At 72.1% G+C, this 40,726-nt stretch carries 39 protein-coding genes and 2 pseudogenes (1 of these 41 running past the window's edge); 11 read left to right on the top strand and 30 right to left on the bottom strand.

What is annotated here, in order from left to right; genetic code table 11:
- Nucleotides 1-40: 40 nt before the first annotated feature.
- From AB0B57_RS31285 to AB0B57_RS31270, 4 genes are all read right to left on the bottom strand, one after another.
- A complete protein-coding gene (locus tag AB0B57_RS31285; protein ID WP_357077937.1) occupies nucleotides 41-1,162 on the bottom strand; it encodes an ABC transporter permease in 1,122 nt (373 codons plus the stop codon).
- A 65-nt stretch (nucleotides 1,163-1,227) separates the two neighbouring features.
- Nucleotides 1,228-1,941 carry an ABC transporter ATP-binding protein gene (locus tag AB0B57_RS31280; RefSeq protein ID WP_357077934.1) on the bottom strand — a complete coding sequence of 238 codons (714 nt, stop codon included), beginning with the start codon at nucleotides 1,939-1,941 and terminating at the stop codon, nucleotides 1,228-1,230.
- Nucleotides 1,935-3,068: an efflux RND transporter periplasmic adaptor subunit gene (locus AB0B57_RS31275; RefSeq protein WP_357077926.1), complete on the bottom strand. Its 1,134-nt coding sequence runs from the start codon at nucleotides 3,066-3,068 to the stop codon at nucleotides 1,935-1,937. The genes AB0B57_RS31280 and AB0B57_RS31275 overlap by 7 nt, the downstream gene beginning before the upstream one ends.
- Entirely contained in the window at nucleotides 3,055-3,669 is a 615-nt protein-coding gene (locus tag AB0B57_RS31270) for a hypothetical protein (RefSeq protein ID WP_357077923.1), read from the bottom strand. The genes AB0B57_RS31275 and AB0B57_RS31270 overlap by 14 nt, the downstream gene beginning before the upstream one ends.
- A 113-nt stretch (nucleotides 3,670-3,782) precedes the next feature.
- Between AB0B57_RS31270 and AB0B57_RS31265 the strand changes: the two genes are divergently transcribed.
- The 3 genes from AB0B57_RS31265 to AB0B57_RS31255 are packed head-to-tail and all read left to right on the top strand — an operon-like array spanning nucleotide 3,783 to nucleotide 7,986.
- Entirely contained in the window at nucleotides 3,783-4,484 is a 702-nt protein-coding gene (locus tag AB0B57_RS31265) for a response regulator transcription factor (protein WP_357077920.1), read from the top strand.
- Nucleotides 4,474-6,354 carry a HAMP domain-containing sensor histidine kinase gene (locus AB0B57_RS31260; RefSeq protein ID WP_357077918.1) on the top strand — a complete coding sequence of 627 codons (1,881 nt, stop codon included), beginning with the start codon at nucleotides 4,474-4,476 and terminating at the stop codon, nucleotides 6,352-6,354. The genes AB0B57_RS31265 and AB0B57_RS31260 overlap by 11 nt, the downstream gene beginning before the upstream one ends.
- Before the next feature lie 33 nt (nucleotides 6,355-6,387).
- A complete protein-coding gene (locus AB0B57_RS31255) occupies nucleotides 6,388-7,986 on the top strand; it encodes an NAD(P)/FAD-dependent oxidoreductase (protein ID WP_357077915.1) in 1,599 nt (532 codons plus the stop codon).
- A 167-nt stretch (nucleotides 7,987-8,153) separates the two neighbouring features.
- Here AB0B57_RS31255 and AB0B57_RS31250 read toward each other — a convergent pair whose 3' ends face one another.
- Entirely contained in the window at nucleotides 8,154-9,734 is a 1,581-nt protein-coding gene (locus AB0B57_RS31250) for a Rieske 2Fe-2S domain-containing protein (RefSeq protein ID WP_357077912.1), read from the bottom strand.
- Between the two features lie 133 nt (nucleotides 9,735-9,867).
- Nucleotides 9,868-10,734, bottom strand: a complete 867-nt coding sequence (locus AB0B57_RS31245) for a hypothetical protein (protein WP_357077907.1) — start codon at nucleotides 10,732-10,734, stop codon at nucleotides 9,868-9,870.
- Nucleotides 10,735-10,825: 91 nt separating this feature from the next.
- On the opposite strand from AB0B57_RS31245, the gene AB0B57_RS31240 reads away from it, so the two are divergent.
- Nucleotides 10,826-11,047, top strand: coding sequence for a DUF2631 domain-containing protein (locus tag AB0B57_RS31240; protein ID WP_357077904.1), 222 nt, complete (start codon nucleotides 10,826-10,828; stop codon nucleotides 11,045-11,047).
- A gap of 86 nt (nucleotides 11,048-11,133) precedes the next feature.
- Here AB0B57_RS31240 and AB0B57_RS31235 read toward each other — a convergent pair whose 3' ends face one another.
- The 3 genes from AB0B57_RS31235 to AB0B57_RS31225 form a co-directional block, all read right to left on the bottom strand.
- A complete protein-coding gene (locus AB0B57_RS31235) occupies nucleotides 11,134-12,366 on the bottom strand; it encodes a DivIVA domain-containing protein (RefSeq protein ID WP_357077902.1) in 1,233 nt (410 codons plus the stop codon).
- A gap of 31 nt (nucleotides 12,367-12,397) precedes the next feature.
- Nucleotides 12,398-13,555 (bottom strand): 23S rRNA (adenine(2503)-C(2))-methyltransferase RlmN, encoded by a 1,158-nt coding sequence (gene rlmN, locus AB0B57_RS31230; RefSeq protein ID WP_357077899.1) that lies wholly within the window; start codon nucleotides 13,553-13,555, stop codon nucleotides 12,398-12,400.
- A gap of 104 nt (nucleotides 13,556-13,659) precedes the next feature.
- Entirely contained in the window at nucleotides 13,660-15,198 is a 1,539-nt protein-coding gene (locus AB0B57_RS31225) for a phosphatidate cytidylyltransferase (protein ID WP_357077896.1), read from the bottom strand.
- Nucleotides 15,199-15,568: 370 nt separating this feature from the next.
- Here AB0B57_RS31225 and AB0B57_RS31220 point away from each other — a divergent pair, with 370 nt between their 5' ends.
- The gene (locus AB0B57_RS31220; protein ID WP_357077893.1) at nucleotides 15,569-16,012 is read left to right on the top strand and encodes a hypothetical protein; all 444 of its coding nucleotides are present in this window, start codon (nucleotides 15,569-15,571) and stop codon (nucleotides 16,010-16,012) included.
- Nucleotides 16,013-16,064: 52 nt separating this feature from the next.
- On the opposite strand, the gene frr is transcribed toward AB0B57_RS31220, so the two are convergent.
- The 5 genes and pseudogenes from frr to AB0B57_RS31195 form a co-directional block, all read right to left on the bottom strand.
- Nucleotides 16,065-16,622: a ribosome recycling factor gene (frr, locus tag AB0B57_RS31215; protein ID WP_204943784.1), complete on the bottom strand. Its 558-nt coding sequence runs from the start codon at nucleotides 16,620-16,622 to the stop codon at nucleotides 16,065-16,067.
- An 83-nt stretch (nucleotides 16,623-16,705) separates the two neighbouring features.
- Nucleotides 16,706-17,473, bottom strand: a complete 768-nt coding sequence (pyrH, locus tag AB0B57_RS31210) for a UMP kinase (protein WP_238433181.1) — start codon at nucleotides 17,471-17,473, stop codon at nucleotides 16,706-16,708.
- 161 nt (nucleotides 17,474-17,634) lie between these two features.
- Nucleotides 17,635-18,462: a translation elongation factor Ts gene (gene tsf / locus AB0B57_RS31205; RefSeq protein WP_357077889.1), complete on the bottom strand. Its 828-nt coding sequence runs from the start codon at nucleotides 18,460-18,462 to the stop codon at nucleotides 17,635-17,637.
- A 134-nt stretch (nucleotides 18,463-18,596) separates the two neighbouring features.
- The gene (rpsB, locus tag AB0B57_RS31200) at nucleotides 18,597-19,499 is read right to left on the bottom strand and encodes a 30S ribosomal protein S2 (protein WP_357077885.1); all 903 of its coding nucleotides are present in this window, start codon (nucleotides 19,497-19,499) and stop codon (nucleotides 18,597-18,599) included.
- Between the two features lie 764 nt (nucleotides 19,500-20,263).
- Nucleotides 20,264-21,398 (bottom strand): annotated as a pseudogene (locus tag AB0B57_RS31195) (hypothetical protein).
- A 153-nt stretch (nucleotides 21,399-21,551) separates the two neighbouring features.
- On the opposite strand from AB0B57_RS31195, the gene AB0B57_RS31190 reads away from it, so the two are divergent.
- From AB0B57_RS31190 to AB0B57_RS31170, 5 genes are all read left to right on the top strand, one after another.
- Nucleotides 21,552-21,911 (top strand): YraN family protein, encoded by a 360-nt coding sequence (locus AB0B57_RS31190; protein ID WP_357077882.1) that lies wholly within the window; start codon nucleotides 21,552-21,554, stop codon nucleotides 21,909-21,911.
- A gap of 30 nt (nucleotides 21,912-21,941) precedes the next feature.
- Nucleotides 21,942-23,462 carry a YifB family Mg chelatase-like AAA ATPase gene (locus AB0B57_RS31185; RefSeq protein ID WP_357077879.1) on the top strand — a complete coding sequence of 507 codons (1,521 nt, stop codon included), beginning with the start codon at nucleotides 21,942-21,944 and terminating at the stop codon, nucleotides 23,460-23,462.
- Entirely contained in the window at nucleotides 23,459-24,682 is a 1,224-nt protein-coding gene (gene dprA / locus AB0B57_RS31180; protein WP_357077876.1) for a DNA-processing protein DprA, read from the top strand. The genes AB0B57_RS31185 and dprA overlap by 4 nt, the downstream gene beginning before the upstream one ends.
- A gap of 463 nt (nucleotides 24,683-25,145) precedes the next feature.
- A complete protein-coding gene (locus AB0B57_RS31175; protein ID WP_357077873.1) occupies nucleotides 25,146-26,339 on the top strand; it encodes a tyrosine-type recombinase/integrase in 1,194 nt (397 codons plus the stop codon).
- A 92-nt stretch (nucleotides 26,340-26,431) separates the two neighbouring features.
- Complete coding sequence (locus tag AB0B57_RS31170; protein WP_357077870.1) at nucleotides 26,432-27,613, top strand: aminotransferase class V-fold PLP-dependent enzyme; 1,182 nt, start codon at nucleotides 26,432-26,434, stop codon at nucleotides 27,611-27,613.
- 7 nt (nucleotides 27,614-27,620) lie between these two features.
- Here AB0B57_RS31170 and AB0B57_RS31165 read toward each other — a convergent pair.
- Nucleotides 27,621-28,214, bottom strand: a pseudogene (locus AB0B57_RS31165) (M23 family metallopeptidase); the annotation flags it as partial.
- Between the two features lie 342 nt (nucleotides 28,215-28,556).
- Here AB0B57_RS31165 and AB0B57_RS31160 point away from each other — a divergent pair.
- On the top strand, nucleotides 28,557-29,684 hold the full coding sequence (locus AB0B57_RS31160) for a sulfite oxidase (RefSeq protein WP_357077867.1): 1,128 nt from the start codon (nucleotides 28,557-28,559) through the stop codon (nucleotides 29,682-29,684).
- A gap of 57 nt (nucleotides 29,685-29,741) precedes the next feature.
- Here the strand turns inward: AB0B57_RS31160 and AB0B57_RS31155 are convergent, their stop codons facing one another.
- The 15 genes from AB0B57_RS31155 to ffh all read right to left on the bottom strand — a co-directional run.
- Nucleotides 29,742-30,065 carry a DUF2469 domain-containing protein gene (locus AB0B57_RS31155; RefSeq protein ID WP_007075222.1) on the bottom strand — a complete coding sequence of 108 codons (324 nt, stop codon included), beginning with the start codon at nucleotides 30,063-30,065 and terminating at the stop codon, nucleotides 29,742-29,744.
- The gene (locus AB0B57_RS31150; RefSeq protein WP_357077864.1) at nucleotides 30,062-30,874 is read right to left on the bottom strand and encodes a ribonuclease HII; all 813 of its coding nucleotides are present in this window, start codon (nucleotides 30,872-30,874) and stop codon (nucleotides 30,062-30,064) included. Before AB0B57_RS31150 ends, AB0B57_RS31155 begins: the two co-directional genes overlap by 4 nt.
- A complete protein-coding gene (locus tag AB0B57_RS31145; protein ID WP_357077931.1) occupies nucleotides 30,868-31,404 on the bottom strand; it encodes an NUDIX domain-containing protein in 537 nt (178 codons plus the stop codon). The genes AB0B57_RS31150 and AB0B57_RS31145 overlap by 7 nt, the downstream gene beginning before the upstream one ends.
- 53 nt (nucleotides 31,405-31,457) lie before the next feature.
- The gene (lepB, locus tag AB0B57_RS31140) at nucleotides 31,458-32,093 is read right to left on the bottom strand and encodes a signal peptidase I (protein WP_357077861.1); all 636 of its coding nucleotides are present in this window, start codon (nucleotides 32,091-32,093) and stop codon (nucleotides 31,458-31,460) included.
- A 10-nt stretch (nucleotides 32,094-32,103) separates the two neighbouring features.
- The gene (lepB, locus tag AB0B57_RS31135; RefSeq protein ID WP_357077858.1) at nucleotides 32,104-32,973 is read right to left on the bottom strand and encodes a signal peptidase I; all 870 of its coding nucleotides are present in this window, start codon (nucleotides 32,971-32,973) and stop codon (nucleotides 32,104-32,106) included.
- Between the two features lie 183 nt (nucleotides 32,974-33,156).
- Complete coding sequence (gene rplS, locus AB0B57_RS31130; RefSeq protein ID WP_007456548.1) at nucleotides 33,157-33,513, bottom strand: 50S ribosomal protein L19; 357 nt, start codon at nucleotides 33,511-33,513, stop codon at nucleotides 33,157-33,159.
- Between the two features lie 143 nt (nucleotides 33,514-33,656).
- Nucleotides 33,657-34,430 (bottom strand): tRNA (guanosine(37)-N1)-methyltransferase TrmD, encoded by a 774-nt coding sequence (gene trmD, locus AB0B57_RS31125; RefSeq protein ID WP_357077854.1) that lies wholly within the window; start codon nucleotides 34,428-34,430, stop codon nucleotides 33,657-33,659.
- A 10-nt stretch (nucleotides 34,431-34,440) separates the two neighbouring features.
- Nucleotides 34,441-35,001, bottom strand: a complete 561-nt coding sequence (gene rimM / locus AB0B57_RS31120) for a ribosome maturation factor RimM (protein WP_357077851.1) — start codon at nucleotides 34,999-35,001, stop codon at nucleotides 34,441-34,443.
- A complete protein-coding gene (locus AB0B57_RS31115; protein WP_013284588.1) occupies nucleotides 35,001-35,234 on the bottom strand; it encodes an RNA-binding protein in 234 nt (77 codons plus the stop codon). Before AB0B57_RS31115 ends, rimM begins: the two co-directional genes overlap by 1 nt.
- A 1-nt stretch (nucleotide 35,235) precedes the next feature.
- Complete coding sequence (gene rpsP / locus AB0B57_RS31110; RefSeq protein ID WP_357077848.1) at nucleotides 35,236-35,721, bottom strand: 30S ribosomal protein S16; 486 nt, start codon at nucleotides 35,719-35,721, stop codon at nucleotides 35,236-35,238.
- Between the two features lie 229 nt (nucleotides 35,722-35,950).
- Nucleotides 35,951-36,571, bottom strand: a complete 621-nt coding sequence (locus tag AB0B57_RS31105) for a DUF402 domain-containing protein (RefSeq protein WP_357077929.1) — start codon at nucleotides 36,569-36,571, stop codon at nucleotides 35,951-35,953.
- Between the two features lie 37 nt (nucleotides 36,572-36,608).
- Nucleotides 36,609-38,015 carry a proline--tRNA ligase gene (proS, locus tag AB0B57_RS31100; RefSeq protein WP_357077845.1) on the bottom strand — a complete coding sequence of 469 codons (1,407 nt, stop codon included), beginning with the start codon at nucleotides 38,013-38,015 and terminating at the stop codon, nucleotides 36,609-36,611.
- Between the two features lie 146 nt (nucleotides 38,016-38,161).
- Nucleotides 38,162-39,241, bottom strand: coding sequence for an amidohydrolase family protein (locus AB0B57_RS31095; protein ID WP_357077842.1), 1,080 nt, complete (start codon nucleotides 39,239-39,241; stop codon nucleotides 38,162-38,164).
- Between the two features lie 18 nt (nucleotides 39,242-39,259).
- A complete protein-coding gene (locus AB0B57_RS31090) occupies nucleotides 39,260-39,838 on the bottom strand; it encodes a Uma2 family endonuclease (protein ID WP_357077839.1) in 579 nt (192 codons plus the stop codon).
- Nucleotides 39,839-39,906: 68 nt separating this feature from the next.
- Nucleotides 39,907-40,726, bottom strand: the 3' portion of a protein-coding gene (gene ffh / locus AB0B57_RS31085; RefSeq protein WP_357077836.1) for a signal recognition particle protein. The gene runs 740 nt beyond the window's last position; only the last 820 of its 1,560 coding nucleotides appear in the window; its start codon lies off the right edge, out of view; the stop codon is at nucleotides 39,907-39,909.

The raw sequence follows: 40,726 nt of genomic DNA, 5'->3' as shown, positions 1-40,726 counted from the left end.
ATCCCCCCCCCCCCCCCCGGGCGGGGGGGGGTGGGGGTGGTTAGGGGGTGGAGAGGGCTTTGGTGGGGGTTTGGCGGGCGGCTTGGATGGACGGGTAGACGCCGGCGATCACGCCTACCAGGAGGGCGCCGGTGATTCCGCCGAGCACCGCCGTCGGTGGGATCGTGGGGGGCCAGCCCTGGTAGCTGGCGTAGCCGATGGTGGCGAGCACCCCGAGAGCCGCCCCGGTGGCACCGCCGAGCACGCTGAGCAGCACCGACTCGGTGAGGAACTGCACCCGGATCTGGCCACGGTTCGCGCCGAGCGCCCGGCGCAGGCCGATCTCCCGACGGCGCTCCAGCACCGAGATGACCATGGTGTTGGCCACGCCGATCCCGCCGACCAGCAGGGCGACCGCCGCCAACCCGAGGAACAGTGCGGAGAAGCTGTTCTCCGTGGCCCGTTTCGCGGCGAGCGCGTCGGAGGGGCGGCTGACCTGGACCAGCCCCGGCAACTGCGGGTTGAGGGTGGCCGGCAGCACGGCCCGGACATCCTCCAACGCGTCCTCCCTGGCCCGCAGGTAGACGACCGTGGGGTGACCGTCGAAGCCGAGCATGGCCTTGGCGGCGTCCCACCCGACAAGCACCGAACGGTCGAGATCCGGGGAGAGCGGCAACGGGTCCAGGATGCCGATCACGGTGAACCAGCGTTCGCCGATGAACACCTGGGGTGGTTGCCGGGGGTCCACGGTGGCGTAGCCGAGCCGGCTCGCCGCGACGTAGCCGAGGACGGCGGTCGGGAGCCGGGCCGTCCCGGCGTCGAGGGCCCGACCGCTGCGGATCCGGCCGTTGACAGTTCCCATCAGGTCCGGCCGGGACGCGAGCACGCTGAGCCCGGACGTGTCGTACCTGTCCAACAGGTCGTTGCGGCGCACGGCGGTGTGGGTGTTCGCGACCGCGCTCGCCGTCTCGACCGGCCCGATCCGCGACACCATGGCGGCGGCGTCCTCGGGCAGGAGGACCGGCGGATCCTGATCCGGCACGGGCTCGGCCCGCAGCAGGTTGGTGCCGAGCGCGTCGAGCTGGTTCATCAGGTCGCGCTGGCTGGACGCCGGGATGCCCACCACGACGACGAGCGTCGCGATACCGATGGAGATGCCCAGGGCGGAGAGGACCGCCCGCATCCGGCGGGTGGTGATCCCGAGCAGACCGAGCCGGAGTACGTCGGTCGGGGCGAGCCGGGGCGCGCTCACGTGCCGCTCCCGCTGACGGTGTCGGCGACGATCCGACCGTCGCGGATCTCCACCTGTCGAGGCGTACGGGCGGCGAGATCGCGGTCATGGGTGATCACGGCGATGGTGGTGCCCTCCGCGTTGAGGTTCGTGAGCAGGGTCAGCACCGCCTCCCCGTTGACCGTGTCGAGGGCGCCGGTCGGCTCGTCGGCCAGCACCAGCGCGGGCTCGTTGACGAGTGCCCGAGCGATCGCCACCCGCTGCCGCTCCCCGCCGGAGAGTTGCTGCGGCAGGTGGTCGACCCGGTGCGCCAGGCCGACCCGGGCCAGCGCCTCGATCGCGGTGCGGCGGCGGTGCCGGCGGGGCACCCCGGCGTAGAGCAGGCCGGTGGCGACGTTCTCGGCGGCGTCCAACCCGTCGGTGAGATGGAACTGCTGGAAGACGAAGCCGAGCCAGCGACCCCGCAGCGCGGAGAGCCGACGGTCGGACAGGGCGGTGACCTCCTGCCCGGCCACGCGTACGCGGCCACGTGTCGGCAGGTCGAGGGTGCCCATGATGTTCAGCAGCGTGGACTTGCCGGACCCGGACGGCCCGACGATGGCGAGCATCTCGCCAGCGCGCACGGTCAGGGACACGTCGTCCAGCGCGGTCACCCCGCCGGGGTACGTCCGGCTGACTCCCTCGACGTTCAACACCGGCTCGGCGATGGCGGTGGCGGTGGCGATCACGATGCCGTCACCACGTCGAGGCCCTCGGTCACACCGGTGCCGCTGATCTCGACCAGACCTCTGGCGAACATCCCGGTCTCCACGGCCACCAGCCCACCGTCGGGCAGTTGCAGCGCGTGCCCGCCCTCGCGGAGTGCCACCAGCGCGCCGACCGGCACCGCGAGCACCCCCTTGTGGACGGCGGTGGTGAACCGGACCTGGACCGCGGCGGCGTCCAGCTTGGCCACGTCCGCCCCCCGGGTCGGTGCGACGAGGACGTCCACCGTCGGCGGGCTGCCCTGCCCGGTGCCGGCGTCCTGCCCACCGCCACGCACCGTCTGCGAGATCGAGGCGACAGTGGCCGGGATCTCGGAGCTGTCCGGCAGGGCGACGACCACGGCGGCGCCGACCGTGATGGCGGCGACCTCGGTGGCCCCGACCGGTACGGTGACCAGCTTGACCTTCTCGGTGACGGCCAGCAGCTCACCGGCGACCGGGTCACCGGGCAGCGCCTTCACCGCGCTGACCCGGGCCGGCCCGGTCAGCACCGCGACCTGCCCGACCCCGATCGTGCCGGAGGGCTCCAGGCCGAGGGCCTGCTGCCATTTTTTGATCGCGGCGACGAGGCTCGCGGTGAGCAGGGCCTGACCCGTGCCGATCCTCGTGCCGTCGGTGCCCCGGGACGGCTGGGCGCCGGTCTGGTAGCCCAGCGCCTTGAGGTTGTCCGAAACGATCCGTACGTCGCTGCCCATCAGTCCGGGCTTGTCGAGGGTGCGAAAGAGCGGAGTTCCGCCGAACAGCACCGGCACCGGTCGGTCGTTGACCCAGTAGAGCGGCTTGCCCCGGGCCACCGTGTCGCCCACCTTCGGCAGCCGGGTGACGACACCCTCCCCGGCACCCTTCACCAGCCGCTCCGGGCCGTAGCCGAGCGTGCCGTTGAGCGAACGGGTGTCCGACAGGTCGGCCCGGGTCACCGTCGTCGTGGTCACCGACGGCGGGGCGCTCGCCACGTCATCGTCGGCGTGCCGCCGCAGCGCCAGCACCCCGACGCCAGCGCCGACGGCGATCACCAGGGTCACCGTCGCCACCACGATCGCGGTACGCCGGGTGGGGCGCCGACCGGGATCGTCGCTCGGGTTACTTCTTGGCACCGAAGATCTCCATCGTGCATTCCCGCTCGGCCTTGTCCATCGCGGGACCCTCAAGACCGCCGGTCGGGTCGGCGACCCCGTCGTCGTAGGTCCAGCCGGAGCCGTCCGGCAGTGAGTGGATCTTCAGACCGCGCCCGCGCAGGCACTGGACGTAGTCGTTCCACTGGCTCACGTAGTTCGGGTTCTTCTCCGGGTCCAGCTCCGGCGGCTGGAGCGGCAGCTTGTTGGCGCACGCCACGTACGCCGCCTTCGGCTCCCCGCTCTGGTCGAGGGACAGGCCCGTGCCGTCCCCCACCGGGCCGGGTTGTGACCGGCCCTCGTTCAGCTTCACGCCGTTGTCGTGCAGGCAGATGTTGTACGTCCCCCAGAGCCGCTCCTCCTCCTCGTCGGTCATGTCCAGGCGCAGCTGCGGCCGACCGTTGGCGGCACCACCGGCGGGGGTGGCGCTCGCCGAGGCCGACGGGGTGGTGAGCGAGGCGACGTCACCGCCGGCGGTGCCCCTGTCGGCGCTTGACGCTCCGCCGCCGCAGCCGGTGAGGGCGATGGCGAGGACTGTGACGGCGGCGAGCCCGGCCGCGATCCGATGAGTTGGGTTGGTCATGGCGTGGAGCTTCACGCCGATCTGTCAGAGACCTGTCAGGAACCGGTCGTCATCCGGTAGTCCCAGCTCAGCGGCACCGCCGGACCCGGCCGGGGCCACGTACAGTCGCTGCCGTGTGTGCGTACGTGCTGGTAGCCGAGGACGACCAGAAGCAGGCCGAGTTGGCGCGCCGGTATCTGGAACGCGAGGGACACGAGGTGCTCGTGGTGGCCGACGGGCGGGCCGCGCTGGAGCAGATCCGGCAACGGCCGCCGGCCCTGCTGGTCCTCGACGTGATGATGCCGAAGGTCGACGGCCTGGACGTCTGTCGCATCCTGCGCCAGGAGTCCGACCTGCCGGTGCTCATGCTGACCGCCCGGTCGACCGAGGACGACCTGCTGCTCGGCCTCGACCTGGGCGCCGACGACTACATGACCAAGCCGTACAGCCCGCGTGAGCTGGTCGCCCGGGCCCGCAGCCTGTTACGCCGAGGCCAACGGACGCAGCGGCAGGCGGACCCGGTGCTGCGGGTCGGCGGCGTGCACGTCGACCCGGTGCGCCACGAGGTACGCAGCGACGGACGCCTCGTCGACTGCACACCTGGCGAGTTCCAACTGCTCCAGGCGATGGCCGCCCAGCCCGCCCGGGCGTTCACCCGGGATCAGCTCCTGGGTTACCTGCACGGGTTCGACAGGTACATCACCAGCCGGACCGTCGACATGCACGTCATGAACCTCCGCCGGAAGATCGAGCCGAACCCGCGCAAGCCGGCCCGGCTGGTGACCGTGTACGGCGTCGGATACAAGTTGGTCGAAGAGCCGCCCCGTGTCGCGTGAGGTGCCGCTGCGCCGCAGTCTGCTGCTCCGGCTGCTGGCGCTGGCCGTCCTCATCGCCGTCGGCTCGATCGCGGCGACCGCGTGGCTGGCCGTGCGCACCACCACCGGAGCGATCCGGCAGGAGCAGGGCCAGGCGCTCGCCGACGACGCGCGCATCTACGACACCCTGCTCGCGTACGCGGCGACCCACCCGACCTGGGACGGGGTCGACGCGGCCGTTCGACCGCTCGCGCGGGACGTCGGCCGGCGGATCGCGTTGACCACCGACACCGGTGTGCCGATCGCGGACTCCGCACCCGCCGCGGGCCCGTTGCCGACGACGTCGTCCGCGACAGTCGACGCGCTCGCCGTCGACACCGCCCTGATGCCCGGGACCGCCCCGCCGGGCGGCGGTGACGGCGGCACCAGCCGCATCGACCCGCGCACCACCGGGCCGTACCTGCTCCCGCCGGAGGAACGCGCGGCGCTGCGGTCCCGGGCGGCCCAGGCGGTGCAGTGCCTGCGGGCTCGGGGGCAGATCGAGGCCGCGGCCGTGGACGGCCCCACCGGCCGACCACGCATCGAGACCCCCGGCACCGACCTCGCCGACACCGGCCTGTGCCTCCAGTCGAGAGCGGACCTCGCGACGCGCACGCCCACCGAGGGCAAGGCGCTCGCCCAGCTCAACGCCCTGGTGAACACCTGTCTGGCACGGCGGCGCCTGCCCGCCGTGCAGGTCGACCTGAACTGGACCTGGACGAGGCAGTCGGCGCCCAGCGCACCCGACTCCCGGCCCACGGCCAGCGTCGACCAGGAGCACAACCGTGCGATCAGCGCCTGCGTCGGCACCAGTCGACGCGAGCAGCTCCTCCCGTACGTCGCCCCGGCCGCGACCCTCTTCGTCACCGACCCGGGCGGTCGCCCCTCCACCACCTTCGACCTCTCCCGGGCCAACCAGACCCGCATCGTCGCGGTCGCCGGTCTCGTCCTGCTGGTGACGATCGGCTTCACCGTCCTCGCCGGCATCCGGCTGACCCGCCCGCTGCACGCCCTGACCGGGGCGGCCCAGCGGATGCGCGACGGCGACGGCGCAGCCCGGGTCCGGGTGACCGGCCGCGACGAGATCGCCCGGCTGGCCGAGGTCTTCAACGACATGGCCGAACGGCGGGAACGGCTGGAGCAGCTACGCCGCGCGATGGTGAGCGACATCGCCCACGAGATGCGGACACCGGTGAGCAACATCCGGGGCTGGCTCGAAGCGGTAGAGGACGGCGTCGCGGCCCCCGACCGCAGGCTGCTCTCCTCACTGCTGGAGGAGGCGACCCTGCTCCAGCACGTGATCACCGACCTGCAGGACCTGGCCGAGGCCGACGCGGGCGCGCTGCGGCTGCACCGCGAACAGGTCTACCTCACCGACCTGCTCGCCCAGGTCGCGGAGGCGCACCGGGCCCAGGCCGACCGGGTCGGCGTCACCATCACGGTACGCACGGAGGCCGACCCGCAGGTGGACGCCGACCCGGTGCGGCTGCGCCAGGCGGTCGGCAACCTGGTCGCCAACGCGGTACGGCACACCCCGTCGGGCGGGCGCGTGACGATCAGCGCCAGCGCGACCGACACCGGGGTCATCGTCTCCGTGGCCGACACCGGCAGCGGGATCAGCGCCGAGGACCTGCCCCGGGTCTTCGACCGCTTCTGGCGGGCCGAGAAGTCCCGGAGTCGACAGACCGGCGGCAGCGGCCTGGGCCTCGCCATCGTGCGTAAGTTCACCGAGGCCCACGGCGGCACGGTCAGCGCCACCAGCACCCCCGCCCAGGGCTCCACCTTCACCCTCCACCTACCCGTACCCTCTGCCCGGCCTCCTGATCACCGAGGACGCGCGCGGAAGGGGTGACCGGTGTGGCGGGGCGGGCTAGGCTGCCGCGGCATGAGCAGTGAGCTTCCGGCCCGCGCCGACGTCGTGATCATCGGTGCCGGGCACAACGGTCTGGTCTCCGCCGTCCTGCTGGCCCGCGCCGGCCTGGACGTCCTGGTGCTGGAGGCCGCCGACGTGATCGGCGGTGCGGCCCGCACCGAGACCCCGTTTTCGAAGGTGCCGGGGCTGCGGCACTCCACCGGTTCGTACCTGCTCGGGCTGATGCCCCCGGAGCTACTCGCCACGCTCGACGTCCGGATCCCGGTGCTGCGCCGCGACCCGCACTACTTCCTGCCCACACCGGGCGGCCTCGGCTCGCCGTACCTGCTCTTCGGCAGCGACACCGCCGCCACCCGGGCCCAGCTCACCGAGTTCTTCTCCCCCGCCGACGTGGCCGCCGACGACGCCATGCAGGCCGAGTTGGCCGCGCTACGGGAAGACCTCGCCCCGGCCTGGCTGGCCGAGCCGCTGAGCGTGCGGGAGACCGCCGAGCGGCACGTCCGCCCCGCGCTGCGGCAGGTCTTCGTCGACCTCGTCCAGGGCTCGGTCGCGGACTACCTGGCCCGGTTCGAGTTCCGCTCCGAGCTGCTGGTCAGCATGTACGCGGTCACCGACGGGCTGTCCGGGCTCAACGCCGGCCCGGACGACCCCGGCACCGGCCACAACTTCCTGGTCCACAACATGTGCCGGCTGCCCGGCTCCGGCGGCACCTGGATGATCGCCGAGGGCGGGATGGGCACCGTCTCGCGGACGTTCGCCGAAGCCGCGCGGGCCGCCGGGGCGACAATCCGGACGGGTACGCCGGTCAGCGCGGTGACCCTGGACGGCGGCGCGGCCAGCGGCGTGGTGCTGGCCGACGGTCGACAGGTCGCCGCGCGGGTGGTCCTCGGCGCGTGTGATCCGTACCGGCTGATGGACCTGTTGCCCGACGGCGCGCTCCCGGCGCGACTCGGCGAACGGATGGCGGCGGTCCGCCGCACCGGCACCACCCTGAAACTCAACCTGGCGCTCAGCGGGCTGCCGCGGTTCTCCTGCCTGCCACCTGGCACGCCGAGCCCGTTCGGCTCGACCATCCACCTGCTGCCCGGGTCCGCGTCGCTTGTCGGCGGGGACGCCACCTCGCCGATGACCGCCCTGCGCGGCATGTGGGCGGACGTGCGGGCCGGACGGTTGCCGGCGGAGCCGACCATCGAGTGGTACCTGCACACCACTGTCGACCCGTCGCTCTCCGACGCCGCCGGGCACCACTCGTCGGCGCTCTTCGTCCAGTCGGTCCCCTACGAGCTGGCCGGCACCACCTGGGACGCGGCACTGCCCGGCTACGTCGACCGGCTGATCGAGATCGTCGAACGGTACGCGCCCGGCACCGGTGACCTGATCGCCGACGCGGTGCCGCTGCCCCCGCCCGGCATCGAGGAGCACTTCGGCATCACCGGCGGACACATCCACCACGTCGACAACACCGTCTCGTTCACCGACCGGATGCCCCACGCCACCGGCATCGACGGCGTCTACGCCGGCAGCGCCGGCTGCCACCCAGCCGGCAGCGTCATCGGAGCAGCCGGCCACAACGCAGCCCGCCGAATCCTGTCAGACCTAGCGCCGGCCTAACCCCCACCCCGCCCTCCCACCCCCACCCCGCCCGAGGCGGTTGATCATGGGGTTATTGTCACGACACGCCGCGACGGTCGACTATAACTCCATGATCAACGGGGCGGGGCGGGGTGGGGCGGGGTGGGGTGGGGTGGGGTGGGGTGGGGGACGCGTGGGTGGGCGGGTTAGATTGCGGCACCGCCGGCTGGGGCTGGGGTTTCTGCGTCGACTCGGTGGGCTCGCACCTTGTGGCCCACGCTCGTTAGGCAGCGGCCGGACGGCAGGTCGAACTTCCAGCCGTGTAGCTGGCAGGTGAGCTGGTCGCCGTCGACGATGCCGAAGCGGGTCAGGTCCGCCTTCAGGTGCGGGCAGCGCCGCTGCACCACCCAGTCGCCCAACGTGATGTCCTCAGCGTCGGTGCTGCGCTCGTGCTCGTCGTACCAGCCCTCGGCGTACTGGAGTCGCTCCTCGGAGAGGCACTTGAAGAACGCGTAGACGAACTCGTTGTACTGGCCGATCCGCGCCGCCGAGAACCGGCAGGACAGGAAGAGCGAGTTGACCCAGTCGACCTCGTCGATGAAGAGCAGATGCTCGATCAGCGACCGCTCGGTCCGGAACCGGTAGCGCACCTTCTCGTCGGCGTACGGCCGGACCTCCTTACCCGGGAAGTCCACCACGATCGACTCGACGCTCTCGCCGTCGTACCCCACCAGGTCGAAGCGGACCGGACCGCCCACGCCCTTGGCCAGGTAGATCGACTCGTCGAGCAGCGGCTCGATGCGGCGCTTCATCTCGCCGAGGACGTCCACCTCGGGGTGCCGCCAGGACGCCTTCTCCGCCTCGATGATCGGGCGCTTGCGCTCCCGCATCTCCTCCAGGTGGGCGACCTTGTTCGCGAAGAACTCGTCCACCGGCACCGGATGCGTGGTGCTCGCGCCCTCGGTGGTGACCTCGGTGACACTGCCCGGCAGCAGCACGATGCCGTTGGTGCCGCCGACCTTCGCGTACTCGGACAGGAAGACGGACTGGTCGGGGAAGATGTTGCCCTCGTCGCCGTGGATGTCGTTGAACTGCCACAGCGTGTCGTCGAGGAAGCACGGCGGGCCGGCGATCGGGAAGACGTGGTCGGCCTTCAGGTCGTCGATGTAGCGCCACGTCCGGTCGAACTGCCGGTCACGCTTCTGCTTGCCGAACGCGGTCTTCGCCGCCTGCGGCAGCTCGTAGACCATCGGGTACCAGATCGCGCCGGAGAACTGGAGCAGGTGCGCGTGCACGTGCCCCAACTCGGCGAACACGCTCAGGTCGGTGGGGCGGGCGTCGTTCTGGTTGAGCAGCCGCACCCCGTCGTACTCGACCCAGAGCGACGAGTCACCGATCGGCCCGTCGGTCGGGCTGGTCAACGCCTGAATCATGATCTTCAGGCCGCCGGGCAGCTCCACCACCTGCTCGTTGGGGGTCTTCAGGAACTTCGTGAAGCCCAGCGCCCGGAACTCGTCCTCCATCTCCGAGGTCGGGAACTCGGGGAGCAGGACCGTGGCGTCCTTCGAGACGAAGTCGCGCAGGTGCTTCGCGTCGAAGTGGTCCCGGTGCAGGTGGGACACGTACAGGTAGTCGACCTGACCCAGGCTCTCCCAGTCCAGCAGAGAATTGTCCGGGAACGGGAACCACGAGGCGAAGTAGGCCGGATTGACCCACGGGTCGCACAGGATGCTGCCCGCGGCCGTGTCGATCCGCATGCTGGCGTGCCCGGTTCCGGTCACTCGCACCGCACAGTCCCCCTCAAACAGACAATCAGGTGTACGCCAAACGCTACCGGAGCGGGTCCGACCGTTGCCCCGCGACGCCGGTAGTGCCGTTCCACCCGCCCCCTGCGGGCCGGGCGACCTGCTCGACCGCCGGTCAGGAGGCGGTCGGAGACGTCCAGCTCCGCCGTGCCGGCGCGGCCGAACACCACGCCTCCATGAGCCCGGAGATCTCGGCGGGCGGAGCCGCGACGTTCACCTGCTGCCCGCCACCGACCTGATGGTCGGTCTCCTGCGACACGCTGCCCTCGCTACAGCAGGAGCAGAGAACCCGCACGCCGCTGGCCGGCTCCGCCGCGTACCCGTGCTCGTCGAACAGCGCCGCCAGCGCGCGGACGTCCTCCGGCGTCTCGGCCGTGACGTGGACGGTGGTGGTCGGCAGCTCGGACGCACGGAACAGCAGCAACTCGTCGAAAACGCTGTACGTCCGCCCGTCCACCTCGCGCTCGCCGTTCGGCGCGCCGTCGTGCACCACCACCTCACCGAACCGGCGCCCCGACTCCGGGGTCGGCACGTTCAGCACCCGGGCTCGGGCCGGGCAGAGCCGCTGCGCCCAGACCACCTCGCCGTTGCTGGCCGGGTCCAGCCGGATCGGGGTGACTCCGAAGTCGGCCACGATCTCGCCGTCGCCGTCCGGTACGGGCAGTCCGAAGCCGCGCCAGGCGTCCCGGGCGGTCGACCAGTCCTCCATGATCGTTGCGGCGATGCCGAGGTTCCAGAAGGCCGGCTCCTGCGCGTCCCGGTCCGCTCGGGCGGCCGCCTCACGGCCCAGCTCGTACGCCTTCGCCCAGTTGCGCAGGAACTTGTACGCCAGTGCCGCGTCGTACCACCACACCCCGGCACTGCGGTGATCGGGATGCCGCCGCGCCATCCGCTCCAGCAGCTCTCCCGCCAGCGACCAGTTCTCCGACTCCCACGCCTCGTAGGCCGCCTTCAGCAGCTCGCGATCCTCCTCGCGTGTCATGCCGTCCCCTCAACTGGTCGGACCCTGCGCCGGGGCCGGCACGAGGCGTGCCAGACTAACCAAAGATCCGATCGCGAGGGAAGGACCGACAGTGGCAGGAAGCGAGCCGGTAACGTCGCCAGACCAGCACAAGCCCGGGCACCGGAAGCTCGGGCGCATTGGCGCGGTGGTGTCCGCGCTGGCGCTGCTGGCGATGATCTGCGGCAACCACGAGGGCAAGGTCGAGGACATCTGGCTGGTCGGCCTGGCCGCGCTGCTGCTGATCATCGTGATCGGCGACGTCGTGCTGCGGCGCAACGGTCTGCGTTCCTGACCCGACCCACCGCCGGACGACCGGCCACCATACGCCGAGGGCCCGCCCCCACCCGGGGACGGGCCCTCGTCCGTACGCGTCGGACGTCAGCGCCCGAAGAGGATGTCCTGCACGTCCTTGAGCGCGGCGTCGACCTCAGCCTCGAAGTAGCCACCGGGCACCAGGCCGAACCGGAGCGTGTCCAGGTCCTTCGGGTCGACAGGCATCGGGTTGCGGCGCTGCATGCCGCCGAGCAGGGTGTCGAAGAACCGGTCCACCTGGTCGGGGTCGTACCCGCTGCCGAACCGGCGCACCTGGAAACTACGGCGGATCTGGTCGACCCGGTAGAGGTCGCTGCCGGGCGGGCCGGCCATCGGCGGGCCACCCATCGGCGGGCCACCCATCGGCGGGCCGGCAACGGCGGGCGGACCGGCCATCGGCGGGCCACCGATGCCCTGCTGCTGCATCGGAGGCGGACCGGCGGGGCCGCGGCGCAGGTCGCGCAGGTCCCGGTCCGGCATCCGGATCTCGGCGGTCATGTCGGTGCGGCCGTGCCGCCCCGCCTCGAAGCCGTCGAAGCGCGGCTCCTCCGGCGGATAGCCGCCCGGCCCACGCTGGTCGTCCGGACCGTAACCGCCCGGCCCACGCTGGTCGTCCGGACCGTAACCGCCCGGCCCACGCTGGTCGTCCGGACCGTAACCGCCGGGCCCGCGCTGGTCGTCCGGGCCGTAGCCGCTGGGGCCGGCCGGCAGGCTGCGCGGCGGCACACCATGGCCACCCAGCTGGCCGGGACCCAGCTGGCCGGGCCCCATCGAGCCGGGACCCATCGGGCCGCCCGGGCCCATCGGGCCGGGACCGGCCGGGCCTCGCGGCGCCTCGTAACCGCCGCGGGGGGCGTCGTATCCACCGGTGAAGGCACCGGTCGGCTCGTCGTAACGGCCGTAGCGGTCGGCGGGCGGGCCAGCCTGCGCGGGCATCGGCCGCGGCGGCATCGGCTGCGGCATCATGCCCCGGTCATCGCGCATCGGCGGGCCCATGCGGTCCGGTGGGCCCATCCGGTCAACCATCCGGGGGTCGGCACCGCGCCCGGCACTGGTGCGCTCCTCAAGCTCGGCCAGCTGCCGCTCGACCCGGTCCAGGTGCAGGTCGACCTGCCACTCGTCGTAGCCGTTGAAACGGACCCGGAAGACGACGTCGTGGACCTCCTGGGAAGCCACCGGCGCGCCGACCTGTCGGCCGTCGAGCGTCGCCTCGACCCGGTCGAGGAAGGCATCCACCTCGTCGACCTTGTATCCCCGGCGGAGCGCCTTGCGCCGGAAACGCTGACCCTGACTCGCCACTATGTCTCCTGGTCTCGTTCGCCACGCCCGGTCACGCCGGTGCCTCTCCGGCGCGGTCGGTGAAGGTGTCGTTGTCCTCGGCGGCGGCGAGCTGGCCACACGCACCGTCGATCTCGCGACCTCGGGTGTCCCGTACGGTGGTGGACACCCCGGCGTCGCGCAACCGCCGGACGAACTCCCGCTCAACCGGCTTCGGGCTCGCGTCCCAGCGGCTGCCCGGCGTCGGATTGAGCGGGATGAGGTTCACGTGGGCCAACTTGCCGGCCAGCAGCCGCCCGAGCAGGTCGGCTCGCCACGGCTGGTCGTTCACGTCCTTGATCATCGCGTACTCGATCGACACGCGACGGCCCGTCCGGGCGGCGTAGTCCCACGCTGCGTCCAGCACCTCAGCTACCTTCCAGCGCTGGTTTACCGGCACGAGTTCGTCGCGCAGATCATCATCGGGGGCGTGCAACGACAGCGCAAGGGTCACAGAGAGGTCTTCGCTGGCCAGTCGGCGGATGGCCGGAACCAGGCCGACCGTGGAAACGGTGATGTGCCGCTGGGACAGGCCGAGCCCTTCCGGAGCGGGGCTGACCAGGCGACGGATGGCCGCGATGACCCGGGAGTAGTTGGCCAGCGGCTCACCCATGCCCATGAACACGACGTGCGACAGCCGCGGCGGTGAGCCGGCGACGGCACCGGAGGCCGCCACGCCGGCCAGATAGACCGCCTGGTCGACGATCTCGGCGGTGGACAGATTGCGCGTCAGCCCGGCCTGGCCGGTCGCGCAGAACGGACAGGCCATGCCACAGCCCGCCTGGCTGGAGATGCAGACCGTCACCCGGTCCGGATAGCCCATCAGCACGCTCTCCACGAGCGCACCATCGTGCAGCTTCCAGAGCGCCTTGCGGGTCGCGCCGTCGTCGCAGGCCAACTCGCGCACCGGGTTGAGCAGCGTGGGCAGCAGCCGCTCGGCCAACCGTTGCCGGGTCGCCGCGGGCAGGTCGGTCATGGCCTGCGGGTCGCGGACCAGCCGCCCGAAGTAGTGGTTCGAGACCTGCTTGGCGCGGAAAGCCGGCTCACCCAACTCGGTGACAAGCGCCTGGCGGCCGGCCAGGTCCAGGTCGGCGAGGTGTTGTGGCGGCATGGAGGCCCGGCGCGCGGCGGGGGCGTCCGAGAGGGCGGGGATCAACGGCAGGCTCGTCATGGCTGGTCCAGTGTGTCACGCCCCCGGCGGCAACTGCCGGTCCGGAGGTGCCGAACGGGCTGCGGCCGTCGGGGTCGGATGACCAGGACGCCGTGATTCATACCTCAGCTCACCACCGGCACGAAGATGGCCAGCAACAGGTATGCGGTCGGCACCGCGAACAGGATCGAGTCCAGTCGGTCCATCAGGCCGCCGTGACCGGGCAGCAGGTTGCTCATGTCCTTGACACCGAGATCCCGCTTGATCATCGACTCGGCCAGGTCGCCGAGGACCGCCGCGCAGGAGACGGCCACCCCGAACAGGGCACCCCACCAGGGGGCCACCTCGAACATCAGCCACAGCAGCAGCGCGCTGCCCAGGGCCGCGGCGGTGACCGAGCCGGCGAAACCCTCCCAGGACTTCTTCGGGCTGATCGACGGCGCCATCGGGTGTCGACCGAAGGAGACGCCTGCCGCGTACCCGCCGGTGTCGGAGAGGACCACCGCGATCAGGGTGGCCAGGATCCGCATCCAACCGTCGTCGGGGGCCGCCGCGAGCAGCGCCGCGAAACCCGCGAGGAACGGCACGTAGACGGCGATCAGGGTGGCCGCGGTGACATCCCGCTGGAAGCCGGCCGGACCGTCACCCAGCCGCCAGATCATGGTGCCCAGCACGGTGACCAGCAGCCCCAGACTGAGCGCGTCCGGGCCGGCGAACCAGGCCAGGCCCACGGTCAGCACACCACCGGCGAGCAACGGCACCAGCGGCGGGTGCGCGCCGCTGCGCCGGACCGCCCGAGCCATCTCCCAGCTGCCGACGGCGACGGCGGCGGCGATCACCGGCAGGAACGCCAACGGGTAGAAGATCAGCGGCACCACGATCAGCGCACCGAGGCCGAGCCCGACCCCGATCGCCGCCGGGAGGTTGCGGCCGGCCCGCCCGTTGCCCAACTGCTGGGTGGCCGGCCGGTCGGCGCTGGCCCGACGCCGGCCCTTCGACCGTCGACCGGACGGCGGCTCCGGCTCGGTCGGCGGCTCCGGGTCCGGTGCCACCTCGGCCCCGATGGGCGCGAGCTGCGCGGTCGGGTAGCCGGCGTCGTCGTCGTAGCTGGCCGGACCGTCGAACGCTTGCGGACCGTCGGGCCGGCCGGAATCGTCGTGCCAGCCGGGCTCGTCGAGCCGCCCGGTCCCGTCGTGCCAGCCGGGCCCGTCCTGCCGCTCCGGGCCACCGCGGTGGGTCGGGGCGCTGTCCGGACCGGCGGGCGCACGATCGCCGTACCGGCCGGCGCGGCCCCGGTCGTCGTACCTGTCGGGTTGGCTCCGGTCGTCGAACCGGTCGGGTTGGGTCCGGTCCTCGAACCGGTCGGGCTGGTTCCGGTCGTCCTCGAACCGGTCGCGGTCGTCGAAACGATCGTGCCGGTCGCGGTCGTCGAAGCGGTCCCGGTCGTCCGGGCGGACCGCGCGGCCACGCTCGTCGTACGGGTGCGTCGGGTGCGGGTCGGCGTGCGGCCGGGTGTGTGGGTCGGCGTACAGCTCAGGGCCGACGGCCGGACGGCGGGGCCGTTGGCCGGCCTCCAGGTCCTGGTCCGGCCAGGGCAGCGCCACGGGGCGCTCGGGACGGTCCCAGCCGCGAGGCTCGCTGCCGTAGGGGTCGGGGTGGGACATCACGCACCGCGACGCGGCACGAGAACCACCACATGACGCAAGACCACAAGCATCCCCTACACGCGCGATGTTCCTCCGATTGACCGCCCCGACGGTCGGTCGATTCCCGGTGTTCACCGCCCGGTGGCCGGGAATCCTGCCGAGCCTACTGCACCCGCCGGACCGGCACGGCGGACGAGGCACGGCGACGGGCGTCGCCCCTGGCCGGCGGGCCGTCGCGGACCGAAACAGACCCATCCGGTACGCGGATCCGCAGCCATCGATCCGACTCGCTCGCTGCCCGATCAGGTACAGAGCCGGGCCCGCCCGTCGTGGTCCGCTGGGGCCGCGCCGGTCTCCGCCGACGCGACCACGGGGAAAGGGCACGCACATGTACAAGATCAGTCTGGCGGTGCTGGCGGCCGCGGCCATCGTCCTCGGAGCAGGGGCACCAGCCGCCGCGACCACCGCGCCGACCAGGATCACCATCGATCGGCACGCCAGCGAACTGTTCCCGTTCGAGCCGCCCGTCGGTGAGCCGGGTGTGACGTATCCGGCGACCACCGTCACCGCGACCGCCCGGCACTGCCCGGGCGGCATCGTGCTCATGTCGGCCTCGCTGGTGCAGGACGGCCTGCCGACCCTCTGGGCCACCGCGGGCCACGGCGCCGGTGAGATCCTCTGCGACGGTGGCACGGTCGAGCTCGCGATGGCCTTCGCCCGGATCACTCCGGCAGTCCACCCCGGTCGCGCCACCGCCCACTTCTCGCTGCGCGACGCGACCACCAACGAGGAGTTCGCCGCGAGCACCAGGACCGTCTGGATTCCCTGCTGAGATACGACACGAGGCCCGTTCCCGGTGTCGGGAACGGGCCTCGAAGCATTGTTCAGACCTCGAGCAGCTCGGTTTCCTTGTGCTTCACCAGGTCGTCGATGTTGGCCACGTAGCGCTGGGTCAGGTCGTCGAGTTCCTTCTCGGCGCGGCGACCGTCGTCCTCGCCGGCCTCGCCGTCCTTGACGATCCGGTCCAGCTCCTCCTTGCCACGGCGGCGGACGTTGCGGATGGCCACCTTGGCCTCCTCGCCCTTGTGCCGGGCCACCTTGATCATGTCGCGGCGGCGCTCCTCGGTCATCTGCGGGAGCAGGATGCGCAGCTGGTTGCCCTCGTTGTTCGGGTTCACCCCGAGGTCCGAGTCGCGGATCGCCTTCTCCATCGCATTGATCTGCGAGTTGTCGTACGGCTTGATGATGGCCATCCGCGGCTCGGGGACCGCGATCGACGCCATCTGGGTCAGCGGCGTGGGCGTGCCGTAGTAGTCGATGATGACCTTGGAGAACATGGCGGCGTTGGCGCGACCGGTACGGATGGCGCCGAACTCCTCCTTGGCGTGCTCAACCGCACGCTCCATCTTTTCCTCGGCCTCGAGGAGGGTGTCGTCGATCACCGGTCTCCTCGCCTCCTTCTGTGCTCGTGGTGGGCTCTGCTGAAAGTCGTCAGACCCGCTGCTGCCGTCGCCGTCGGCGGGGCTCAGGCGGTGATCAGGGTGCCGATCTTGTCGCCACCCACCGCGCGGATGATGGTGTCGTCACCCTGCGCGCCGAAGACCAGCATCGGCAGGCCGTTCTCCATGCAGAGGCTGAACGCCGCCGCGTCGGCCACCCGCAGGTTGCGGCGCAGCGCCTCGGAGAAGGTGATCGAGTCGAGCTTGCTGGCGGTGGGGTCGATCCGCGGGTCGGCGGTGTAGACGCCGTCCACGCCGTTCTTGCTCATCAGCACCACGTCGGCCCGGATCTCCAGAGCCCGCTGGGCGGCCACCGTGTCGGTGGAGAAGTACGGCATGCCCGCGCCCGCACCGAAGATGACCACACGGCCCTTCTCCAGGTGCCGGATCGCCCGCAGTGGGATGTACGGTTCGGCGACCTGGGCCATGGTGATCGCGCTCTGCACCCGGGTCTCGATGCCTTCCTTCTCCAGGAAGTCCTGCAACGCGAGGCAGTTCATCACGGTGCCGAGCATGCCCATGTAGTCGGCGCGGGCCCGGTCCATGCCCCGCTTCTGCAGCTCCGCGCCGCGGAAGAAGTTGCCGCCCCCGACCACCACGGAGACCTGCACGCCGCGGCGGACCACGGTGGCGATCTGCCGGGCGATGGCCTGGACAACGTCCGGGTCGACGCCGATCGCGCCGCCGCCGAACACCTCGCCGGAGAGCTTCAGCACCACCCGGCGGGCGCGCCCCGGCGGTGGTGCCGTCGGATCGTCCATCGCCAGCGTCCGGTCACTCACAACCTGCGTCATCCGCCCCGCCCTTCCCCACGCGCACGCCCCGTGCGGCGCGTACCGCGAACCTGCCGCTGCCGACCCTATGTGACGAGGAGGCCGCGGTGCCTGTCACGTACACCGGCGGCCTCCTCGTTGACGTCTCCTGCCCACGGGCGCACGCGGCGCCCGGTGACGGCTCAGGCCTGGCCGACCTCGAACCGCACGAAGCGGGTGACCTCGATGCCGGCCTCGGCCAGCAGCTGCTTCACCGACTTCTTGTTGTCGGCCACGGACGCCTGCTCGATCAGGACGTAGTCCTTGAAGAAGGAGTTCACCCGACCCTCGATGATCTTCGGCAGGGCCGCCTCGGGCTTGTTCTCCTCGCGGGCGGTCTGCTCGGCGATGCGCCGCTCGGACTCGACGACCTCGGCCGGCACCTCGTCCCGGGTGAGGTACTTCGGCCGCATCGCGGCGATCTGCATGGCCACACCACGGGCGTCGGCGTCGCCCGCCTCGTCGGTCTTGCCGGTGTACGACACCAGCACACCAACGGCCGGCGGCAGGTCCTGGGCCTTGCGGTGCAGGTAGACGGCGGTGGTGCCCTCGACCTTGGCGAACCGGTTGAGCACCAGCTTCTCGCCGATCTTGGCGGACTGCTCCTGGATCAGGTCCGCGACGACCTTGCCGTCGAGCTCGGTGGCGAGCAGCTCCTCGGCGGAGTTCACGCCGGCGCGCTCACCGTGCTCGACCAGCTGCTGAGCCAGCGCGATGAACGACTCGGTCTTCGCGACGAAGTCGGTCTCGCAGTTGAGCTCGAGCAGCGCCTTGCCGGAGTGGGCGACCAGGCCGTTGGCGGCCGTACGGCCGGCCCGCTTGCCGACGTCCTTGGCGCCCTTGACGCGCAGGATCTCGATGGCCTTGTCGAAGTCGCCCTCGGCCTCGGTCAGCGCCTTCTTGCTGTCCATCATGCCGGCGCCGGTGAGGTCGCGGAGCTTCTTGACGTCCGCGGCGGTGATTTGGGACATGGCTCTCTCTTCGGTGTTGAGACGGCGTGTGGATGGTCAGAGGTGCCGGTTACCCGGATCCGGGCGGATCGTGCCCGGCGTACCGTCGCTGCCCGCCGTTCGCGAAAACGGACGGCGGGGCAGCGACGGTGCGATCACTCCGCGGTGGCGGCCGCCGGCTGCTCGGTGGTGGCCTGCGCCGGCTGCTCCGGGGTGGCGGGCTGCTCGGCGGCGGCAGCGGCCGGCTGCTCGGCCGGGGCGGCCGACTCGTCGGCCTTCTTCGGCTCGAGCAGCTCGCGCTCCCACTCGGTCAGCGGCTCGTCGGTCGCGACACCCTCGGGCTTCTCGTCGTTGCCCCGGCGACGGCCGGAACGCGCGATCAGACCATCCGCCACGGCAGCGGCGACGACCTTGGTCAGCAGCTCGGCCGACCGGATCGCGTCGTCGTTACCCGGGATCGGGAAGTCGACCTCGTCCGGGTCACAGTTGGTGTCGAGCACCGCGATCACCGGGATGCCCAGCTTGCGGGCCTCGTCGACGGCGATGTGCTCCTTCTTGGTGTCGACGATCCAGACCGCGGCGGGAAGCTTCTGCATGTCCCGCAGACCACCCAGGGTGCGGGTCAGCTTGATCTTCTCGCGGGAGAGCTGCAGGGTCTCCTTCTTGGTGTAACCGGCGGCGGTGCCGCTGAGGTCACCCAGGCCCTCCAGCTCCTTCATCCGCTGGAGCCGCTTGTACACCGTCTGGAAGTTGGTCAGCATGCCACCGAGCCAGCGGTGGTTGACGTACGGCTGGCCGACCCGGGTCGCCTGCTCGGCGATCGCTTCCTGGGCCTGCTTCTTGGTGCCGACGAACAGGATGCTGCCACCCTCGGCGACGGTCCCACGCACGAACTCGTACGCCTTCTCGATGTACTCGAGGGTCTGGCGCAGGTCGATGATGTAGATGCCGTTGCGCTCGGTCATGATGAAGCGCTTCATCTTCGGGTTCCAGCGCCGGGTCTGGTGCCCGAAGTGGACACCGCTCTCCAGCAGCTGGCGCATGGTCACGACGGCCATGGTTGGGGTACTCCTCAAGATCCCTGGTTGTCACGCCCGGCCGGTGGCCGGGCGTCCTGGCGCCTGGTCGCCGACCCATGGTGGACCCGATCAAGATCGGGACCAGGGAGGCCGTCGCTCCACGACGATTCGTGAAGAGGGCGCGCGAGGTCGACCGCACAAGGCGGTCGCCAGTTGGCCAGTGTACGCCCCTCACCCGCCCACCCGCCCCGGGGTGCGCCGGTGTGCGCAGGTCTGTCGGGTGGACGCGGCGGTCCACCGACGCGGCGGCGTCGCGCGGCGTCCGGCGTCGCGCGGCGCGCCGCCCGACTCGGCACGGCGTCCGGCGCGGCACGGCGTCCGGCGTCGCGCGGCGCGCCGCCCGACTCGGCACGGCGTCCGGCGCGGCACGGCACGGCGTCCGCCGTCCGGCGCGGCATCCAGCGCGCGGCACGGCATCCAGCGCGCACGCGCGGCGCGCGGCGCTGATCGGCGCGGCACCCCGCGATGATCGACTCGGTTTCCTGAAAACCGGTGCCTCAAACCGACCAGGACACCGCGACTTCATGAAAACCGAGTCGATCAAGGCGTGGGCACGGGACATCGCGCCCCGGGCGTGGCGGCGGGACACCGGGCGCAGGGCGAGACACCGGGCGCGGCGCATCACGCATCGGACGCAGGGCGGGACACGCCAGGCGCGAGACGCGCCAGGCGTGAGACGCGCCGGAAGGCCTGGCCCGCCGGGCGACGGTGCTGGCGGAGACGGGGTGGTCGGCGGTGCCAGGTCAGCCGGCGGCGAGCGCGGCGGCGAGGAAGAGCACCAGACCGACGGTCAGGTATGCCGTGGGCGGACGCAGCCAGCCTCGACCACCGTCGGCGAGCGCCAGACCTCCGGTTCGTAGCCCGTACAGCCCGGTCGCGAAGATCGGCAGCCCGGCAACCAGGGCGATACCCACCACGACGTTGCCGGCGTCCACCGGGTCGCCGGTCACGCCCGCCAGCAGCACCCGCAGCGCAGGAATCTCGAAGATCAACACCAGCAGGGCGAAGAGTACGGCCAACACCGGCCGGCGGGTCCGGTAGACGCCGTCAGTCACCGGGGCGTACGCCGGCTGCTCCGCAGCGGACAGGTCGGGGCGCGGGCCGATCCCCGGCATCGGGCCGGTCGGCATCTCCAGCGGGTGCGGCGTGTCGCCGGCCCGGGTCGGCTCGACGATCGGGTACCCACCGAGCGGAGCGGGACGAGCCTGCTCGGCGGGCACACCGCCCGGCGGGACGACCGCGGACGTGGTGTCGCGGGCGGCCTCCGGCGCGGGGGTGATCGGCGGGGCAGCGGCCAACTCCCGAGCGGCCCGGCGACCGGGCAACTCGCCGGAGATCTCCGAGGGGTCCCGGTCCGCCCTCCGGGCGCGGGTCGCCCGGTAGCCCTCGGTCTCCGGCCGCCCGTCCCCCAACGGGTCGATCGCACCAAACCGCCCAGACTCTGGCTCGGGCGTGCCGAATCGCACGGGTGGGGCGCCCACCGCCCCAAAGCGGCCCGAGTCCGGCTCCGACGTGCCGAAACGACCCGAGTCCGATTCCGGCATGCCGCCGAAACGACCAGCGTCCACCGCGCTCAGCCGACCCGACTCGGACTCCGGTGTACCGCCGAAACGACCTGCGTCGACCGCGCCGAAGCGGCCGGAGTCCGGCTCCCGGCGTCGGCCGACGCCGGTGTCCTCGAGGGAACGGCCCTCGTCGGTGCCACGCTGCTCGGGGACCTCACCGTCCCGGTACCGCGATTCGCCCGTGCCGCGCCACTCCGACTCGCCGTAGTCGCGACCCCGCTCGTCGGGGTACCAGCGCGACTCCTGATCTTCCGGAAAGCTCCGTCGTCCGTCCACGTCAGGCACCGTATGCGACCGGCTTCGCCCGCGCCATTTCGCCCCGGCTCGGTCGGCGCCGGTCGCCCGCGAGGGACGCCGTAGCACAGCGCGGGCATGATCGTCCGGTTGTCCACAGAGCACCCGTTGTCCACAGCTGGGCCGTCGTCGGGCTAGCCGCGCGGGCACCCGGGCGGGCACCGTGCCGGCCATGACGAAGCGGAACCAGGCGGTCGGCGCGTACGGCGAGCGGTGCGCCGCCCGGCACCTGACCGAGGCGGGTCTGCGCCCGATCGCCCGAAACTGGCGCTGCCCGGCCGGCGAGATCGACATCATCGCGTGGGACGGGCCGGTGCTCGCCTTCTGCGAGGTGAAGACCCGGCGGGGCGACGACTTCGGCACCCCGGCCGAGGCGGTCGTGCCGGCAAAGGCCCGCCGGCTGCGTGGGCTCGCCGCGCGCTGGCTGACCGAGACCGGCACGACCGCCGACGAGGTGCGTTTCGACGTGCTTTCGGTGCGGCTGCCCGACGCCGGCCCGGCGCAGGTGGATCACCTCAAGGGTGCGTTCTGACATGCGCGGGGAAGGATCGGTGACGCGGCCGTGAGCTACGCGAAGGTGCTCTGCGTCGGGCTGGTCGGGGTCACCGGCCACCTGGTCGAGGTCGAGGCTGACCTGGCCGCCGGCCTACCGGCAGTGTTGATCTCCGGTCTGCCGGACACCGCCCTGCACGAGGCCCGCGACCGCGTCCGCGCGGCCGTGGTCAACTCCGGCCAGCGCTGGCCCAACCGGCGGATCACCCTCAATCTGTTGCCCGCCACGCTGCCGAAATTCGGCTCGGCGTTCGATCTGGCCATCGCCGCGGCTCTCCTGGGTGGCTCGGGTGAGTTGCCGCTGCTCCCCCTGGAGGGGGTGGTGGTCCTCGGCGAGTTGGGGCTGGACGGCACGGTGCGGCCGGTGCGCGGCGTACTCCCGATGGTCGCCGCCGCAGCCCAGGCCGGCGTCGGGCGGGTCATCGTCCCGGTCGGCAACGCCGCCGAGGCCGCGGTCATCCCGGGGGTACGCGTGCGAGCGGTGGACACCCTGCACCGGCTGGTCGCCTTCGTTCGGGACGGTACCCCGCTGATCGAACCGCCGGAGGCCACCCCGACACCGGTCGTCGACGGGCCGGATCTCGCCGAGGTCGCCGGGCAACAGATGGGCCGGCGCGCGTTGGAGGTCGCCGCGGCCGGCGGGCACCACGTGGCGCTGCTCGGGCCGCCGGGCACCGGCAAGACGATGCTCGCCGAACGACTACCGTCGGTCCTGCCCGAGTTGGACGACGAGGCGGCGTTGGAGGTCACCGCCCTGCACTCGGTCGCCGGGCTGCTGCCACCGGGCGGTCGGTTGCTGCGCCGTCCGCCATTCCAGGCGCCGCACCACACCGCGACCGTGCCCTCGCTGGTCGGTGGCGGCTCGGGGTTGGCCCGCCCCGGCGCGGTGTCGTTGGCGCATCGCGGCGTGCTCTTCCTCGACGAGGCCCCCGAGTTCAGCAAGGGTGCGTTGGAGGCGCTGCGCCAACCGTTGGAACACGGCCGCATCCAACTGACCCGCAGCGGGGGCGGCACGGTCTACCCGGCCCGGACCCAGTTGGTGCTGGCCGCCAACCCTTGCCCGTGTGCGAAACCGTCAGGTGACGCGCACTGTGAGTGCAGCCCGCTGGCCCGCCGCCGCTACCTCGGCCGGCTCTCCGGGCCACTGCTCGACCGGATCGACGTACAGGTGCGGTTGATGCCGGTGACGGCGGCGGAGTTGCTGGCACCCGCCGACGGCGTCGAGTCCTCGGCGACGGTTGCCGCCCGGGTGTCGGCGGCCCGGCAGGCGGCGGCCGCCCGCTGGGCCGGCCTCGGCCGGCGGCTCAACGCCGAGGTGGAAGGCCCACATCTGCGCCGACCGCCGTGGCGGCTGCCCGCCCGCGTCACGGCCGAGTTGCGTGGCCGGCTCGACTCCGGCTCGCTGTCGGCGCGCGGCTTCGACCGGGTGATCCGGATGGCCTGGACCATCGCTGACCTGGACGGTCGGGACCGACCAGATCTGGACGACGTCCGGGAGTCGCTTCAACTACGGACGGGAGAGGCGACGTGAGCGCCGATGACGAGCACAGGCTGGCTCGGGTCGCCCTGACCTGGCTGGCCGAGCCGGGCACCCGCGTGGTGCACCGACTGGTCGAACGGCACGGCCCGGTGGCGACGCTGGATCTGCTGCTCGACGGCGGCAGCCCGGACGGTTGGCTGCACACCACGGTTGCCGCACGCTCGGCGGCCGGCGACGCGCGGGCGGTGGCGGCGGAGGCCCTGGAGCGGGCAACCCGACTGGGTGCCCGACTGGTCACGCCGGACGACGAGGAGTGGCCGGCCCGGGTCGACGGCTTGGCCACGCTGCGTCTGCCGGACGTCAGCCGCCGGGTGGACGGTGAGACCGCCCCACCGCTCTGCTTCTGGGTACGCGGGAGTTGGCCGCTCGGCGAAGCCCTGGATCGCTCGGTGGCCGTGGTGGGTGCGCGGGCTGCCACCGGCTACGGCCAGCACGTCGCAACCCAACTGGGATACGGGCTGGCCGAACGGGACTGGACTGTCGTCTCCGGGGGCGCGTTCGGCATCGACGCCGCCGCGCACCGGGGTGCCCTCAACGCTGGCGGGCTGACCGTGGCGGTGCTCGCCTGTGGGGTGGACCGGCCGTATCCGATGGGCAACACCGCGCTCTTCGACCGGATCGCCGACACCGGGCTGTTGGTCAGTGAGTGGGTGCCGGGCGCCGAACCACTGCGACCCCGGTTCCTGATCCGCAACCGGGTGATCGCCGGAGGCACCGTGGGCACCGTTGTGGTGGAGGCGTCAGCGCGCAGCGGTGCGACGCAGACCGCTCGGCGGGCGATCTACACCGGTCGAGTGGCCATGGTGGTGCCGGGGCCGGTGACATCGGCGATGTCGGTCGGCACGCACGAGTTGCTCCGCGAGCACCCCGACAAGGTTCGGCTGGTCACCGGGGTGGCGCACGTGCTGGAGGAGGTGGGTCGGATCGGCGCGGACCTGGCCCCGCTGGCGCGCGGGCCCCAGCGACCTGCCGACGCGCTCGACGACGACGCGCGGTCAGTGATCGAGGCGTTGCCCCGCCGAGGTGCGATGGGTGTAGACCGACTCGCTGCCCGCGCCGGCGTCGACGTCCGGACGGCGTTGCGCAAGCTGTCCCTGCTGGAGGAGCTGTCCATGGTGGTCCGTCGCGACGACGGCTACGCCCTCGCCCCGCCCGCCAAACCGAAGCGCGCGACGGCGGCAACAGCGGCGGAGACGTCAGTGCCGACCTAGCGCCGCAGGTGGGTGCGCCACGGCAGAGCGGGCCGGGGTCCGCGTCCGGACGCGCGGAGGCGGTCGGCACGCGGAGGCGGTCGCGCACGGGAACGATCGCAGGCGGAGGCAAGCGGCACACGGCGACGGTCGGCACGCGAAGGCGGTCGGCACGCGGAGACGGTCGGCACGCGGAGGTTGCTCGGGGCCTCGGCCAAGCGCTCGTGGCGGTACTGTGCGCGCTCATGGGTGCTATCAAGCCGTGGCATATCGCTGTCCTGTGCTGTCTCGTCACGTCGGTGGCACTCATTGGCGGCTTGGTGGCGCTCCTGCTCAAGAGGGGCAACCGCCGGTAGCCAGGGGCGACGAACACCGATATCGCGTGGCAGGTGACAGGCGACAATCGGCCGTAGGCTGGTGCCGTGCCAGCTGTCAGTGAGGGTGCCGGGGCCGATGAGCCGGCCAGTACGCGGGCGCGGCCACGATGAGCCGGTCCGACCGGGGCACCCGGGCCCTGCACCAGGCACTGCCGCCAGCGTTGCGCGACGCGGTCGACGACTTCGCCGAGCACCTGTCCCGGGTGCGTAACCGGTCGGCGCACACCGTCCGCGCGTACGTCACGGATCTCGTCTCGCTGCTCGACCACGCCGTGCGGATGGGCTGCGTCGACCTCGCCGACCTGGACCTGTCGGTGCTGCGGAGTTGGTTGGCGCGCCAGCGCACCACGGGCGCGGCCCGCACGTCGTTGGCCCGCCGGGCCGCGTCGGCGCGGGCGTTCAGCGCCTGGGCGCACCCCGCCGGGCTGCTCCCCGCCGACGTGGGCGCCGCGCTGGCCAGCCCCCGCGCGCACCGGGAGCTACCCACCGTCCTGCGCGCCGACCAGGCCGCCGCTCTGGTCGAGGCACCGGCGCGGCGGACACCGTCCAGCAACCCGCCGCCCACGGACCTACCACGCGCACACCCAGCACACACCAACCCAGCACACCCGGACCCAGGCCCGGCGGACCCGGCGCGCCTGGACCCGACGGGGGCAGGACCAGCACACACAGACCCGACACAAACGGACCCAGCGCGCACAGGGCCAGCACACGCGGACCCCGCACGCACGGACCCCGCAATCGGGCCGACGTCGGCCGCCACGGTGGACGCCGGCACGGGAGATGCGGCCGCCGAGGCGGTGTCGCTGCGCGACCGGGTGCTGCTGGAACTGCTCTACGCGACCGGGGTACGGGTCAGCGAGGCGTGCGGGTTGGACGTCGGCGACGTCGACCATGGCCGGCGGGTGATCCGGGTGTTCGGCAAGGGCGGACGGGAGCGCTCGGTGCCGTACGGAGTGCCCGCGCAACGGGCGCTGGACGAGTGGCTGCGCCGGGGCCGTCCGGCGTTGGTAGGCAGCCGCTCCGGCGACGCGCTGTTGCTCGGTGCCCGGGGCGGGCGGCTCAACCCGACGACCGCGCGTCAGATCGTCGGTGGCTACGCCGAGGCGACCGGCCTACCCTGGACCAGCCCGCACGGTCTGCGCCACTCCGCGGCAACCCACCTCCTCGAAGGTGGTGCGGATCTGCGCGCCGTACAGGAACTGCTGGGCCATTCGTCGCTGGCCAGCACCCAGATCTACACGCACGTCTCGGTCGAGCGCCTACGCGCCGCGTACCGCCAGGCACACCCACGCGCCTGACGCCGAGCGGCAACGCGCTGTGCACCGGCAGGCCCGCCCCCTCGCCCGGTCAAGCGCCGGGGGCGAGCACGCCCGACGGTTACGATCATCAGGTGAGCGTCCCGCAACCCCCTGAGCCGATCCCGGGCGCCCGTCTGCTCTTCTCCCTGGACCCAGCGGTCAGCCATCTCAACCACGGCTCGTTCGGCGCGGTCCCGATCGGCGTGCAGCGAGCCCAGCAGCGGCTGCGCGACGAGATGGAGGCAAACCCCCTGCGCTTCTTCACGCAGGGGCTGGTCGACCGGATCGGGCACACCCGCCGACACCTCGCCGGGTTCCTCGGCGCCGACCCCGACGGCAGCGCCCTGGTGGGCAACACCACCACCGGCGTCGCCGTGGTGCTCCAGTCGCTGGGGCTGCGACCGGGCGACGAGGTGCTCAGCACCGACCACGGGTACGGGGCGGTGGGCCTGGCCATTCAGCGGGAGTGCCGCCGCACCGGGGCGGTCAGCCGGGTCCTGCCGATCCCGCTGGACGCCACCGACGAGCAGATCGTGCAGATCGTCCGCGCCGGCCTGCGCCCCGGACGGACCCGCCTGATGGTCGTCGACCAGCTCACCTCGGCCACCGCCAAGCTCTTTCCGACCGCCGCCATCGTCGGGGTGTGCCACGAGCAGGGCGTGCCGGTCCTGGTGGACGCCGCACACGCCCCCGGAATGCTGGCCACGACGGTGAGCAGCATCGGGGCCGACTTCTGGGCGGGCAACCTGCACAAGTGGGCGTACGCCCCACGCGGCACCGCCTTGCTGGTGGTGGCCCCGCAGTGGCGGGACCGGATCGAACCACTAGTGGTCTCCTGGGAGCAGGAGTCGGGTTTCCCGGCCCGGATCGAATGGCAGGCGACTCTCGACTACACCTCCTGGCTGGCCGCGCCGGCGGGCCTGTTCACGTTGCGCAGCCTCGGTGTCGACCGGGTACGCGAGCACAACGCCGCACTCGCCGCGTACGGCCAGCGGGTGGTGGGGGACGCGCTGGGGGTGCCCCCCGCTCAACTGCCTGCCCCCGGCGGGCCGGGGGTGGCTCTGCGCCTCATTCCGTTGCCGGCCGGCACGGCCCTCAGCATCGACGCGGCGCGGGCGTTGCAGACGCGGATCGGTGCGCGGCTCGCCGCCGAGGTGGCGGTGATGAGCTGGAACGGCCGGGGTTGGCTGCGGCTCGCCGGGCAGGTCTACAACACCGCCGACGAGTACGAGAGGTTGGCCGCACGGCTGCCGGCGCTGCTCGCTCAACGCTGACCGGACGGACCGGGAGCAGTCGCACCGGGCCGAGGCCGAGCAGTGCCAGCGGGTCCAGATATTCCGTGCCCCGGCGCAGACCCCAGTGCAGGCAGGCGTCGGCCGGGCAACCCGGATGCCCGAGCAGCAACTCCCCCAGTGGTGTGCCGGCGGCGACCGGTTGACCGGGGCGTACCGCCGGTTGAACCGGCTCGTGGGTGGTCCGCAGCCCGCCGGCGTGCCCCACGGTGATCACCGGTCGGCCGGCCACCGGGCCGGCGAAGAGCACGGTGCCGGCCCCGGCGCTGTGGACCACGGCGCCGGCCGGGGCGGCCAGGTCGACACCCCGGTGGCCGGGCAGCCACGGCCGGGGCGGCGGGTCGAACCGGCGCACCGGGCGAGGTGGCCCGTCGACCGGCCAGCGGAACCGCTCGGTGCCGGCGTCCGCCGAGGCGGGCAACGAGACGGGCACCCGCGTGGCACCGGACGGTGGGCCGCCGGGCAGCGCCGCGACCAGCATGGCCAACCCGCAGAGCGGGATGGTCAGCACGAGGGGAAACGCGGCGCAGAGCAGCACGGTATGACGGATCGAGCCGACGCGCGGGGCGGACGGTGGTCGCATGACAGCAGCTTCCGACCGCCGCCGGGTCGTTTGCCAGCCCGACCGACCGAGCTGTGGACAACCGGAAGCTCTGTGGACAACCACCATCGACGCGGATGATCTGCTATGCCTCGACCATCCCCGCCGGCCGCCCGCCGGGCAGCCGCGCCGCAAGGCCGAGCAGCCGCGCCGCCGCACCGCCGACCAGCCGAGCCGCCGCACCGCCGGGTAGCCGCACCGCAAGTCCGAGCCACCGGACCGCCGGACGCCGCCGAGCCACCGAGCCGTTTTCGGGCCGCCGCGCAGGGCCTAGGCTGGGTCGCGTACGGCGGGTGCCGCCGTGTGGACCGGGGAGGCCCAGGCATGACCACTGTCGATGACCGGACGCCGACGGTGGCCGACGTGAGCGGTCCGTCGCGGCTCGCGGAGCCGGACGAGGCGATCAGCGCCGAGGAGTTGCAGCTCGCCGCCCGCAACCACGGCATCCCGTTGGAGGCGCTGCGCTACGACGTCACCCCGGCCGGGCTGCACTACCTGTTGATCCACTACGACATTCCGGAGCTCGACCCGGCGACGCACACGCTGACCATCGGCGGGGCGGTGGACCGGCCGCTGACGGTCACGCTCGCCGAGTTGCGGGAGCGGCCGCGGGTCACCCGGCAGGTGACCCTGGAGTGCGCCGGCAACGGGCGGGCCCTGCTGCACCCCCGGCCGGTGAGCCAGCCGTGGCTGGTCGAGGCGGTCGGCAACGCCGAGTGGACGGGCACCCCACTGGCGCCGCTGCTGCGGGAGGCGGGCCTCGGGCCGGACGCGGTGGACGTGGTCTTCACCGGCGCCGACCACGGTGTCGAGCGCGGGGTCGAGCAGGACTACCAGCGGGCGCTGCCGGTCGCCGACGCGCTGCGCGAGGAGGTGCTGCTGGCGTACGAGATGAACGGTGCTCCGCTGCTGCCGCAGCACGGTGCGCCGCTGCGGCTGATCGTGCCGGGCTGGTACGGCATGGCGCACGTGAAGTGGCTCCACTCGGTCGAGATCCGCACCGAGCCGTTCGAGGGCTACCAGAACGCGGTCGCGTACCGGGTGCGCACCGACGCCGACGACCCGGGTGTGCCGGTCACCCGGATCAAGCCCCGTGCGCTGGTCCGTCCGCCCGGCTTCCCCGATTTCATGTCCCGCCGCCGGGTGCTGCGGCCCGGGCCCTGCACGGTGGACGGCCGGGCCTGGTCGGGGCACGCGCCGGTGGTCTCCGTGGAGGTGACCACCGACGGTGGGCGGAGCTGGGCGCAGGCCGAGCTGGACCCGGCGGGGTCTGGCGACTTCGCCTGGCGGCGCTGGCGGTACGAGTGGACGGCGACCCCGGGCCGGTACGTGCTCGGCGCGCGGGCGACCGACGCGTCCGGGCGGACCCAGCCGGTCGAGCAGCCGTGGAACCGCGGCGGCTTCGCCAACAACCTGGTGCAACGGGTCGAGGTCGTGGTGCCGGCCGAGTGACCGGCAGGTGTCACGCCACGGGTGGGGGCCCGCGGTGCGGCCGAGTGGCGGGGGCGGTCAGCCGCCGAAGCCGGAGTCGGCGGGCAGCGAGATGTCGGGCTTCTCCAGCTCCTCGACGTTGACGTCCTTGAAGGTCATCACCCGGACGTTCTTCACGAAGCGGGCCGGACGATACATGTCCCACACCCAGGCGTCGTGCATCTCGACCTCGAAGTAGACCTCGCCGTCGGAGTTGCGCACGTGCAGGTCGACCTGGTTGGCCAGGTAGAACCGACGCTCCGTCTCCACCACGTACGAGAATTGGCGGACAATGTCGCGGTACTCCCGGTAGAGCTGCAGCTCCATCTCGGTCTCGTACTTCTCGAGATCTTCCGCGCTCATCGCACTCCGCCTTCCATGGCCACATCTTCCCCCACCGGCGCCGGAGGCCGAGGCTGCTCGCCCAACGCCACGCCGACGGTACCCCCTGACGCCCCGGAGCGCTCCATCGGCTCTTCCAGGGCGTGGCCGCCGGGGCGTCGGGCGCGCGGCGGCCGTCCGTCGCGGCCGGAGACCGCGGCGACATTGACGTACGAGAACCGGTGCTCCCGGCACGGCCCGTGCTCGCGCAGCGCCGCCGAGTGCTCCGGGGTGATGTAGCCCTTGTGCTCGGCGAAGCCGTACGCCGGGAACACCCCGTCCAGCTCCACCATCAGCCGGTCCCGGGTGACCTTGGCCAGCACGCTGGCCGCCGCCACGCACGCCGCCACCCGGTCGCCCTTCCACACCGCCAGCCCCGGCACGCCCAGGCCGTCCACGCCGAAGCCGTCGGTCAGCACGTACTCCGGGCGGGTGGTGAGCGAGGCGAGCGCCCGGCGCATCGCGGCCAGGTTGCACACGTGCAGCCCCCGGGCGTCGACCTCCTCGGCGGGGATGACCACCACCGAGTACGCCAGGGCGCGGTCCACCACCTCGGCGTACACGCGTTCCCGGCTGGCCGGGGTGAGCAGCTTCGAGTCGGCCAGCCCCTCGATCTCGCCGCGCCGACCCTCGGGCAAGATCGCGGCGGCGGCGACGAGCGGACCGGCGCAGGCGCCCCGGCCCGCCTCGTCGGCACCGGCGACGTGCCGGAAACCGCGCCGTTGCAGCGCCCGCTCCAAGGCGTACAGGCCGGCCTCGCGGCGGACGACGGTGCGCGGTGGGGTCAGCACGACGCCTCGTCCCGGTCGGTGGCAGTCGAGTGCCCCAGCCGGTTCAGCAGGGCGGGCAGCTCGGCGGGGTAGAACCGTTCGCCGCTGGCCGCCAGGTCGTCGGGCAGCCACCAGCGGTGGCCGGTGATGCTGCGTTGCTCGATGTCGTCGAAGCCTGCCGTGTCCACCTGCCAGGACCCCAACCGGCGGAGGAGGAAGAAATCCTGCACCTGCCGATACCACACACCGTCGAACGGGAACTCGGTCGTGTCGGACCAGACCGGCTCACCCAACTCGGCCGGGTCGAGCCGCAACCCGGTCTCCTCGGCCAGCTCTCGGGCCGCGCCGACCGCCGGTGCCTCCCCCGGATTGAGCCCACCGCCCGGGGTGAACCAGTAGCGGTGCTCTGGTCGTGCCGGGTCGAAGCCCTGGAACAGCAGGACCTGGCCGGCCGCGTCGACGAGCAGCACGCGGGCCGCTCGTCGAGGGGTGTGGACACGGTTGGCACTGTTCGCGCCTGCGGGGCTCGCAAGCTCACTCCTCGCGCTCACGGTCACCGCCTTAGCCTGCCAGACCGACGGCGGATCGCCCACGCCCCGTCGGGCTACGGCTTGGGAATGCCGTCGAACTGATCCGGCACCGTCAGCCAGGTGGCCCGGTTGACCGGCCAGAAGACGGTGAACGCCCGCCCGACCACGTCGTCCTCGGGGATCGTGGCCTCGGTGATGTTCTGCCCGGACTGCTGCCAGTGCTCCAGCGAGTCACCGGAGGCGGAGCGGTGGTCACCCATCACCCACAGCCGGCCCTTCGGCACGGTGATGTCGAACTCCTGGTCGGCCGGCTTGTCGCGGACCCCGTCCAGGGAGAAGATGTACGGCTCGTCGAGCGACTTGCCGTTGATCATCAGCCGTTCCTGCGGGTCGCAGCAGACCACGTGGTCGCCGGGAATTCCGATGACCCGCTTGATGAAGTCTTCGCCGTCGGGGTTGCCGCTCCACTCGATCGGAGCCTTGAAAACGATCACCTCACCGCGATGCGGCGAGCGGAAGTCGTAGACCAGTTTGTTGACCAGCACCCGATCATCGATCTTGAGAGTGTTCTCCATGGACGGGGAGGGGATGAAGAAGGTCTGCAGCACGAAGGCGCGGACCAGCACCGCGACCAGGATCGCCACACCCAGCAGGATCGGCAGCTCCTTCCAGAAGGAGCTGCGCGGCTTGTCGGTCTGCTCGTCAATCACGCCAAGGAGCCTACGTTGCCGAACTGGACGTCATCGACCGGAACGCGCGGGAACCACGTAGTGCGGCCGCCAGCGGGAGAATCAGCACCACACCGCCCTGCGGGGTCGGTCGCGCCGGGGGCTGGCCCCCGGATGCCACGCTCGGCGCGGACACGTCGTCGAACGTCGACGGCACCGGCAGCGAGTGCCACCGCGACGAGGGCCAGACCACCATGAAGGCTCGACCGATGACGTTGTCGATCGGCACCGGGCCCTGGCAGCGCGCGTCCTGCGAGACCTCACGGTGGTCGCCCATCACGAAGATCTGACCGGGCGGTACGACGACCTCGTCGAAGCGCCGGGACCGGCACTCCGACGCGTTGGGCGGCAGGTCCAGGGGAGAGTCCCGCAGGACGTACGGCTCGTTGAGCGGCGTGCCGTTGACGGTGACCCGGCCCTGGCTGTCGCAGCACTTGACCCGGTCGCCGGGAACGCCGATCACCCGCTTGATGAAGTCCTTCTCACCGGGTCGACTCACCCCGACCAGGTCGCCGACGGTCCGGGTCAGCTTGCCGACGAAGCCCGGCTCCGGCTGCTCGTCGACCTGTGGCGCCCACCGGTCGGTGCCCCGGAAGACCACCACCTCGCCGCGGATCGGGTCACGGACGTCGTAGACGACCTTGTTGACCAGCACCCGGTCATCGACGAGGAGCGTGTCCTCCATCGAGCCGGACGGGATGTAGAACGCCTGGAGCAGGAAGGTGCGGATCAGCACCGCGAGGCAGAACGCCACGACCAGCAGCAGCGGAAGCTCCTGCCAGAGCGGCATCTGCCGACGGGTGCGGCGGGCGCGGCGCCGCCACGGATCGACGGTGTCGTCATCGTCAAGCGTCTGCACCACGCCACTCCCCGGTCCACAGAAACACCACCGCCCGGGAACCTCGTCGAGGCTCCACGGGCGGTAGTGGACGGCTCCCCGCCCACATGGGCGGGCCCGCCGCCGTGCTGCGCCCGTAACAACCAGGGTAGTGCGGTCTGGTCGTTACGGCATACGCGCAGCTCGGGCGGCGTGGCGAGCGGGAAGTCAGCTGGGCTGCTTCTCCCGCTTCTCCTTGATCTTGGCCTTCTTGCCGCGCAGCTCGCGCAGGTAGTAGAGCTTGGCGCGACGCACGTCACCGCGGGTCACGATCTCGATCCGGTCGATGCCCGGGCCGTTGAGCGGGTAGGTCCGCTCGACACCGACACCGAAGCTGACCTTGCGGACCGAGAAGGTCTCGCGCAGACCGTCACCCTGGCGACGGATCACGACGCCCTGGAAGATCTGGACACGGGACCGGTTGCCCTCGACGACGCGGGCGTGCACCTTGACGGTGTCACCGGCCCGGAAGTCGGGAAGGTCGGTCCGCTTCGACTGGGCGTCAAGGGCGTCCAGGATGTTCATCGCTGCGTCCTCGTAAGGCTCACGGCGCACCGTCACTCGGTGCGCGGGTGGGTGATTCTGATCCCCGGGTGGTGGTCGGCGGGCCGACCCCGGTCGGTGATCCTCGCAGCCGCCCGCGGGCGCGGGCGGATGCGGCAACCCCTCTACTTTGCCACATCCCCCGGTGACGACTGAAACCCGGCCCGGTCCAGGGCCGCGATGTCCCGTTTGTCGAGCCGATCCGCGGGCAGCGCGGCGAGCAGGTCCGGACGGCGGGCGGCGGTCCGCAGCAGACCCTCCTCGCGCCGCCAGCGGGCGATCTTGCCGTGGTCACCGGAGCGGAGCACCTCCGGCACGTCGTGCCCACGCCAGCTCGGCGGCTTGGTGTAGATCGGCGCCTCCAGCAGCCCGTGCGCGTGCGACTCCTCGTCCAGCGAGCCCGCGTTGCCCAGCACCCCCGGCAGCAGCCGGGTGACCGCCTCCAGCATCACCAGGACCGCGACCTCCCCGCCGAAGAGCACGTAGTCACCGAGCGAGACCTCGGTGACCGGCATCCGGGTGGCGGCGTGCGCCAGCACCCGCTGGTCGATGCCCTCGTACCGGCCGCAGGCGAAGAGCAGGTGCGACTCGGCCGCCAGCTCGTATGCCATGGCCTGCGTGAACGGGGCGCCGGCCGGCGACGGCACCAGCAGCCGGGGCGGCGGGGCCTCGGCCGGCGCGAGCGCGTCCAGCGCCTCACCCCACGGCTCCGGGCGCATCACCATGCCCGGCCCGCCGCCGTAGGGGGTGTCGTCGACCGTGCGGTGCACGTCGTGGGTCCAGGCCCGCAGGTCGTGCACGGCAAGCTGGAGTACGCCGTTGGCCCGCGCCCGCCCGATCAGCGACAGGTCCAGTGGGGCGAAGTACTCCGGAAAGATCGACACGACGTCGACGCGCATGGGGGCGGTCCTAAAGGTCGAGCAGGCCGGCCGGCGGGTCGACGATCACACGGCCGCCGGCGATGTCGACCTCCGGAACGATCGCCCGGACGAACGGGATCAGCGCGGTACGCCCCTCGGGGCGCCGCAACACCAGCAGGTCCGAGGAGGGCGCGTGGTCGATCCGGGCGACCTCACCCAGACGTTCGCCCGCCGGGGTCACCACGGCCAGGCCGACCAACTGGTGGTCGTGGAACTCCTCCGGATCGTCCGGCGGGGTCACGTCGGCGCTGTCGACCACGAGCAGGGTGCCGCGCAGCGCCTCGGCGGTGTTGCGGTCCAGGATTCCCTCGAACGCGATGAGCACCCGACCCTGGTGGAAGCGGGCCTCCTCGATGGTCAGCTCCGCGGGAAGCCGGAACGGCACCCCGGGCTCGTCCGCCGTGGCGGGAGCCGGGGGCGTCGCCCCGGGTTCGGTGCGCAGCACCGTCCCCGGGGCGAACCGTGCTTCGGGCTCGTCGGTCCGCACTTCCACGGTGACCTCACCGCGGACACCGTGCGGCTTGCCGATCCTTCCGACGACGAGCTGCATCAGTACGAGTCGACGATGTCGACGCGTACTCCGCGCCCGCCGATGGAGCCGATCACCTGGCGCAGCGCCTTGGCGGTCCGACCGGACCGACCGATCACAGTGCCGAGGTCCTCGGGGTGCACGCGGACTTCGAGCCGCTTACCCCGACGGGAATCGACCATCCGCACCCGGACGTCGTCCGGGTGGTCGACGATGCCCTTGACCAGGTGCTCCAACGCCGGACGCAGAGGCATGTCAGGCCTGCTCACCAGCGTCGGCAGCGGCCGGGGCCTCGGCCGGAGCCTCGGTCTTCGGCGCCTCGGCCGCGGCCTCGGTCTTCGGAGCCTCGGCGGCCTTGGCGGCCTTCTTGGCCGGCTTGGCCGGGGTCTCCGGGGCGAGCCCGGCGGCGGCCTTCGCCTCAGCCTCGTACGCCGCCTTGCGGTCGGCCCGCTCGGGGGCGACCAGGAGCGGCGGCGGGGCCGGCAGGCCCTTGTACTTCTGCCAGTCACCGGTCAGCTCCAGCAGCCGCTGCACCGCCTCGCTCGGCTGAGCGCCGACGGACAGCCAGTACTGGACCCGCTCCGACTTGACCTCGATGATCGAGGGGTCTTCCTTGGGCTGGTAAACCCCGACGAACTCGATCGCCCGACCGTCACGCTTGGTGCGCGAGTCGGCGATGACGATGCGGTACTGCGGGTTGCGGATCTTGCCCATCCGCAGGAGCCGGATCTTTACGGCCACAGTTGTTTCGCTCCTGTTGCGATCTCACCGGCCCGTATGGGCGGTGTGCATGGGTGAGCGCCGACCGGACCCGTGGGGTTGGGCCGGAGACTACTCGGTGGACTAGCGACGTGCCCGGGTTAGAGGGCGCCGGACGCGCGCCGGATACCAGCGACCTATTCTGCCAGACCCGACGCCGATCTCCCGCATCGGACCCGGACACCGCGCCGGCGGTGACCCGGAACACCTCTCAGCGCACCGGCGGACGGTCCCACCCCGGTGGCAATTCGTCCGGTACGTCCCAGTCTGTCGGTGGGGTGAAGTCGCACCAGGCGCCGTCGAACGGGAACTCGCCGGCCTCGGCGAGCGCGATCACCCGCTCCCCCTCCGCGCGGACCGCCTTCTCGTCGGTCACCCAGTAGTCGGCGCCGAAGGCGAGCCGCTCGACGAACTCGTCCTCGTCCTTCCAGTCCCAACTGAGGTCCGGACGCACCACCACGTCCAGGTCCTGGTCCACCACGTCGACACCGGCCACCGGGCCGTCGTCCCAGCGGACACCGGGCTCCTCCAGGTTGACGTACCAGTTGGCGAACCGCCCCCGCGCGTCGCGGAACCACCAGACGGAGTGCGCCGCCCCGGTGGGCAGGAACTTCAACAGCGGCGGGCCGTCCCAACGCCCGTGCGCCAGCCGGTACGACGACGAGATCCACCTGGCGAACGGCATCGCCCGCATCCCCAGCCCCGCCTCGGTCACCTCGTGGGCCACCGGCGAGTCCCGGGCGATCCACACCAGCAGACCCCGCTCGTCGTCGCTGACCACGCGGCCCGGCCGGACCCAACCGATCCGACCGTGCCGCACGTTGCGGTGCATGATCAGCCGACCCGGCTGGAACCGGTCGACGAGCACCTCAGTAGGCGCGGGCGAGGATGGCGACCAGGTCGGGCTCGTCCTCGGAGTCCGGCACCGAACCGTCGGCGCGCAGCAGGCAGCGTACGGTGACGCCCTGGCCGTTCGCCTCGGCCTCGCCGGCCACGCCGACCGCCGACCACGGCACCCGGGCCCAACCGGTCGCGGCGGCCTCGATCGCCTCGGCCAGGGAGGCCACCTCCACCGTGCGCGACTCGCGATTGGCCAGCGCCTGGTCGTGCAGCACCTGCTGATCGGTCTCCAGGGCGGCCAGCACCGCGGCGACCACGTCGGCCACCGGAGTCGGGGTCTTCGACCCGTCGGTGCGGCGCACCACAGTCGCGTTGCCGACGGCCAGGTCACGGGGGCCGACCTCGACGCGTACCGGATAACCACGCAGCTCGGCGTCGACGGCCCGGCGGCCGAACGGGGTGTCGGTCCGGTCGTCGAGCGCGACCCGGACACCGGCGTCGCGCAGGCCGTCGTGCAGCTTGGCCGCCGCCTCCGCGACGCCCTCGCCGTCCTTGACGATCATGACGTACGCCTGGATCGGGGCCAGCCTCGGCGGCACGCGCAGGCCGTTGTCGTCGCCGTGCGCCATGATCAGGCCACCGAGCATCCGGGTGGACGTGCCCCAGGAGGTGGTCCAGGCGTGCTCCCGGCCGCCCTCCTTGGAGGAGTAGCTGATGTCGAACGCCTTGGCGAAGTTCTGCCCCAGCTCGTGGCTGGTGCCCAGCTGAAGCGCCTTGCCGTCGCCCATCATGCCTTCGCAGGTGTACGTGGCCGTCGCCCCGGCGAACCGCTCACGGGTCGTCTTCAGGCCCACCACGACCGGAATGCCGATCACGTTGACCATCAGGTCCTCGTACGCCTCGTGCAGGATCCGCCGCGCGTACGCCCGGGCGTCCTCGCGGGTGGCGTGCGCGGTGTGCCCCTCCTGCCAGAGGAACTCACTGGTCCGCAGGAAGATCCGCGGACGCAGCTCCCACCGGACCACGTTCGCCCACTGGTTGAGCAGCAGCGGCAGGTCCCGGTACGAGTCGATCCACTTGGCCATGAACTCGCCGATCACCGTCTCGCTGGTGGGACGCACCACCACCGGCTCGGCGAGGGGCTTGCCGCCCCCGTGGGTGACGACCGCCAGCTCCGGCGAGAAGCCCTCGACGTGCTGGGCCTCGCGCTTCAGGTAGCTCTCCGGGATGAAGAGCGGGAAGTACGCGTTCTCCGCACCCGCCGCCTTGATCCGGGCGTCCATCTCGGCCTGCATCCGCTCCCAGATGGCGTAGCCGGCCGGACGGATGACCATGGTGCCGCGGACCGGGCCGTTGTCGGCCAGCTTCGCCTTGGCGATCAGGTCCTGGTACCAGCGGGGAAAATCCTCCGCACGGGGAGTGAGCACGCGAGCCATGACCGCATATCCTATGCGCCGCTCGCCGGGGCGGTGCGCTCGGGCGCGGCATCGTCGACATCTGCCGTCCCGACCTTCCTCAACCCGCACACCGGAGCGGCCACCACCCGCGAGCCCGAGGCCCCCGGCCGGGGCGATTGCGGGGGTCAGCGGACCACGTGGCCGCGCAGGATCGTGCGGGACGGGGCGCGGACCACACGCAGGTCGCCGCGGGGGTCCTCGGGGTAGACGGTGAGGTCGGCGAGGCCGCCCTCGACCAGGCCGGGGAAGCCGAGCCATTCGCGGGCGCCCCAGGAGGCGGCGGCGAGGACGTCGATCGGTGCCATGCCGGCCCGTTCGTGCAGCAGCAGCATCTCCTCGGCGGCCAGCCCGTGGTCGATGCCGCCGCCGGCGTCGGTGCCCACGTAGATCGGCACACCCGCCTCGTGCGCGGCACGCACCACCTCGGGGAAGCCGTCGCGCAGCGCGAGCATGTGCTCGGCGTACCCGGGGAACTTGGCCCGCGCCTGCTCCGCGATGCCCCCGAAGGTGGCAATGTTGATCATTGTGGGGACCAGGGCGGTACCCTGGCGGGCCATCTCGTCGATCAGGTCGAGGCTCAGGCCGGTGCCGTGCTCCACCGAGTCGACGCCGGCCCGCACCATGATCTCGACGGCCGACTCGGAGAAGGTGTGCACCGCGGCGCGTACGCCGGCGTGGTGCGCCGCTGCCACGGCGGCGGTGAGGGTGTCCGCGTCCCAGGCCGGGGCCAGGTCGCCCACGCCCCGGTCGATCCAGTCGCCGACCAGCTTGACCCAGCCGTTGCCGGCCCGTGCCTGCGCGGCGACAGTCGCGGCCACCTCGGTCGCGTCGACCTCCACGCCGATGTCACGCAGGTAGCGCTTCGGTGGGGCGACATGCCGGCCCGCGCGGGCCAGTCGCGGCAGGCCCGGCTCGTCGTCCAGTTCGGGGTACGGGTAGGGCGAGCCGGCGTCGCGGATCGCCAGCACCCCGGCGTCCCGGTCGAGGTGGGCCAGCTCGCGGGCCTGGTCGAGCGAGGTGATCGGGGCGCCACCTCGGGCGATGCCGATGTGGCAGTGCGCGTCGACGAGCCCCGGCAGCACGAAACCGCCGTCCACGACCGTCTCCGCACCGGGCACCGGGGTGAACGTCACCCGGTCGCCGACCAGCCAGAGATCCCGGACCTCGTCGTCGGGGAGCAGGACACCGCGCACGTGAAGAGCCATGCGCACAGTCCTACCCGATCACCTTTTCGTCCGGGCGAGGACCTCCTGCCGACGACGCGTCCACGCCGGCAGGTCGAGTGTGACCTTCCACGGGCGGTCGATCGTGACGAGACCGTCGGTCTCCACGCTGGGTTCGTAGCCGCCCTTGGGGCTGAGCAGCAGCTCGGTAAAGGTGATCTTCTCCCGTAACGGGTCGATTACCCAGTACGCGGCGACGCCCGCGTTGGCGTAGACACGGACCTTCTCGTGCCGATCACGAATCGTGGAGTCGGGCGAGATCACCTCGACCGCGAGCAGCGCGTCCTGCACCGGCACGGGTGATCGGTTAGCCTGCTCGACCCGGATGACCACCACGTCCGGCCGTGGCTCGTTACGGCGGTCGATCGACAGCGACTGGTCCATGCTGACGAAGAAGTCGTCCGGGCAGGCCAGTTCCAGAGCGAACATGACCCGACCGCAGACGAACTGGTGCAGCGGGGTGGGGGACGGCACGATCAACCTTCCGTTGATCAGTTCGTACGGAAGGTCCTTCGGCAGCTCACCGAGGTCGTCGACCGTCCACTCGTGCCGTTCGGGCAGGATCGGGGCCGCGGTCATGACATCTCCTTCCAGGGGGCGACATCACCCTAAGCAAGGACGACGTCGCCCGCCGTCACCGACACGCCTCAGCGCGGGCCCTTGTCGCCGCCCTTGCCGAGCTTGTTGAAGTCGATCTTCGGGAGCTTGAAGCCGGGCGGCAGGCCCTGGCCGCCGGCGAGGTCGTTCGGGTCCATTCCCGGCGGGAGCTGCGGCATGCCGCCCGGGAAGCCGGCCGGCATGCCGGCACCGGCGCCGGTACGCGGACGACCGCCACCCTTGGTGCCCTTGCGCTTGTTTTTGGGGCTCTTGGTCGCCTTGCGCCGGCCACCGCCGGGCAGGCCCATCATGCCGCCCATCTGCTTCATCATCTTCTGCGCGTCGGCGAAGCGGTTGAGCAACTGGTTGACGTCCATCACGGTGACCCCGGAGCCGTTGGCGATACGCGCCCGGCGGGAGCCGTTGATGATCTTCGGGTTGGTGCGCTCGCCCGGGGTCATCGACCGGATGATCGCGGTGACCCGGTCGAAGTGGCTGTCGTCCAGCTCGGCGAGCTGGTCCTTCATCTGCCCCATGCCCGGCATCATTGCCAGCACGTTGGCGATCGGGCCCATCCGCCGCACCGCGATGAGCTGGTCGAGGAAGTCGTCGAGGGTGAACTGCTCGCCGCCCATCAGCTTGGCGGTCATCTTCTCCTTCTGATCGGAGTCGAAGGCCTGCTCAGCCTGCTCGATCAGAGTGAGGACGTCGCCCATGCCGAGGATCCGGCTGGCCATCCGGTCGGGGTGGAAGACGTCGAAGTCCTCCAACTTCTCACCGGTGGAGGCGAACAGGATCGGCTGCCCGGTCACCTCGCGCACGGAGAGCGCGGCACCACCACGGGCGTCGCCGTCGAGCTTGGAGAGCACC

The organism is Micromonospora sp. NPDC049101, from assembly GCF_040648675.1.
GTDB lineage: Bacteria > Actinomycetota > Actinomycetes > Mycobacteriales > Micromonosporaceae > Micromonospora.
Note: the sequence above shows the minus strand (reverse complement) of the source record. Positions and strands in the feature narration are given on the sequence as shown.

What these genes read in the sequence shown, in the direction of transcription:
- rimM (WP_357077851.1), bottom strand. Translation starts at nt 35,001, where the DNA reads ATGCAGCTCGTCGTCGGAAGGATCGGCAAGCCGCACGGTGTCCGCGGT.
- AB0B57_RS31105 (WP_357077929.1), bottom strand. Translation starts at nt 36,571, where the DNA reads ATGCACCGCAACGTGCGGCACGGTCGGATCGGTTGGGTCCGGCCGGGC.
- tsf (WP_357077889.1), bottom strand. Translation starts at nt 18,462, where the DNA reads ATGTCCCAAATCACCGCCGCGGACGTCAAGAAGCTCCGCGACCTCACC.
- rplS (WP_007456548.1), bottom strand. Translation starts at nt 33,513, where the DNA reads ATGAACATCCTGGACGCCCTTGACGCCCAGTCGAAGCGGACCGACCTT.
- AB0B57_RS31155 (WP_007075222.1), bottom strand. Translation starts at nt 30,065, where the DNA reads ATGAGCGCGGAAGATCTCGAGAAGTACGAGACCGAGATGGAGCTGCAG.
- AB0B57_RS31270 (WP_357077923.1), bottom strand. Translation starts at nt 3,669, where the DNA reads ATGACCAACCCAACTCATCGGATCGCGGCCGGGCTCGCCGCCGTCACA.
- AB0B57_RS31225 (WP_357077896.1), bottom strand. Translation starts at nt 15,198, where the DNA reads ATGTCCCACCCCGACCCCTACGGCAGCGAGCCTCGCGGCTGGGACCGT.
- AB0B57_RS31190 (WP_357077882.1), top strand. Translation starts at nt 21,552, where the DNA reads ATGACGAAGCGGAACCAGGCGGTCGGCGCGTACGGCGAGCGGTGCGCC.
- trmD (WP_357077854.1), bottom strand. Translation starts at nt 34,430, where the DNA reads ATGCGCGTCGACGTCGTGTCGATCTTTCCGGAGTACTTCGCCCCACTG.
- AB0B57_RS31285 (WP_357077937.1), bottom strand. Translation starts at nt 1,162, where the DNA reads ATGCGGGCGGTCCTCTCCGCCCTGGGCATCTCCATCGGTATCGCGACG.
- AB0B57_RS31175 (WP_357077873.1), top strand. Translation starts at nt 25,146, where the DNA reads ATGAGCCGGTCCGACCGGGGCACCCGGGCCCTGCACCAGGCACTGCCG.
- AB0B57_RS31160 (WP_357077867.1), top strand. Translation starts at nt 28,557, where the DNA reads ATGACCACTGTCGATGACCGGACGCCGACGGTGGCCGACGTGAGCGGT.
- AB0B57_RS31115 (WP_013284588.1), bottom strand. Translation starts at nt 35,234, where the DNA reads ATGCCTCTGCGTCCGGCGTTGGAGCACCTGGTCAAGGGCATCGTCGAC.
- rpsB (WP_357077885.1), bottom strand. Translation starts at nt 19,499, where the DNA reads ATGGCCGTCGTGACCATGCGCCAGCTGCTGGAGAGCGGTGTCCACTTC.
- AB0B57_RS31095 (WP_357077842.1), bottom strand. Translation starts at nt 39,241, where the DNA reads ATGGCTCTTCACGTGCGCGGTGTCCTGCTCCCCGACGACGAGGTCCGG.
- AB0B57_RS31090 (WP_357077839.1), bottom strand. Translation starts at nt 39,838, where the DNA reads ATGACCGCGGCCCCGATCCTGCCCGAACGGCACGAGTGGACGGTCGAC.
- AB0B57_RS31245 (WP_357077907.1), bottom strand. Translation starts at nt 10,734, where the DNA reads ATGACACGCGAGGAGGATCGCGAGCTGCTGAAGGCGGCCTACGAGGCG.
- AB0B57_RS31255 (WP_357077915.1), top strand. Translation starts at nt 6,388, where the DNA reads ATGAGCAGTGAGCTTCCGGCCCGCGCCGACGTCGTGATCATCGGTGCC.
- pyrH (WP_238433181.1), bottom strand. Translation starts at nt 17,473, where the DNA reads ATGACGCAGGTTGTGAGTGACCGGACGCTGGCGATGGACGATCCGACG.
- AB0B57_RS31220 (WP_357077893.1), top strand. Translation starts at nt 15,569, where the DNA reads ATGTACAAGATCAGTCTGGCGGTGCTGGCGGCCGCGGCCATCGTCCTC.
- proS (WP_357077845.1), bottom strand. Translation starts at nt 38,015, where the DNA reads ATGGCTCGCGTGCTCACTCCCCGTGCGGAGGATTTTCCCCGCTGGTAC.
- rlmN (WP_357077899.1), bottom strand. Translation starts at nt 13,555, where the DNA reads ATGACGAGCCTGCCGTTGATCCCCGCCCTCTCGGACGCCCCCGCCGCG.